Annotated in this window: 49 protein-coding genes and 4 tRNA genes (2 of these 53 cut by a window edge); 30 read left to right on the forward strand and 23 right to left on the reverse strand. The window is 44.3% G+C overall.

What is annotated here, in order from left to right:
* A protein-coding gene (locus tag HW988_RS00290; protein WP_142698483.1) for a PilZ domain-containing protein crosses the window boundary here: on the reverse strand, positions 1-40 show its beginning. The gene continues 329 nt to the left of window position 1, outside the view; the window shows 40 of its 369 coding nt (coding positions 1-40); the start codon lies at positions 38-40; its stop codon lies off the left edge, out of view.
* A gap of 374 nt (positions 41-414) precedes the next feature.
* On the opposite strand from HW988_RS00290, the gene rho reads away from it, so the two are divergent.
* Positions 415-2,163 carry a transcription termination factor Rho gene (rho, locus tag HW988_RS00295; RefSeq protein WP_181605730.1) on the forward strand — a complete coding sequence of 583 codons (1,749 nt, stop codon included), beginning with the start codon at positions 415-417 and terminating at the stop codon, positions 2,161-2,163.
* Between the two features lie 70 nt (positions 2,164-2,233).
* Here the strand turns inward: rho and HW988_RS00300 are convergent, their stop codons facing one another.
* A complete protein-coding gene (locus HW988_RS00300; protein ID WP_181605731.1) occupies positions 2,234-2,623 on the reverse strand; it encodes a hypothetical protein in 390 nt (129 codons plus the stop codon).
* Between the two features lie 166 nt (positions 2,624-2,789).
* Positions 2,790-3,170, reverse strand: a complete 381-nt coding sequence (locus tag HW988_RS00305) for a hypothetical protein (RefSeq protein WP_181605732.1) — start codon at positions 3,168-3,170, stop codon at positions 2,790-2,792.
* A gap of 310 nt (positions 3,171-3,480) precedes the next feature.
* On the opposite strand from HW988_RS00305, the gene HW988_RS00310 reads away from it, so the two are divergent.
* The 4 genes from HW988_RS00310 to murA all read left to right on the forward strand — a co-directional run bounded on the left by HW988_RS00310 (position 3,481) and on the right by murA (position 7,047).
* Positions 3,481-3,726: a type B 50S ribosomal protein L31 gene (locus HW988_RS00310; RefSeq protein WP_181605733.1), complete on the forward strand. Its 246-nt coding sequence runs from the start codon at positions 3,481-3,483 to the stop codon at positions 3,724-3,726.
* Between the two features lie 114 nt (positions 3,727-3,840).
* Positions 3,841-4,914 carry a peptide chain release factor 1 gene (gene prfA / locus HW988_RS00315; protein WP_181605734.1) on the forward strand — a complete coding sequence of 358 codons (1,074 nt, stop codon included), beginning with the start codon at positions 3,841-3,843 and terminating at the stop codon, positions 4,912-4,914.
* A gap of 5 nt (positions 4,915-4,919) precedes the next feature.
* Positions 4,920-5,801 (forward strand): peptide chain release factor N(5)-glutamine methyltransferase, encoded by an 882-nt coding sequence (gene prmC, locus HW988_RS00320; RefSeq protein ID WP_181605735.1) that lies wholly within the window; start codon positions 4,920-4,922, stop codon positions 5,799-5,801.
* Positions 5,794-7,047: a UDP-N-acetylglucosamine 1-carboxyvinyltransferase gene (gene murA / locus HW988_RS00325; protein WP_181605736.1), complete on the forward strand. Its 1,254-nt coding sequence runs from the start codon at positions 5,794-5,796 to the stop codon at positions 7,045-7,047. Before prmC ends, murA begins: the two co-directional genes overlap by 8 nt.
* Positions 7,048-7,134: 87 nt before the next feature.
* On the opposite strand, the gene HW988_RS00330 is transcribed toward murA, so the two are convergent.
* Positions 7,135-7,914, reverse strand: coding sequence for a hypothetical protein (locus tag HW988_RS00330; protein ID WP_181605737.1), 780 nt, complete (start codon positions 7,912-7,914; stop codon positions 7,135-7,137).
* 472 nt (positions 7,915-8,386) lie between these two features.
* Positions 8,387-8,785, reverse strand: coding sequence for a hypothetical protein (locus HW988_RS00335; protein ID WP_142698491.1), 399 nt, complete (start codon positions 8,783-8,785; stop codon positions 8,387-8,389).
* 259 nt (positions 8,786-9,044) lie between these two features.
* Between HW988_RS00335 and HW988_RS00340 the strand changes: the two genes are divergently transcribed.
* The 5 genes from HW988_RS00340 (at position 9,045) to HW988_RS00360 (ending at position 15,050) form a co-directional block, all read left to right on the forward strand.
* Positions 9,045-11,954, forward strand: a complete 2,910-nt coding sequence (locus tag HW988_RS00340; protein ID WP_181605738.1) for a tetratricopeptide repeat protein — start codon at positions 9,045-9,047, stop codon at positions 11,952-11,954.
* A gap of 34 nt (positions 11,955-11,988) precedes the next feature.
* Positions 11,989-12,297, forward strand: a complete 309-nt coding sequence (locus HW988_RS00345) for a hypothetical protein (protein ID WP_181605739.1) — start codon at positions 11,989-11,991, stop codon at positions 12,295-12,297.
* A 17-nt stretch (positions 12,298-12,314) separates the two neighbouring features.
* The gene (gene serS, locus HW988_RS00350; protein ID WP_181605740.1) at positions 12,315-13,607 is read left to right on the forward strand and encodes a serine--tRNA ligase; all 1,293 of its coding nucleotides are present in this window, start codon (positions 12,315-12,317) and stop codon (positions 13,605-13,607) included.
* 99 nt (positions 13,608-13,706) lie between these two features.
* Positions 13,707-13,796, forward strand: a tRNA-Ser gene (locus tag HW988_RS00355).
* Positions 13,797-14,018: 222 nt separating this feature from the next.
* Positions 14,019-15,050, forward strand: a complete 1,032-nt coding sequence (locus HW988_RS00360; protein WP_220128778.1) for a hypothetical protein — start codon at positions 14,019-14,021, stop codon at positions 15,048-15,050.
* Between the two features lie 6 nt (positions 15,051-15,056).
* On the opposite strand, the gene HW988_RS00365 is transcribed toward HW988_RS00360, so the two are convergent.
* Positions 15,057-15,608, reverse strand: coding sequence for a hypothetical protein (locus tag HW988_RS00365; protein WP_181605742.1), 552 nt, complete (start codon positions 15,606-15,608; stop codon positions 15,057-15,059).
* A gap of 88 nt (positions 15,609-15,696) precedes the next feature.
* Between HW988_RS00365 and HW988_RS00370 the strand changes: the two genes are divergently transcribed.
* Entirely contained in the window at positions 15,697-16,329 is a 633-nt protein-coding gene (locus HW988_RS00370) for a DedA family protein (protein ID WP_181605743.1), read from the forward strand.
* Positions 16,330-16,346: 17 nt separating this feature from the next.
* Here HW988_RS00370 and HW988_RS00375 read toward each other — a convergent pair whose 3' ends face one another.
* The 3 genes from HW988_RS00375 to HW988_RS00385 all read right to left on the reverse strand — a co-directional run bounded on the left by HW988_RS00375 (position 16,347) and on the right by HW988_RS00385 (position 20,800).
* Positions 16,347-16,562 (reverse strand): hypothetical protein, encoded by a 216-nt coding sequence (locus HW988_RS00375; RefSeq protein ID WP_181605744.1) that lies wholly within the window; start codon positions 16,560-16,562, stop codon positions 16,347-16,349.
* A 161-nt stretch (positions 16,563-16,723) separates the two neighbouring features.
* Positions 16,724-18,676, reverse strand: a complete 1,953-nt coding sequence (locus tag HW988_RS00380) for an adenylate cyclase (protein WP_255490129.1) — start codon at positions 18,674-18,676, stop codon at positions 16,724-16,726.
* Between the two features lie 111 nt (positions 18,677-18,787).
* Positions 18,788-20,800, reverse strand: coding sequence for a hypothetical protein (locus HW988_RS00385; RefSeq protein WP_181605745.1), 2,013 nt, complete (start codon positions 20,798-20,800; stop codon positions 18,788-18,790).
* Positions 20,801-20,906: 106 nt separating this feature from the next.
* Here HW988_RS00385 and HW988_RS00390 point away from each other — a divergent pair, with 106 nt between their 5' ends.
* The 6 genes from HW988_RS00390 (at position 20,907) to HW988_RS00415 (ending at position 28,511) form a co-directional block, all read left to right on the forward strand.
* Positions 20,907-22,070, forward strand: coding sequence for a hypothetical protein (locus tag HW988_RS00390; RefSeq protein WP_181605746.1), 1,164 nt, complete (start codon positions 20,907-20,909; stop codon positions 22,068-22,070).
* A gap of 64 nt (positions 22,071-22,134) precedes the next feature.
* Positions 22,135-22,602 carry a nucleoside deaminase gene (locus HW988_RS00395; protein WP_181605747.1) on the forward strand — a complete coding sequence of 156 codons (468 nt, stop codon included), beginning with the start codon at positions 22,135-22,137 and terminating at the stop codon, positions 22,600-22,602.
* Positions 22,603-22,663: 61 nt separating this feature from the next.
* Positions 22,664-24,700, forward strand: coding sequence for a hypothetical protein (locus tag HW988_RS00400; RefSeq protein WP_181605748.1), 2,037 nt, complete (start codon positions 22,664-22,666; stop codon positions 24,698-24,700).
* 72 nt (positions 24,701-24,772) lie between these two features.
* Positions 24,773-25,282, forward strand: coding sequence for a preQ(1) synthase (queF, locus tag HW988_RS00405; RefSeq protein WP_181605749.1), 510 nt, complete (start codon positions 24,773-24,775; stop codon positions 25,280-25,282).
* A 9-nt stretch (positions 25,283-25,291) separates the two neighbouring features.
* Positions 25,292-27,637 (forward strand): phosphoenolpyruvate carboxylase, encoded by a 2,346-nt coding sequence (locus HW988_RS00410; protein WP_181605750.1) that lies wholly within the window; start codon positions 25,292-25,294, stop codon positions 27,635-27,637.
* Positions 27,638-27,773: 136 nt separating this feature from the next.
* Positions 27,774-28,511, forward strand: coding sequence for a hypothetical protein (locus tag HW988_RS00415; protein WP_181605751.1), 738 nt, complete (start codon positions 27,774-27,776; stop codon positions 28,509-28,511).
* Here the strand turns inward: HW988_RS00415 and HW988_RS00420 are convergent.
* From HW988_RS00420 to HW988_RS00440, 5 genes are read right to left on the reverse strand one after another with little or no spacing between them, the layout of a single operon-like run.
* The gene (locus HW988_RS00420; RefSeq protein WP_181605752.1) at positions 28,479-29,546 is read right to left on the reverse strand and encodes a hypothetical protein; all 1,068 of its coding nucleotides are present in this window, start codon (positions 29,544-29,546) and stop codon (positions 28,479-28,481) included. The two genes, HW988_RS00415 and HW988_RS00420, sit on opposite strands and share 33 nt — an antisense overlap.
* Positions 29,543-31,078 (reverse strand): spermidine synthase, encoded by a 1,536-nt coding sequence (locus HW988_RS00425; protein ID WP_220128779.1) that lies wholly within the window; start codon positions 31,076-31,078, stop codon positions 29,543-29,545. The genes HW988_RS00420 and HW988_RS00425 overlap by 4 nt, the downstream gene beginning before the upstream one ends.
* The gene (locus HW988_RS00430) at positions 31,060-31,752 is read right to left on the reverse strand and encodes a hypothetical protein (RefSeq protein ID WP_181605754.1); all 693 of its coding nucleotides are present in this window, start codon (positions 31,750-31,752) and stop codon (positions 31,060-31,062) included. The genes HW988_RS00425 and HW988_RS00430 overlap by 19 nt, the downstream gene beginning before the upstream one ends.
* Positions 31,753-32,520: a hypothetical protein gene (locus HW988_RS00435; protein WP_181605755.1), complete on the reverse strand. Its 768-nt coding sequence runs from the start codon at positions 32,518-32,520 to the stop codon at positions 31,753-31,755.
* Between the two features lie 11 nt (positions 32,521-32,531).
* Positions 32,532-33,557, reverse strand: a complete 1,026-nt coding sequence (locus HW988_RS00440; protein ID WP_181605756.1) for a prepilin-type N-terminal cleavage/methylation domain-containing protein — start codon at positions 33,555-33,557, stop codon at positions 32,532-32,534.
* Between HW988_RS00440 and HW988_RS00445 the strand changes: the two genes are divergently transcribed.
* Positions 33,528-36,425, forward strand: a complete 2,898-nt coding sequence (locus HW988_RS00445) for a type II secretion system protein (protein WP_181605757.1) — start codon at positions 33,528-33,530, stop codon at positions 36,423-36,425. The genes HW988_RS00440 and HW988_RS00445 overlap by 30 nt on opposite strands.
* Before the next feature lie 2 nt (positions 36,426-36,427).
* Complete coding sequence (locus tag HW988_RS00450) at positions 36,428-37,456, forward strand: hypothetical protein (RefSeq protein ID WP_181605758.1); 1,029 nt, start codon at positions 36,428-36,430, stop codon at positions 37,454-37,456.
* Here HW988_RS00450 and HW988_RS00455 read toward each other — a convergent pair whose 3' ends face one another.
* Positions 37,457-38,368 carry a chemotaxis protein CheX gene (locus HW988_RS00455; protein WP_181605759.1) on the reverse strand — a complete coding sequence of 304 codons (912 nt, stop codon included), beginning with the start codon at positions 38,366-38,368 and terminating at the stop codon, positions 37,457-37,459. It abuts the gene before it with no gap.
* Positions 38,369-38,697: 329 nt separating this feature from the next.
* Here HW988_RS00455 and HW988_RS00460 point away from each other — a divergent pair, with 329 nt between their 5' ends.
* Positions 38,698-39,480: a trypsin-like serine protease gene (locus tag HW988_RS00460; protein WP_181605760.1), complete on the forward strand. Its 783-nt coding sequence runs from the start codon at positions 38,698-38,700 to the stop codon at positions 39,478-39,480.
* 55 nt (positions 39,481-39,535) lie between these two features.
* On the opposite strand, the gene HW988_RS00465 is transcribed toward HW988_RS00460, so the two are convergent.
* A tRNA-Ser gene (locus tag HW988_RS00465) sits at positions 39,536-39,626 on the reverse strand.
* 153 nt (positions 39,627-39,779) lie between these two features.
* On the opposite strand from HW988_RS00465, the gene HW988_RS00470 reads away from it, so the two are divergent.
* From HW988_RS00470 to HW988_RS00500, 7 genes are all read left to right on the forward strand, one after another.
* Positions 39,780-39,856, forward strand: a tRNA-Arg gene (locus HW988_RS00470).
* 80 nt (positions 39,857-39,936) lie between these two features.
* The gene (locus HW988_RS00475; RefSeq protein WP_181605761.1) at positions 39,937-40,389 is read left to right on the forward strand and encodes a hypothetical protein; all 453 of its coding nucleotides are present in this window, start codon (positions 39,937-39,939) and stop codon (positions 40,387-40,389) included.
* Between the two features lie 53 nt (positions 40,390-40,442).
* Positions 40,443-40,518: transfer RNA gene (locus tag HW988_RS00480), tRNA-Asn, on the forward strand.
* 264 nt (positions 40,519-40,782) lie between these two features.
* Positions 40,783-41,535 (forward strand): formyltransferase family protein, encoded by a 753-nt coding sequence (locus HW988_RS00485; protein WP_181605762.1) that lies wholly within the window; start codon positions 40,783-40,785, stop codon positions 41,533-41,535.
* Positions 41,532-43,913, forward strand: coding sequence for an alpha/beta fold hydrolase (locus HW988_RS00490; RefSeq protein ID WP_181605763.1), 2,382 nt, complete (start codon positions 41,532-41,534; stop codon positions 43,911-43,913). The genes HW988_RS00485 and HW988_RS00490 overlap by 4 nt, the downstream gene beginning before the upstream one ends.
* Complete coding sequence (locus HW988_RS00495) at positions 43,906-44,775, forward strand: UbiA family prenyltransferase (RefSeq protein ID WP_255490130.1); 870 nt, start codon at positions 43,906-43,908, stop codon at positions 44,773-44,775. The genes HW988_RS00490 and HW988_RS00495 overlap by 8 nt, the downstream gene beginning before the upstream one ends.
* Position 44,776: 1 nt before the next feature.
* Positions 44,777-47,458, forward strand: a complete 2,682-nt coding sequence (locus HW988_RS00500; RefSeq protein WP_181605764.1) for a phosphoenolpyruvate synthase — start codon at positions 44,777-44,779, stop codon at positions 47,456-47,458.
* A 4-nt stretch (positions 47,459-47,462) separates the two neighbouring features.
* On the opposite strand, the gene HW988_RS00505 is transcribed toward HW988_RS00500, so the two are convergent.
* The 3 genes from HW988_RS00505 to HW988_RS00515 all read right to left on the reverse strand — a co-directional run bounded on the left by HW988_RS00505 (position 47,463) and on the right by HW988_RS00515 (position 50,363).
* Positions 47,463-48,602, reverse strand: coding sequence for a DUF3419 family protein (locus HW988_RS00505; protein WP_255490131.1), 1,140 nt, complete (start codon positions 48,600-48,602; stop codon positions 47,463-47,465).
* The gene (locus HW988_RS00510) at positions 48,574-49,551 is read right to left on the reverse strand and encodes a hypothetical protein (RefSeq protein WP_255490132.1); all 978 of its coding nucleotides are present in this window, start codon (positions 49,549-49,551) and stop codon (positions 48,574-48,576) included. Before HW988_RS00510 ends, HW988_RS00505 begins: the two co-directional genes overlap by 29 nt.
* Before the next feature lie 104 nt (positions 49,552-49,655).
* Positions 49,656-50,363 (reverse strand): outer membrane lipoprotein-sorting protein, encoded by a 708-nt coding sequence (locus HW988_RS00515; RefSeq protein ID WP_181605766.1) that lies wholly within the window; start codon positions 50,361-50,363, stop codon positions 49,656-49,658.
* 76 nt (positions 50,364-50,439) lie between these two features.
* Here HW988_RS00515 and HW988_RS00520 point away from each other — a divergent pair, with 76 nt between their 5' ends.
* The gene (locus tag HW988_RS00520) at positions 50,440-51,120 is read left to right on the forward strand and encodes an ABC transporter ATP-binding protein (RefSeq protein WP_181605767.1); all 681 of its coding nucleotides are present in this window, start codon (positions 50,440-50,442) and stop codon (positions 51,118-51,120) included.
* A 2-nt stretch (positions 51,121-51,122) separates the two neighbouring features.
* Positions 51,123-52,331: an FtsX-like permease family protein gene (locus tag HW988_RS00525; RefSeq protein WP_181605768.1), complete on the forward strand. Its 1,209-nt coding sequence runs from the start codon at positions 51,123-51,125 to the stop codon at positions 52,329-52,331.
* A 3-nt stretch (positions 52,332-52,334) separates the two neighbouring features.
* Here HW988_RS00525 and HW988_RS00530 read toward each other — a convergent pair whose 3' ends face one another.
* The 3 genes from HW988_RS00530 to HW988_RS00540 are packed head-to-tail and all read right to left on the reverse strand — an operon-like array spanning position 52,335 to position 56,462.
* Entirely contained in the window at positions 52,335-54,458 is a 2,124-nt protein-coding gene (locus tag HW988_RS00530) for a dehydrogenase (RefSeq protein WP_181605769.1), read from the reverse strand.
* Positions 54,427-55,458 (reverse strand): SDR family oxidoreductase, encoded by a 1,032-nt coding sequence (locus HW988_RS00535; protein WP_181607505.1) that lies wholly within the window; start codon positions 55,456-55,458, stop codon positions 54,427-54,429. The genes HW988_RS00530 and HW988_RS00535 overlap by 32 nt, the downstream gene beginning before the upstream one ends.
* Complete coding sequence (locus HW988_RS00540) at positions 55,455-56,462, reverse strand: diacylglycerol kinase family protein (protein ID WP_181605770.1); 1,008 nt, start codon at positions 56,460-56,462, stop codon at positions 55,455-55,457. The genes HW988_RS00535 and HW988_RS00540 overlap by 4 nt, the downstream gene beginning before the upstream one ends.
* 262 nt (positions 56,463-56,724) lie before the next feature.
* Between HW988_RS00540 and HW988_RS00545 the strand changes: the two genes are divergently transcribed.
* Positions 56,725-57,189, forward strand: coding sequence for a hypothetical protein (locus HW988_RS00545; RefSeq protein WP_181605771.1), 465 nt, complete (start codon positions 56,725-56,727; stop codon positions 57,187-57,189).
* Positions 57,190-57,191: 2 nt separating this feature from the next.
* Here the strand turns inward: HW988_RS00545 and HW988_RS00550 are convergent, their stop codons facing one another.
* Positions 57,192-57,671 carry the 3' portion of a hypothetical protein gene (locus HW988_RS00550; RefSeq protein ID WP_255490133.1) on the reverse strand. 57 nt of this gene lie beyond the right edge of the window, so 480 of the gene's 537 nt are visible here — the last part of the coding sequence; the start codon falls outside the window, past its right edge; its stop codon occupies positions 57,192-57,194.

Below are 57,671 nucleotides of genomic sequence, written 5' to 3' on the forward strand. Positions count from 1 at the left end.
GAGGGGTTCTTGGTGCCGGAACCTTTGCAGTGTCCTCCACATTAACTCCTTGGAATTGCTTAAAGTAGCTAGATAACTTTTCGGAATTGCGGGCGAAAAATTAAGAGTCTTGCGCTAAAAATACTTATTATTATGGTTACAGATAGGGAACGGAAACGCCTCATAATGATACTAAGTATTTGAAATGACGAAGCTTTGGTCGAACTCGTAAACTTTCAACTGGAGCCAGCTTTCGGGTCGGTAAAAAGTGAGTCGTATCCAAATAGGACTCCAAAGACATCCTTTTTCCCGTTGACAAGATATCCCCATTTCAAGGACAGTGGGGAAAAGCACACGATATCAGGTCCAGTCGACCATCTCTAATATAGTATTTCCCTTTTCTTTCTTTATTTAAATCCCACAAGGAGTATTTGTTTGTCCGAACCAAAAGATTCATCAGGCGTTGAAGTCGTTAAAAAACGCACTCGCACCACGAAGTCTGCAGAAGCAGCTCCAGTAGAGTCTGCACCAGAAGTCACTGCAGCACCTGTCGCAGCAGAACCTCCTCCCCAAGCACCCGCTGCACCAGCTCCAGCTGAAGCCTCCGCAGCCGGTTCTTCAGAGCCAGCTCCACAGCAACAACAACAAAGACAAGATCGTCCACAACAACACCAACGTCGTGATTTCCGCCCCAGCAATAGAGACAACCGCGATAATCGCGGCGACCGCAATGACCGTGGTGATAGAAATGACAGAAACGATCGTAACGACAGAGACCGTGGCCCCCGCCACAACAATGGCCCTCGTCGTGACTTCCACCGCGGAAGAAATGAAGACCACCAGCCAGGTGGTGATGATCAAAACGCAACTCAACAACAGCCTGATGTAGATTTGGCAGACATCCAACTGACTGACGAAGAGAAATCTTGGTTATCGTCTAAGGATTTGAAATCCAAAAACATCACTCAGCTGACTGAGCTTGCTACAAAACTTAAAATCGAAAATGCTGCCGGTCTTCGCCGTCAGGATATGATTTTTGAAATCTTGAAACGTGCAGCGAAACTTGGTCAGGACATTTACGGTTCTGGTGTTCTTGAAATCCTGCCGGACGGTTACGGTTTCTTGCGTTCGCCAGACTATAACTACCTTCCAGGTCCGGATGATATCTACGTTTCTCCTTCTCAAATCCGTCGCTTCGGCTTGAGAACGGGTGACACGGTGACAGGTACTGTTCGTCCACCAAAAGAGGGCGAGCGTTACTTCGCACTTTTGAAAGTTGATTCTCTAAACTTCGAGACAACTGAAAAAGGTAAAGACAAAATCTTGTTCGACAACTTGACGCCGCTTTACCCAAATAAGCGTTTGAAACTTGAACACAATCCGGGCGATTACACGACTCGTGTTGTGGACTTGATGGCGCCACTTGGAAAAGGTCAACGCGCATTGATCGTTGCTCCTCCAAGAACAGGTAAAACAGTTCTTATGCAACAAATCGCCAACGCGATTACTGCAAATCACCCAGAAGTGAAGTTGATCGTTCTATTGATCGATGAACGTCCGGAAGAGGTGACAGACATGCAACGTACCGTTAAAGGTGAAGTTGTATCGTCAACGTTCGATGAACCACCAACTCGTCACGTTCAAGTTGCAGAGATGGTTATCGAAAAAGCAAAACGTTTGGTTGAGCACAAGCATGACGTCGTTATCCTGCTTGATTCCATCACTCGTTTGGCCCGCGCATACAACACGGTTGTTCCGCCGTCAGGAAAAATCTTGTCAGGTGGTGTGGACTCCAACGCTCTTCACAAGCCAAAACGTTTCTTCGGTGCTGCTCGTAACATCGAAGAGGGTGGATCTTTGACGATCATCGCAACAGCGTTGATCGACACAGGTTCTCGTATGGATGAAGTTATCTTCGAGGAATTTAAAGGTACCGGTAATGCCGAGATCCACTTGGATCGTAAGCTTATGGAAAAACGTATCTTCCCTTGTATGGACATCAATAAATCAGGTACTCGTAAAGAGGACTTGTTGATTGATAAAGCAGACTTGAACCGTCTGTGGATCCTAAGAAAAGTATTGGCACCTATGAACGTTGTCGATGCGATGGACTTCTTGTTGGATAAAGTGGGTAACACTAAGTCCAACGCTGACTTCTTGAAAGCGATGTCCGGAAACGGATAACGAGCTTGCGCTCGCGAAAATAGAAAATAGATTTAAAGGGAGTCGCAAGACTCCCTTTTTTATTCTAAAATTAGCGGCAGTGAACGGGTTTTCCGTGGTCGTCGAACATTAGGTTGTCTCGGCAGTTTCTGCTGCGGCAATTTACTTCGTGCATTTTTCCCTGACGGGGCATGAAGAATCGGCCGTCGTTGCATTGTCTTGGTTGTAAGTTTAGATAGCCGTTACTGCGGCAGTAGCCATCATCGACGCGGACGCCACTTGGGTTGTAGCAGTAAGAATTCACCTGATAGTAATTTGATAAATTTGTACAGTAGCTGTAATCGACGACTTGTGAGTTGTTGTAACACTGACCGTTTGAAATAGTGTATGCCGTTGTCGCAGTTCCGCTTCCGCCGCCACTGTCTCCGCAACCTGATAAGCCCAGGAAAAGGGCGCCCAGAGCGATTTTCAGGATCTTCATATTGTTCTCCTCCGTTTAAGAAACAGAGGTGGTTATGCCATTGATTGACGAAAAATAGTTGATCCTCAGGCAGGCGAAGTTCAATTTTCAAAAACACAATTTGTGGAAAGCAGTTTTTACTTTGCGGATAAAACAAAGGGAGCTTGTGTGCTCCCTTAAGTGATTTCTATTTTTGGCTATAGCCGTGCAAAGTGCTTAGCTTTTTTTTCAAATGGTCAGTCTCGCAACCGCCGTACAAGGTGCCATTGATGATAGCTTCAAATGGATAGATAAAATCTGACATTCCGTCACTGCCTGTTTTTGTTGTATCAATCACCATGGTGTTGTTAACTCCCACGACGGAAATTTGAATCTTGCCGCCTTTATCAAAGATGACTTGAGCCACACCCGTTTGATCATTTTCACCGGGGCTGCTGTGAGCCACCTGATTGGTGTCAGAATCATAAGTCAGATTAATAAAGGGCTCCGTAAAAAAGCAGTAGATCTTTTCGGCTTTCGCCGCTTGTGTAACCAATAAAATTGCGAAAATAGGCAATAGACGTTTCATAAATTCCTCTTTGATTCAGGGAATATCTGTGAGGTGGCAGAAAATCACAAGTTTCAATCAGGCAACGGTTGTGGTGCAAATCAGGTCTGGTTTTAAAGCCGAAAGGGGTCTCATTAGGAATTGACTGGGTGGCCCCGAGAATTTAACTAAGATACTGATATTATGAGGTATTTTATAAACTATTTGTGGTAAATTAAGGTCTTTCGGGTGCTAAAAAAAGCAGCGATTAATGCTCGACAGCGGGTAACCCCTGTGTTACATCCTTACAGCTTAAGACCCACAGGTTAAATTATTTAAAAGGAATCAGGTCATGAAACAAAACCTTCATCCAAAAGTTAATACTGTAGTTTTCAAGGATATCTCTTGTGACTTCAGTTTCTTGGGAACTTCTACTCTTCACTCTAACGAAATGGTTAAGTGGGAAGACGGTAAAGAGTACCCTCTTGTTAAAGTTGAGATCTCTTCAGCATCTCACCCATTCTTCACTGGTAAACAGCGTGTAATGGATACTGAAGGTCGTATCGATCGTTTCAAAAAACGTTACGGCAAAAAGTAAATTGCAGACCTCCATCAGGAGGACTCTCTTATGTGAAATGCGGTTCCTTACTCGAACCGCATTTTCATTTCTGAATACCAACTCGATCTTGCAGCTGACCTAGGAGCAATCCCCATGTTCTCGAAATTGGAAGAAGTTGAATCACGTTACGAAGAAGTGAATATGTCACTTCAGCGTCCTGACATTGCTTCAAACCAAACTCAATACCGCGCTCTCATGAAAGAGCTAGGGAACTTGGAAAAGATTGTTGTCCCTTTCCGCGATTACAAGAAAAAGTCTGAGAACTTAAAGGCCAGCAAAGAACTTCTGACGGCCGAACAAGATCCAGAAATGCGCGAGTTGATCCGTGAAGAAGTAAAAGAACTTGAAGCGGCCCTTCCGGTGCTTGAAGAACAACTGAAAATCGCCTTAATCCCGAAAGATCCAAACGACGACAAGAATATCATTCTTGAGATTCGTGCGGGCGCGGGCGGTGACGAGGCTTCTTTGTTCGCCGAAGAGATGTTCCGTGGTTATACTCACTATGCTTCTTCCCAAGGTTGGAAAGTTGAAGTCATTTCTTTCTCCGAAGGTAACGTCGGGGGAGCAAAAGAGATCATCGCTTCCGTTTCTGGGGATTCCGTATTCAGCAAATTGAAATTCGAATCTGGCGTTCACCGCGTTCAGCGTGTTCCAGCTACTGAGGCTGCGGGTCGTATTCATACGTCCACCGTAACAGTTGCTGTGATCCCTGAAGTGGAAATCAAAGAAGTGAACATCCCAATGTCTGACGTGCGTATTGAAACAATGCGTTCTCAAGGTTCGGGCGGTCAGTCCGTCAATAGAACTGAGTCAGCAGTGCGTGTTGTGCATTTGCCAACGGGTCTTGATGTGAAGTGCCAAGAAGGTAAATCCCAATCTGCCAATCGTGAGCGTGCATTCCAAATCCTTTACGCAAAACTTCAGCAAATTGAAGATGAAAAAGCACGTAAAGAAGCTTCTGATGTTCGTTTGGACCAAATCGGTACTGGCGATCGTTCAGAACGTATCCGTACTTACAACTTCCCTCAGACACGTATTACTGATCACCGTATTGGTCTTACGATCCATCAGCTGGATCAAGTCATGAGCGGATCTTTTGGGTTGCTGATTGACCCACTCGTTGCTAACTTCCAAGCAGAGGCTCTTAAAAAACAGACCTCTGCTTAGGGCTAATGAAACTCAAAGAAGTACTCGATAAGACCACCGCATTTTTCAAAGATAAAAAGATAGAGACGCCTCGCCTCGATGCGGAGCTTTTGTTTGCCCACAGCTTAAAGCTTGAGCGCATTCAGCTTTACTTAAAGTTCGACCAGCCTCTATCCGAAGCCGAACTGGCGGGTCTGCGCGAATTGGTTCGTCGCCGTGGTCAGGGTGAGCCCGTCGCGTATATCCTGGGTTACCGTGATTTCTATAAATCCCGGTTTGAAGTTTCCCCGGCAACTTTGATCCCTCGTCCAGAAACAGAACAAATCGTTGAAGAAGTTTTGGCATGGGCCAAAGATAAAGACCAACCATACACGATCCTTGATTTAGGAACGGGCACCGGTTGTTTGGGCCTTAGCATTCTTAAAGAGCTTCCAAATGCCAAGTTAGTATCCGTAGATGTGTCAGCTGATGCGATCGCGGTTGCTAAACGCAATGCCCAGAACCTGGGATTGGCTGATCGGGCGGAGTTTGTTAATGCAGATGCATCCAATGTCGATCTTGTAATGGCATCTTGCAGGAACTTCATGGGACAGAACACGATAGACATATTAGTCTCTAATCCTCCCTACATTGCGAACAATGATCCGGCAGTGCAGGAGAACGTAAGAAAGTTTGAACCATCTACTGCACTATTCGCAGAAGACAATGGATTAGCACTTTTGAAATCGTGGTCCAAGGCGTATGCTCCATACTTGTCATCAGAGTCCGTGATGATGATGGAAATGGGCATGAGCCAAGGCTCTGCAATGCAGAGTTATTATTCTGATTTAAATATTTTTAAAAACGTGCGCGTACTGAAAGATCTTTCAGGGCTTGATAGAGTTATCGCAGGAGTGAAGCATGGATAAAATGGTTGTGATGGGTAATGGCCCACTTAAAGGTACAGTAGCAGCAAGTGGCGCAAAAAATGCGGCTCTTCCGATTCTGTTTTCAACATTGCTAGCTGAAGGCAATCACGTTTTCACAAACATGCCGAAACTAAAAGACATCGAATCCACTTCTGAATTGTTAAACAGCTTGGGCTGCGAAACAAAATGGGTTGGCGATGAATTTCACGTGACTGTGCATAAGCCTGAATCTTTCGAAGCATCCTACGACCTGGTTCGTAAAATGCGTGCAAGCTTCCTGTGTATGGGGCCGATGCTGGCGAAATATGGTGAAGCCGTGGTTTCTCAACCCGGTGGCTGCGCTATTGGTTCGCGTCCGATCGATTTGCACTTGGACGGTTTCAAAGCTTTGGGTGCAACTATCACACAAAAAGAAGGTTACGTTCACGCAGCTTCTCCGAAACTTCAGGGTTCAACATTCTTGTTTGAAACTGTGACAGTGGGTGGAACAGAGAATGTGATGATGGCAGCCACGCTTGCAAAAGGTGTGACTATCCTTGAAAACGCCGCAAAAGAGCCAGAGATCGTCGACCTTGCAGAGTACCTAAATAAGATGGGTGCAAAAATCACAGGCCACGGTACTTCAGTTATCCGCATCGAAGGTGTTGAAAAATTGCATCCAGCAAAACACGCGATCATGCCAGATCGTATCGAAGCGGGTACTTTGTTGATCGCCGGTGCAATCACAAAAGGCCAAGTAACAGTTACGAACTGTGTACCCGCACACTTGGAAGCCTTGATTTTGAAAATGCGCGAATCTGGTTTCAAAATCGAAACAACAAAAGACACAATGACTGTATTCCCTGCTGATAAATGGGAAGCGGTCGATGTGACGACGGCTCCTCACCCATTGTTCCCAACAGATCTTCAAGCCCAATTCATGGCCTTGATGACTGTTGCAAACGGCACAAGCGTGATCACAGAAACGGTTTTCGAAAACCGCTTCATGCACGTAACAGAACTTTGCCGCCTAGGATCTGACATCACTCCAAAAACAAGAGTAGCCGTCATCCGCGGAAACCCAGGCCAACTAACAGGCGCTCCAGTAATGGCAACTGACCTACGTGCCTCAGCCTCCCTAGTCCTAGCCGGCCTGGTCGCAAGCGGCGAAACAGTAGTAAGCCGCATCTACCACTTGGACCGTGGCTACGAAAAACTAGAAGACAAGCTTTCAAGCTTAGGCGCAAAAATCCGCCGCCAAGAGTAGCCCCAACTCAAAAATCTAAATCAAAAAAGGCAGGATCAAAAATCCTGCCTTTTTTTCGGGTTCAAGTCCTGTTGGTCACCCCAATTTTTAATAAGCTAAATTCATATGAAAAGCATAAGCGAGATCTTGCCCCGTAAGGCTGTCATATTCAGTCTGTTTGGGATTGATGACCGGAGTGTAACAAGAAATCTCCTGAACAATTTCACCTGGCGAGTTGTTGCCGTACCAGAATCGAACGCCAGTGAAATTTGGTAGCTGACGAAAATCAGCTTTCTTCTCGATGACCGAGTAACTGACTTTTAGTTTTTCTTGAATATTATCTTTTCGACGAATCGTTATCGAACAAAACGGCTCTTTCTTAATCGACCGCAAAGCCACCACGTGACCTTCTTGGAAATAGAATGTCCCCGCTGTTCCGGTATTAAATAGATTCTGCAAAGCCACTCCACTATGATCACAAAAATGAAATCGCAAATAACTTACACGATTCTCAAAAATAAGCGGTCTGTTGTGATGATTGGTGACTTTAAATTCAAAATAAGAATCGCGAAGTTTAAACTTTTTCCCAATATTCTCAGATGACACTGACCGTGACCCAATCTGTTCTGCATGCTTATGCTCCGATTTGCGAAGCCATGTAATCATTCGCATCCGATAAGAACTTTTAATTTCAGAAGCAACGACTGCACTAGAAGGAATCGATGTAGGAGCTGCAGCAATAGATGCAATGCGGCGAACCGGAGAAGACTCAACAACCAAAGAAACTGGCCGTTGAAAAAGAAAATCTGCTTCGTCCTGCCGAGAACGAAGCCCAACGAAGAAACAAACCCCAGCCAACCCCAAAAGAACCCAATTAGCTCTATCCACCAACTAAATGGTACAGCCAAGAATCAACAAACCAACTAAACATTTAAAAGATTATCAAAAAGAGATGGAATCCCACGAACAACCAAAGACTCCCATAGAACCACAGGAATCTAATCATTTAAAAAAAGTCCGACAATCGTATAAACCCCCTCTTCTGCCCATTTGTTTGAACATGTCTCAACAAACCCAGCAAAATTCAGCGGAAGCAATTTGAGCTGCCCGTCCGAAGAGAGGCCTTCGGCGGCGCATGGATGCGCGAACCGGCAAAGCCGGCGCCGATGAGTCACGATGACGTGCCGACCGCAGCGACGGGTAGAACAAATTGATTTCGATGAATCTTCGTTCAAGGATCTCTAGTTGCAGAAAAAAGGCAAAAAAAAGGGCCAGCAAGGAGGGGATTTATGCTGACCCTGTTAGGACTAAAAAAAATGATCTCAGCCCACGGAGGGGATTGGGGCTGAGACCTTTACGATTACTGAGTAACCTCAGAGATACCGAACACTACGAAGACAATCGTCTTATTCCCAGAAGCCATTCCAGGGAGGGGATCCACAGAATAACTTCCATATGCGGGAGCAAGCTGATGCTCTTGTTCGATACCGCTAATCATAACTTTGAAACCGATGAAAGGTGTAAGATCGAAGTCGGATTGAAGAAGGATTGTGTTTTGTGCATCAAGAACTAAAACGAAAGTTCCATCAGCCAAAACCGCAACTTCACCTACACGTGTCTGATAGTTGTAGTTTGAGGATTCTGTTCCAGTGATTTCATCGCCGTTGACTGCGTTGTTTGGTAATACACCAGCACGAGCCACTGCGGAAATCGCAAGGACTAGTAGGATGTATACTGCAATCAAAGCATTTTTAATCACGAGAGGTTCCCCCAAATAACTAAAAGACTCTTTTCCCTAGAGCAAGGTCTGTGCCAGATTGAGACAGCCCTCATCTCGAACGTGCTTGATTTGATGGCAACTCCGCCGGGGATCCGCACTCAAATCGGAACTAGAGGTAATTCCAATATGGGTTTGCAGTTCAACTTTGGAACCAGTTTCCCGACTAAAGCACAGAGTGAGACATCGGAATCAGGGGAGCTTGGTTGTTTGACAAAAAAGCCAGTATTATTAAGCATCTATGTCTCGCATACAAATCACCTGGGTAGTTCGAACACGCAGTGGGCAAGTTAAAGGCCCTTACTCTACGGAAGCCATTCTTCGCATGATTGGTGAGGGTGTTTTTTCGGGTCAGGAGATGATTTCGAAATTGCCTGACGGTCAGTGGACACAGATTTCTAAAGAGCCTGCGTTCTATGATAAGTTGCTCGAAGCACTTGAAGGTGTTGTCGACGTCGATCCAAAAAAAGTTCAAAAGATGGAAGCAGAAACGGTGATAATGAAACCACCGTCTGGCCAAACAAATTCTTCGTCGACCATTCCTGGTGGTCCAACGAAAGAAAGCTTGGCGAATATCAAAGTCGATCCCAATGCGGGTCGAAAAATTGATATTTATGATGTCCCATCGCAAGTGGCGCCCGTGACTATTCCGGGAACTATTTCTTCAAATAAAACAAAAACGGATGCGAAAGCGACCGTCATTGATCTTTCAAATTTGAAAAACATGGAGAAAGATCAGCTCGTAAAAACTTTAAAGCTGCCACTATTGGGGCTTGCCGCTGTCATTCTTATTGGTATTTGGTTGTTGATGGATGACGGACCTGCGCGCGGAGATAAAATTCATCTCTTAGCTCCAGCCAAGCAGTCATCTCCGATGTCAGATGCTGACGTTAAAAAGAAGTTGAACGAAGCCTTGGTTGCAATGGAGTACGATACTTTTGAATCGTACTTGGATGCGCAAAATAAACTTGTCTCTATCGTGGAAGGTTCCTCTTCAAATCTTGAAGTGCGTGGATTGTTATGTGTGGTTTACAGAGAGCTTTGGCCATTTGCAAAACAAGATGCCCAGGATTTCAAAACCATCTCCGCCGTGACGCAGTCTACTCGCGCCATCAATGTCGTAAGTCCATTTGGTCGCGTGTGTGAGGCAGTTAAACTGTTAACGCTTGGTAAATTCCGCGAAGCCCGCAGTAATATTGAAGCGACTTTGGAAAGCCCCGAGCAGTTTTCTCTGGTGCCGATTCTTTATACGTATAAGGCGGAGCTTTTAGAGTTGGAAAAAGACTATAACAACGCAGTCCCCTATTTTGAAAAAGCCAGCCAGATGTGGGACAAATGGCTTCATCCACAAGTCATGTTGGGTAAGCTTTATATGTCTGTTGATAAATACAATGAGGCATCGCAAGTTTTAAGAAACGTTCTGGCCAAGAATCCTAAGCATCGTGAAGCCAAGATTTTGATGGGCATCACGGAGTATCGCGGATTTAAAAAATCGGATTCTGCGTTTAGCTTCTTAAGTGCAGCATTGGAATCAAAAAGCCAGGTTTCCCCTATCGTCGAGTCGACAGGCTTGCAGGTTCTGGCTGAAATTTACGTTGAAAGAAATGAAAAGAAAAAGGCCCTAAGCATGGCCCAAAAGGCGTTTGCACTGAACCCGAACAACGGCGGTCTTCGTCAGTTGGTGTTGCGCCTGGGTGGTTCGGATAAAATTTCTGGTGGTAAAAATCAGACCAGCGACATTCTGTTCTTGGGTGACCAATACGTGCGCCAAGGTGACTATCTTGCGGCCCAAGCAGAATTTAAAGCGGCTTTTGAATCGGATCCCAAGAATGGAACTGCAGCACTAAAAGCGGCAAAAGCATTGTGGCAATTAAATCAAAGTTTCGAAGCGATTGAGTGGCTTAACAAAGCTATTAAAGCTGAACCGAAACTGGTTTCTGCATATGTGACTCAAGCTGATTATCTGTCTCAGCGTTTTGACTTTGCAAAAGCCACGACTGTTTTAACGAATGCCATTCGTATCGCTCCAAATAACTATGAAGTCTTGCGTGGATTGGCATTGTTAGAATTCCGTAAAAACAATATGGCTGGAGCCGTCAATTACGGCATGCGCTCGTTGAAAGCGTATGACGGTGACATCGAAACATATATTTTGCTTTCTAAAGCAAACGGCTCTTTGGCTCTATCGATCATGCCTTTAAATAAAAAGGAAATTGAGCGGAAAGAAATCGCCGGAAAAGATGCCGTTCGCTTTGCAACGAAAGCTGTTGAGGTTGATGGAACGAATCCAGAAGCGCAAATCACTTATGCAAAAATGTTGGCAGCCACGAATGGTGTGGATTCCGGCATTACGTACCTTAATGAATTGATAAAACGATTCTCGTATACATTAGATTACCGTATTGCTTTGGCAGAGGTGATGAAGTCGGAGGATCGCTGGAATCAAGCCAAAGATATTTATGAAAGAGTCGTCGAGGCCGATCAGCGGAATAAAAAAGGTTGGTTGGGTCTTGGTGAAAGCTATAAGGCTTTGGGACTTAACGATAAATCTTTGAAAGCGTTCCTTCAGGCGGCGATTCTTGATCCCTCTGATGGTGAAGCTTTATTCCAAGCGGGAAAATTGTATTTGGAAACTGCTCGCTATGATGATGCGATCAAACAATTTAAACGTGTTCAGGCCACGAACCCGAACTACCCTCGGACCTGGTACAACATTGGTAAAGCAGCCTTTTCTTCGGGTGATTTGAATGGCGCCGTAGAAGCAGCGAAGATGGAAAAGAAGCTAAATCCAAATATCGCGGATTCATACATCCTGGCGGCAGAAGTGTATGCGGCTCGCAAACAGTTCACAGAGTGTGCAGGGGAATACTCCCAGGCCATGAAACTTCGTCCTCAAGGGGCGGATATTTATGTCAGGGCGGCCCAGTGTTATCGTCAGTCAGCATCTTTAGAAGTGGCAGAAGACATGCTTGCTTTGGCTGCGGCTCGTGAAAGTGGTTATGCGGAAATTTATCGGGAACAAGGGGCGATCTATGAGATCAAGGGTGATATTCGCTCCGCAGCACAGGCCTACAATAAATACTTAGGCCTCTCCCCAAATGCTCCAGATCGTGCTGAAATAGAAAACAAGTTAAATAGACTCGGCAATTAACACTGAGTACGGGACGTTTACGGAGGATGCCATCATGGGAATCGGCGACAAACTAAGTAGTTTTTCAAATAATGTTCAAGAGGGCGTAAAATCCACGACGATGACAGTTTTGCATATTTCTTTGCGACTGATCACAGGCTTCTTTGTCGGGATGACTCTGGCATTGATCGGTCAGGAATTGATTGGCTATGGAACATTCGCTCTGATTTTCGCGACGATTGTTGTCATGGCAGTTATCATGAAACTCCTTTCCCAGTGGAGTTTTGCGCAAATCTTAATTTTTGATTTGATTGTCGTCCTTGTCGGGATGCTTTTAAGAATGTATATACTGGTCGCACCTTAACCGAGGACTTCTGAACAATGATCGATATTAAACTTCTGGAAAAAAAAGCTGAAAATGGAGCTTCTTATTACGATGAGTATAAGCAGGCTTTGATCAATCGTGGTGGTACTCCGGAAATCCTGGATCAAATCATGGAGCTTAATAAAAAGCGCAAAGAGATGATCGCTCAGGCGGAAACTGCGAAAGCCAATCAAAATAAATTGAGCGGCGAGATTGGAAAACTAAAACGCGAAGGCAAAGATGCTTCCTCGCTTTTGGCAGAAGTGGAAACAATCAAAGGTTCCGTAAAAGATCTTGAAACAAAAGCTTCTGAAGCAGACCAACAAGTTTTGAATTTGGCTCTTGTGATGCCGAACAAACCGCACTCTTCTGTGCCGGTTGGTTCTTCTGAGAAAGAAAACCAAGTTATTAAAACTTGGGGTGAAATTCCAAAGTTTTCTTTCAAAGCAAAAGAGCACTGGGAGCTTGGTGAAAAGCTAAACATCATCGACTTCGAACGCGCTGGTAAAACTACAGGTACTCGCTTTGCTTTCCTTAAGGGGGCGGCGGCTCAGCTTGAGCGCTCATTGATTCAGTTCATGATGGATATGCATTCTACTCGTCATGGTTATACTGAAATGATTCCGCCATTCATGGTGAATTCAAACAGTTTGACGGGTACAGGTAACTTCCCGAAATTTAAAGAAGACGTTTTCCATTTGGAAGGTTCTGATCTTTATTTGATTCCGACAGCGGAAGTTCCAGTTACAAATTACTACAATAACGAAATCTTGGATGAAAAAGATCTTCCACAAAGCTTCTGTGCTTACTCCCCTTGCTTCCGTTCTGAGGCAGGCAGTGCCGGACGCGATACGAAGGGTTTGATTCGTCAGCATCAGTTCGACAAAGTTGAGCTTATGACTTTCTGTCATCCTGATAAGTCTTATGAAGTTCACGAGGCTTTGACGTCTCATGCAGAGCAAGTTCTGATTGATCTTGAGCTTCCTTTCCGCCGTATGCTTTTGTGCACGGGGGATATGGGCTTCGGATCTGCTAGAACTCATGACCTTGAAGTATGGCTTCCGGGTCAAAACACTTACCGCGAGATCAGCTCATGCTCGAACTTTGAAGATTTCCAAGCTCGTCGTGCAAATATCCGCTTCCGTTCTGCTGGTGGTAAGCCTCAGTTCGTTCATACATTGAACGGTTCTGCCCTGGCGGTGGGACGTACTTTGGTGGCGATTCTTGAGAACTATCAACGTGAAGATGGCTCAATCGCAGTTCCAAAGGCGCTTCAAAAGTACATGGGCGGTAAAACCGAAATCAAATAGTGTGATTAGGGCCTCACAGCCGGTGTAGGTCTTAAATATGCTGTGCGTCATTACAACAACCGCTTGATAACTCACGTCAAAACCCATAGAACGGTCGACGGAGAGTTGGTAGAGTGGTTGAATACACCAGTCTTGAAAACTGGCAGCCCTTCGCGGGGCTCGAGGGTTCGAATCCCTCACTCTCCGCCATTTGTTTGCTGGACAGCCAAGCTGAATGCAGACGCAAAAAACGAAAAAGCGATCCTTAGTGATCGCTTTTTTTATTTCTGAACATCGCAAGTCTGGTCTATTGGCAAGATTGTGTTGTGGCCCTTCCTCTGTAGTAAATTTTTCCTTTAACATATAGTTATGAGACTGTTTATAGCGCTTGGATTACTGACCTATCTTGTGAGCCCAGGGGCTAAAGCATGGATGGGATTCAAAATCGTGGATTCTGAATATTCCATGGAGAAAGATTCAGAAGTTCCAAAAAATCCTATCAGTATGCCAGCTCTGCGATCACAAGACACCGTGGGGATCTGCTATGCCTTCACGGCCGCGGCCCTTTTTGATCAAGCCAATTGTGTCGCAAGAAAAATCGCGAACTGTGCCGAGATGCCCGAAAAGGATCGAGTTTCTCCCTTGGATCTTTCCCGATTTGGCAAAACATTGCCGGAAGATCAAGACCGAACTGATCGCTTTAATTATGAAGGTTTGAATATCAGTGGATCGAATGCGGCTTTGACTTTGCAAAATGCTATCGGTTCCGGTGGGATTGCACGCGAAACCTGCGCTCCGTTTGATCAATTCACATCGAGCGTTTCAGATTTAAAAGAGGCGCAAAAAATCGAATCGGAAATCTGGAACAAATTTACCAAAGCCTATAATGAATATGTAAAAATCAAAAAGAAAAGTGGCCAGAGAGCCGCAGATCTTTTTGCCGCTGAAAAATCAAAAGAGTTAGTGGAAAATTGCGGAATAAAAACTCCTCAAGAAGAAATGCTTAAGGCGTTCTCTGAAGATACCTATGAAAGATTTTTGGATAAGGCTTTGGTTCCTGATAAATGTTGGGATTTTAAGGAGCAGCTAAGTCTAAAGGGAGATTGGAAATTAAATATCTTTCCGTCTGTGGGTAAAAAATCAAACTACAAAGAAACGTCAGAAAAGATCAAAGATATCCTGTCAACAGGCCAGCCCGTCGTATTTGATTTTTGCGCGCAGGAACCACTTACAGCAAAAAAAATCGAACAGTGTAAAGGCTATGGCCACTCGGTCGTGGTGACGGCGTTCAGTAAAGCCTGTAACTCGAAAGGCAAGTGTGTTGATCGGGTGAGGGTGCAAAACCCATGGGGTGCTGGCTGGCAAAAAAATTATACCGATGACGGCTGGGTAGACGCCAAGGTCCTTCTTGACCGTAGTTTTTACGAGAATCAGACCTTGACCTGGTTATCAGAAAAAAAATAAATCCAACTACAGATTTTTGTTCATCGTACAAAAGATTTTTGTACTTTGCGGCCCGAAACCGCCGTACGTGATGTAGTAAATCGTTTTTGTTACGGGGTCTTGGCGCATGTAATAGACAATCGCGGGGCCTCCTTCAGAGTTAGTCATAACCACTCGTGAGGCGTTGCTTCCTTCTTGGATGCGAGCGTTCTGTCTGGCGTAGTCGGTAGCCTCTTGACGTCCTTTTGTCAGATCCCAGTTTGCATAAGGATTTTCTGGATAGAAGTAAGCAAACATTGTGGAGAAGTAAGTTGTCCCGTTATCCAATTGATCAATCATCAACTCGGCAAAGTGTTCGTGGTCAGGATTTAGATCTCCCAGATGATAGCAACCACCACTGTAGACTGCTGGCTCCAGGCTGACTGCATGTGGAGTGTTGTTGAATCCGGAAAGAATGGATTTCATAACTTTTGTGCATTTCAAACTGTCGCAAGCGTCCTCTGGAAGCTCGGAAACAGCTGGCGCCGCATGAACTGATAATGACCACAGTGCAGTAAGAATGATGATGAGTTGTTTCATTTATGTCCCCTCGTACTAAAAGCATAAATTTTCTTTGGGGACCGTCAATCGGTTTGTTATGCTCGGTTGAATTTAAAAAGGAAACTCTATGTCTCACCTTATCGATATTATTTTGCATCTTGATCAGCATTTGGTTCAGTGGATGGCGTATTTTGGTCCGTGGATCTATGTGATCATGTTTTTGGTGATTTTCTGTGAAACAGGTTTGGTTGTGACGCCGTTCTTGCCTGGGGATTCTTTGTTGTTTGCGCTGGGTGCATTGACGACGGTCGAGGGCGGTTTGAATCTTTGGATTTTGTTGGGCTCTTTAACGATTGCCGGGATCTTGGGTGACACCGTCAACTATCACTTGGGTAAGAAGTTCGGTCCCAAGGTCTTTGAAATCGACAGCCGCTTTTTTAAAAAGCAATACTTGATCGATACACAAAACTTTTATGACAAATGGGGAGCTTTCACTATCGTGGCCGCTCGTTTTGCACCGATTGTTAGAACATTCGCGCCATTTGTGGCGGGTATCGGTAGCATGAAGTACAGAAAGTTTATTTCGTACAATGTGATTGGTGCGATTGCTTGGGTCTTTATCTTTATCCTGGCGGGACATTTCTTTGGAAACTTGCCAGTGGTAAAAAGAAATTTCCACATCGTGATCTTTGGCGTGATCGGCGTATCTTTGATTCCGATGATTTGGCCTTGGATTTCTTCTCGCCTAAAAAAGGCATAGTAAAAAAGCTGCTTGAGTTATCGGTACTCAAGCATCTCATTTGCTTGCCCAGAGCTATAGTTGATTCTTCCATCAACTCCCACAGACAAATAGTGTTTAGAATTTGCGTGATCAAGGGATGGGTGCATATCCCAATTCTTTTCACGGTACTTGTTTTCGTCGCCAAGGATGGCTTCTTTGATCGCATCCTTAAGATAAAAAATTACCTTAGATGAGTGTGCTTTTAGCTTCATTGATTTGCTCCTTTGTTGTCCGGATGTCCGGTTGATAAGGGGTAAAGCAAAGGGCTTGCCGTCCGAAATCGGCACTCAGGTCATATATATGGGATTTGGAGGGTTCGGTTCCGATTTTAGAAACCCAATTCCTAGAATTGGGTCTTTCGCGGAAAGGTTTTTTAAGCTGCTTTTTTAAGGAGCTTTTTAAGATCCGTATTCGTTTCAAAGAAGACTGGATCCGTTGATTTGTAGTGGTCAGCCAAGTGCTTGACCACAAAGCTACCGCTTGCGCGGAACAGTGGATTTTTTGATTCTAGGAACTCAAAAAGTTTTTTCGCGAGTTCAGAATCAAAGTTCTGCTTACCCGTCACCAGCAAAGCATCTGCAGAGACACGGTTGTGACTTGCGTAGATATACTGACGGAGGAAGCTAACATCGCGAGCAAGGTCGCCAAGGACGATGATCGTGTTTGCTTGCGTGCGTGGGTCTTTGTGCTCAAGACATTTTTCAAGAACTGCCAGCAACGAACTTTCAACGAAAGCATGTGGGATCAAGTTCGAAGCCAAAGAGACGACGGATGCAAGAACTTTATCTGAGATGCCTTTTTGCTTATTCAGCTTGTATGCAGTTTCCACAAGTTTTTCAAAGCCAGCCACTTGTTGCAGGCTTGTTTGATTTACTTTGAAAGTTTTCAAAACAGAGAACACGCGGAAGAAACTGATTTCGTCTTTTTCTTGCAAAGACTTTTCCAAGAAACGATAGATGCAAATCAAATCGCTATCACTGCGATAGTAAGTAAGCTTTTCAAGTTGATGACGACCCAAGAGTCTGTCAATCGAGGTAAAGTCATTTACTTTGCACAAAGTTGCTGGTGTCGAAAAACCTTTTAACATTGTGCTTTTCGTCTCGGCGATCGTGCAAAGATCATTTACGGATGAACTTGCTTCGCTATAGAAGGTGATCGAGCTTTTGGCTTTTTCATCGACTTGACTTAATAATCGTGCAGATTCGATAAGTGGCAATCCAGAAAGTCCGTAACCAGAATCCTGGGGAACGAAGCGGATTTTACCAATAACGAAAGAACCTTTTACTTTAAAATAGTGATCTGCTCCCGCGGGAAGATGATCTTCAATATCTTGGGCCACTTCAAAGATCGCACGCAGACAGGCCAGAGACATTGCTTGCGAATTCACGCCTTGGCACTCTTTAACGTGGAATACGATTTCGTCCCCCACGTATTGATAGATCAAACCATTATAGCGTTCGATGATTTCACGAGAGCGGATGAAGTATTGATTCATCATGTCGCTTACGTACTCATCCTTTTTATCCAGGAAAATTTGTGTGTAACCGTTTAGGTCCACGCGCACCATAGAGGTCTGGAATGCATAAGGTGCTTTTCTGCCGGACTTCAGTTCGTGAACAATCGCGGGAGTCAAAGTCTCGGTATATACTTTGTTCTCGTACGCCAGAGTTTTTTGTGTCGCTTCGTAAGTTTGTGCCGCATGCAGAAGTGTCGCGCCTTCCCTAGAAAGGGAGCGGATTTTTGTCATCTTTTCGCGGTCGCGAGAGGACAGGATCTTTGTTAGATCGATAATGTCTTTTAAGAACAGCCAAACAATCAATGACAAGAATACTGTCACCGAAACCAGGTCACGCAAGATCATCCCTTTATAATCCCATGCAGTTTGCATGATGATACGGGCTTTATTTTGGAAAACGCCAACTGTCAGGCGGTAATCCATGATCTTAATTGTTCTGAAGGCGATATTCTTTGTCGCCAAAATCTCGTTAAAAACTTTATAGTCTGCATTGATGGTTTCAGCATCGCCGTTGTTGTTATGGAAACTAACAACGTCAGAACCTTTTTGCAGAATATAGAAATGAATTAAATTTAGTTCGCGAGCTTTGTCGAGATTGGCTTTTACAAGATCAGTGTTTTCGCCAACGAGCGCGGAGATCTGACTGTCTTCGACAAAAGTCATTTGCGCATGTTTTGTTTCAATCACTTGCTCAGTCATTTCCGCAACGTTGAAGTAAAATTGAGTCGCAGTAATGCCTACGTAAGCAACCCAAAAGGTTCCCACGATTAACAGCACCATTGATTTGTTGCGCTTACCCTTCGCAAACAAAATGAATCTCCTTATTAAAGACTAGCGACTTCATTTTGTTTATCGGTTAGGTCTGGGAACAACTTAAGTATTTGTTTTATCTGGATTAATAATTTCTAGAATATGAGGGAACTACCTCTGACGTATGAAACGGTTGCCGTCATCGTAATAGATAGTGGTCCCGGATTTTGCGCCCCAGCTGCTGCCGTTCCCGTCGACGACCTTGACGTTGTTGGCCTCAAGCTCGTTTAAGAAGCTTGGATCTTTCAATTTTCGCTTCGTTAAAACATAGTCGTTGTTTGTTAAAGTCGTCATGATTTCCTGCCTTTGCGCAGGGCTGCCTTGCTGATTTGTTGAGGCCGGGCCACGGCTTGCGGTAGCCGCTGAACGAGATCGGTTTTGAGCCGATTGGGTGCCGCCTCCGCCACCAGAATTGGAACTTATGCTGAGATCTGCGGAGCCCCCAGCGCTACCGGTTGCGATGGATCCTCCGCCGCTTCCGATGTCGCCATTGGAAGCTGAACCCGTTCTTTTTCTACCCGTTGTAACTTCGGGATCAACGGATGCGGGGCCTCTTGAGTTTGATTGAGAGGGTTCAACAGGCTCCAAAGTCGCCGGCTGATATGTACCAGTTCGAGACGCTTGCGTTCGCGTGGTGTTTGCGGCTTTCTTTGCCTGGGATTCAGTATTTTTCGTTAAATCAATTTCTTCTGCTACGTATTCGTCAGCCCCAACTCCACCGTTGGATTTAGATTGATAGCGACCGTAACGGGATTGATATCGTTGGCCGGATGAAGAGCTTGTTGAACCGCGCGATGACGATCCTGTTTCTGAATCACCAGAAGTGTATGACGGTGACGAAGACCACGACGAAGACGATGTGGATCCAGAATTTGAACTTGGTGAGTCTGCAAGCGCAGGAGTATTGCTGATGCCCATCGCCTGATTCGCCATTCTGAATACCGGAGCACTTTCTTGAACGCTATCTCGAAGTGCTTGTTCTTTTCCAGTAGGGGATTTGTCGACCTTAGCTACGTTTAGCTTTTCAGCGGAGGGAATGATTTTTTCTGCGTTAGCAATCTCGGATTTCATATCTAACCCACTGCCGGCTTTTGCTGCTGCGCTTGCGACACTTCTGTCAATTTTCTTAGGATTATTTTTAGTTGTGGATTCACCGACCGTTTTACCATCACTTGTTTTTGTAACGGCGGTCCCATTTCCTAAATTATTTAAAACACCTGTTTGATTCTCGGGAGTTAGCGTAGGAGCTTCGTTGCTTGCAGCATTGAATTCTCCATTTTCTTGACAGGCCTTAATCATTTTTTTAACGAGATCTTCATCTTTAATTCCGGCAGCATGCAAAAGTTCGTGATGAAGCAGAGGCTCAAGTTTACTCCCATTAATGACGGGGTCTTTAGATGAGTTTGGAATTACGAAAGCGATACTGCCATCTTCGTGGGTTTGTCCGTGAAACTCACCGGTGGTGCTGGTCTGACACGATATAATACTATTTGACTGACCTGATGAAATTTTATCGTATGCCGCACGCAGCTTCGAAGCAACGAGATTCAAATCAATACTTTCGATACCTTTGGCCTCTTGAAGGCAATTTGCAATTAGCTCTCCCTCTGTAGGTGCTGTTTTGAAGATGGCCTGAATGTTCTTGCTGAGTTCAGGAAACTGTTTCATTTCGCAGCTTTTAGGAGAAGCTACCATTGCGGAAACATCCTGGCTCAACTGTAATATTTTTGCAGCCAATAGTTCATTTTTGTCGCAAGTAGATTCATCGGGTGTTCCATACATAGTTAGTGCGGGTCGCATAAGATGCTGAGTTAAAATAAACTTTCCATTTTTCGACTCGTATCTTTTTAGTTCGAAGCGTTTATTTTCAATTTTGGAAATTGCTAAACTGTGTGATTTACCGTTTCTATAGCTAACGCGAATTTCGATATTTCCTTTGCGTAAATACCACTCATCTGTTTTGCCATCTAAATTTGAATCGATGCGAATGTCTTCGTATGTTTTATAACTTAAGATTCTTTGAGTAACTGATGTACCCCTTGGGTTAAATGTAATTCCCTCACTTCCAGCATGAGCTGAAAACGTAAATAGAAATAAAAATAGGGCTAGAAGCGTGGTTCGCATCACTTTGTTTATTCGGCTAAAATGAGAAGTTAATCAAGATTCATATCCACAACCTTGGTCCTGATTTTGGATACTAAACTATTAATTAACTCTTAAATTGCAGAACATGAATGATATGGCGCTATACATCCTGGCTTTTCTTTTATCTATTCCGGTTTTTACCTTTGCAGCGAATGCTCCTGTCGAATCGGATTGGGCCACTACCGCTTCTTGGGTTCAAAAAGACGAAGATCAAAAGAATCCATATGAATTACCTCAAAAATCTCTTCCGCCGAAAACTACGATCGATACTTTTGGAATTTGCTTCGCAGCGTCCGCCGCTACGGTTTTAAATTACGAGATGTGCAAGCAAGGATCGATAAAAGATTGTTCGGCTTTGCCGGAGTCAAAAAGAGTTTCCACATTGGGTATAGCACGCTATGCGGTTGATGCACCTCCGGAGGCGTTACCAAAAATGGATGAAAGTTATGAGCAGTTAAAACCAGGAGGCTCGGGTGGAAGAGTTCTGAGCTATGCTACTCGAATGTTTATGATGCCGACGGAGAAATGCGTTTCACTTCAGAGAATTGCTTCAAAAATTCCAGTAGAGACAGCAAACGATGCAGTTAGGGCGCAAAAAGTAATTTGGGATGACTTGAAGTCGGCATACGAAGGCTATAGAAAATCCTTAAATGATAAATGTGATACATGCGCGTCGAAATTTTATGCGACAGCCGTCGAGACAGTATCAAAAGGCATCAAGCTGGAAGATGATCAGTTGGTGGACCCTAACCTTAGAAATGATCAGGCGAGAGTACTTCAAGCATTTAAAGAGGATACCTATGAGAAAGCTTTGAATGCACTTTTGTATCCGAAATCGTGCAGTGAAAATGGGATCTCTCTTCCAGATAAAAACAGCGTAAAAGTTAGGCTTTTTCCTCAGCAGGAGAAAGTGGCAAATGGAGAAGCTTTAGTTCCTCAGATTAAGGAAATCTTGCAATCGAAGAAGCCTGTTATTCTAGATGGAATTTGTGTACTTGATTGCGGAACGAATAACCCGAGTTACCACTCGGTTGTCATTGCGGGATATCGAAAAATCTGTCCCAAAGGTGATACTCAGCAGAAGAATTGCCGCGAGGCCTTAAAAGTTATTAATAGCGTCGGCGCGGGTTGGCAGGCTGCACATAACGATGGCTGGGTGGATGCTAAATTACTAATGAAAAATGTAAAAGTCGATAAGGCTAATCTTGCTTGGTTAGAAGATAGAGCCAAGGCGAAGGCGACTCAGTAACTTGACGTGCACTCGGGCGATCAGGCTTGACTCCAAAGCTGACTCTGATAGGGTCAGCTCCCTTATGAATAAAGACTTCATGATTCGAGCGGTTGAGCTCTCTAGAAAAAATATGCAAGGTGGCGCTGGTGGTCCTTTTGGGGCTGTCATTGTTAAGGATGGAAAGATCATCGGTGAAGGTTGGAACAAAGTTACTTCTTCCAACGATCCGACGGCGCATGCTGAAGTTTCGGCTATCCGTGATGCTTGTGCTAACGTTAAAAACTTCTCTTTGGACGGTGCTGAGATCTACACCAGCTGTGAGCCTTGTCCTATGTGCTTGGCTGCGATTTATTGGGCACGTATTTCTACGATCTATTACGGAAACACTCGCAAAGATGCTGCTGACATCCAATTCGATGACGATTTCCTTTATCAGGAAATTCCTAAAGACATCAAAGACCGCAAAGTCCCTATGATTCAGTGTGGTCACACAGAAGCTCTTGCAGTATTTAAAGAGTGGGAAAACAAAACTGACAAGATCCCCTACTAAGGTCTTGTCGAGTTTATAAACAGGACTCCAATCGAGGTTCGCTTTTGGAGACAATAGAGGAATGAAGTACTTTTCATTCCTCTTTTTATTTGCAGCTTTCTTTATTTTCACATCCTGCGCAACCGTCGAAAAGCAGATTCCTCGCGACATCGCTTCACTACAATCATCAGGCGCAATGGAAGGAATATGGTTCCTTCAAGGTACAAGTTCAACACGTGGGCCTTACAACGGTGAACTTGAACTAAGAAAATCAAGCGACGGTACATACGATGCCATTCGCATGATCACCTACATCAACTATTTCTATGATGGTTTGAAAGTACAAGAAGTTTGGTCAGGTAAAGCCGTTGCTGCTGGCGACACTTTGGTCATGAGTTATGATTTACGCCAGGCCGATTTTATTGAAAAACTCGGCTCTCAAAAAAGAGAACCGAGTGACTTTAAGAACCCCATCACGGTCGTCACCCGTTTCGCTGTAACTGACAAAGGTTTATCATCGCAATTCTCTGACAAAAAAGTTTCGAACTATACCGAGTGGATTACCACTCGCAGAAATCTTGAAGCAAAGCCGTTATGGATGAATTTGCGCACTAATATCGATGCTCAAGGTCCGAAAGTTCCTTTGGCTGTTCGTGGCGTGATCAATTTATTCAAACGCGACGTTGGTTTTACGAAAGATCCGTTCGTACAATCCTTCAAAAACAGAAAAGAGTTTAAAGAAGAACGTCCTTTTATCGTTTTTGATCCGACTGACTACGTCTTCTATCAAAACAATAAAGACATCATCCGTGTCGTGAATAAAGTGACCGATGATATTTCAATCACTGAGGCCTCAGTAAAAAGAAACGCCTACTCGCCCACATTGAAAGAAAAAGCAGCGAGTTATGAAAAAAACACTGTCACTCATCACATCAATGAAATTGGCATGGTGTCGAAGGCCGATGTCGATGCAAATGGAAAATTGATTGCGTATCGTTATGATGGTGATTCCGCATTGTGGACGGGCATGTATATTGGCTCGCAATCGATGCGCTATCTGGCGACCAAAGATCCTGAAGCATTAGCGAATGTACGTAAGTCGTTGCGTGCGATCTTTATGTTGATTGATATCACGGATGATCCAAAAGAATTTGCGCGAACTTTGATGCCGTATTCTCCGGGCGAACCGATTCCAAATAAATGGCACCAAGGTAAAGGCATTTATTCCAACATGCTTTGGCTTGAAGGTGGCAACAATGATATGTACAAAGGCTTAACTCACTCGATGATGTGGGCGAGCCTGGTAATCCCTGAAACAGATCAGGAAATTTGGTCTCACCTTCGTGATAAGTCACGCCGATTGATGGGATTAAGAACATTCGATGAAAAACCTCAAAACCAGGCTCCGACGTACGGTCTTGTGGCCTTGATCAACAAAGATAAAAATGCCCGTGAAAAATACGAATCAACTTATAAAAAACTAAGTTGGAAGCCATCAAGCTATAGTTTGGATACGACTTTCTATTGGCATGGAAGTGCGGACTGGAGTGGTATTAACTTAGGGCTGGTTGGTGATATCACAGATATCATGATTGCTGACCGTCTGGGTGAATCTAAAATCCGTGATCGTCTGCGCGAGCGTTTGATGGATTCGTGGGTGACATACAGTCCGGCACAAAGACATCTGCTGACAATGGTGGCCTATGGATTTGCGTACTCCCATGGAACTCGTGGTGGCAACTTTAGGGAAGAAAGCAGCGACGATAAGTTCATGACGTCTTTGGCGCAGTCGGTTTGGGGCTTGCGTGAAATTCCTTATCCTCGTCCAAACTTGGATGTTTCGATCAATCACTCCCTACGCCCGGATTGGTGTATTTCTCCGATCCCACGGCTTTTCTGGAAGGGTTTAAAACGCCCCGAACCACCGGTTGAGTACTTCTATCAGGGGCTTTATAACTATCCGGTATTTGAGCACCAGGCCTTTACTTCTAATTTCGTCTGGAAGGACACGGCCTTTGGATTTAAGGATGATCATTCCCGTGGCTCAGAAAATGCGGGTGTAGATTATCTGTATGCGTACTGGCTAGCTAAATACGTAGGTATCCCTAACTTTGAATAGGATCTTTTGAAAGATCTACCCTGTCGCAAGAATGATTGAATTTCAGCCCTGGGGGAGTTAAAAATCTCCCTTATGAAAAAGACTGGCAGAGACTCTAAAGAGCTTAAAAACTTCGCCCTGGGTGAAGCTAAAACAGATTACGCGCAAACTTATTCACCAGAATCCCTTGAAGCATTCGACAACAAAAATCCAGGTAAGATTGCCTGGACGACTTTTGTTTGCACAGAGTTCACATCACTTTGTCCAAAAACAGGCCAGCCTGATTTTGCAAAAGTTTTTATCAACTACATCGCTGATAAAAAAATGGTGGAATCAAAATCCTTGAAACTTTATTTGTTCAGCTTCCGTAACCACGGCGACTTCCACGAAGATTGTATTCAGACAATTTGTGACGACTTGGTGAATCTTATGAAGCCTAAGTATATCGAAGTAGTTGGTGAGTTCACTCCGCGCGGAGGGATTGCGATCTTCCCTTATGCAAGCTACGCTTGTAAGGACAAGTTCTATCAGGACTTGTGGAAAAAACGTCTGAGTGAGTTCGCTCCTGGCAAGTATTCCATGGAGTTGAGCAAGCTCTACTAAGAGGGCTTCATGAAACAAAATCTTCCCCAAGAACTTACGAAACTTGTTGATTGGTCAGTAACGGAATTGGGGAAGGTGATCGAGTTCGAAGTCGGTAAAGCCGGCTTCAACCGCATCGAAAGAATCCGTCGCTATATCAAATCTCCTGCGGGTCAGTCCCTTGAAGGACTTAAATCGCTTCAAGAAGAGCTCGCAAGTCTCTCTGAAAAAGAACAATACCAAATTGCCCATGCCTTTGCCTTGATGCTGGAGATTATCAACTCCTGCGAGGCCGCGTATCGCACGTACCGACTTAGAATTGAAGACCGTGACCATGAATCCGTCACTCACAGCTATGGCCGCATCATCCACGTTTTAACGGCGCATCCGACCGAATCCAGAAATCCCGATGCCCTTTACTATTTCAAGAAAATTCAAAAGCTGTTGGAACGTCGATTAGAGAAAATTTCTGAACTAGATGAGTCCGAGCTGAACGTTTTGATCAAATGGGTTTGGAATATTCCGATGTCCAAACAACGTAAGCCCTCGGTCATGGATGAGGCTGAATACATTTATAGTCTGGGCCTGCAGGACGAGATTATCGAGATGTACATCAAGCAACGACTTGCAAAGCACCCGTTTTATATTCGTACATGGGTGGGGGGAGATAAGGATGGGCACCCTGGCGTAGATGAAAAGACGATGTTGCAAAGCTTAAACATGTCGCGGGGACTTTTGGTGAAATGGCTCAATCGAGCATTCCGGGAATATAAAAAGGATCTGGAACCCTTGCTTCGGAATAAGAGTTTTGATGCGTCAAAGTTGAGAACTATTAAAAAGCTCAGTTCGGAAGTTACCCAGATGCTGGTGCATTTAAAAAGAATTGAATCAAAAGATGCGAATAAACTCCATCGACTTAAGGAATCATTCATTCTGTTAAGCGCGGAGCAAAGAAAAAATTTTGGAGTGGAATCCCCGGTTTTGATTCGAATTCAGACATTTTTAAAATCTTTTCCCGGCCTGGTCGTCCCCCTAGAGCTTCGCGAAGACAGTGGGCTTGTGCATGAAGCTGTGGATAACCCGGGAAAGAGTTATAACATTTCTCGAATGATCAAGACTCTCTCCAGAATTTCTCCGGATCATGATCCAAAATTTTATGTGCGCGGCTTTGTTTTAAGTAATTGTGAGTCGGTCAAAGACATTGTCGCTGGAATGAAACTGACAAAAAGATACTTGGGGGAATATCGCCTGCCCGTAGTACCACTATTTGAAAGTGCACACTCTTTGTCAGAGGGAAAATCCATTATCACGGAATTCTTAAGCAGCAAATCCCACCGTACTATAATTGCTAAGAAATGGTCTGGGAAACTTGAAGTGATGCTGGGGTATTCTGATTCCTCGAAAGAAAACGGCGCGTTTGCTTCCAGGTTTCTAATTAAATCGGCGGTATCAGAGCTGGAAAAAGTCATTAGCTCCTATGATATCAAGCCCATCTTTTTTCACGGCTCTGGTGGAAGTATTGAGAGGGGTGGAGGTTCCGTTCAGGAACAAACCGATTGGTGGCCGCTATCTGCGTTGGAAGTGGTCAAGGTCACGATTCAAGGCGAAATGATTTATCGCAGCTATACTTCTTCTGAAATATTAGAAAGACAGCTTGAACGCTTCATGGTCGCCAGAGACCGACAGGCTAAATCAGCTCGTAAAAGTTCATCTGCTCGTATAGAGAAGGCCTTACAGCGCATGGCTGAGGCGACCAAATCCAAATATCAAGAGACATTGAAGCAGCCCGAATTTCTGCAGATGATTGAAGAGGCGACGCCGTATTCATATCTCAAAGATTTACGTATGGGTTCTCGGCCTTCCAAACGTCAGGGCCCGGTCCAATTAAAGAGTTTGCGCGCAATTCCCTGGGTTTTATGTTGGACGCAGACGCGCACCCTGTTTCCGACTTGGTGGGGAGTTGGAAGTTTTTGGACGACCCTGAATAAGACGGAGAAGGCTTTATATAAAAAGGCATTTAAAGAGTCCCAACTTTTTAGTTCTTACATAAAAGTGTTGGGCTTTACGCTTGAGAAAATGGATTTAAATATTTTTGGTCTGTATTTGGCAAATTCCAAATTGCCAGTGGAGCAGCAGCAGAAATATCTGAAAGACTTTATTCAAGAATTCAAGGAGTGCAAAAAGGCGATGCGGGAAATCACGGGAGAAAGAAATCTTTTGTGGTATCGGCCATGGCTTGGAAAAAGTATTTCCCTTCGCTCGCCACTGATTCATCCCCTGAATGTTTTGCAGCTTATTGCCCTTAAAGAGAGGAATTTACTGCTGCTGCGAGAGACTGTCACAGGGGTCGCAAGCGGTATGCTGACGACTGGATGAGTGCCCGAACTGGCGTGGTGTAAATATCTTTTACACTCCCCTTTGCCCCGGCTCTAATAGGATGCATTGGGCAGGGGCCCGTTATTTGAACATAGGTTCGTGGAATCAATTATTTACGAACCAAAGGATCTCTCAAATGTTCAATCCATCACTTCGCGGCGCCATCACTGTTTCCATTCTTTTGATCGGGCAAACTTCCTTTGCAAGTTTGAAACTTTCTGAAATTAAAAATTGTATTTCTAACGAAATGGACGTGGTTCGTGTAGTTCATCCTTTAAAGGCTGAATACCTAAGAGCTGAACGCGAAGGTTCAGTGACGGAATTGATCAACATGCTGAAAGAAAACACGGAAGACTTGGATCTGCTTTCTGAAGCAGAAGCTTCAAGCGCTCGTGGTAAAGCTTTGACGAAAGAAATTGGCGAGATTGAAGATGTCTTGGAAAATTCAAAATCCTGTGTTGATGCCCGCAAGTCGATGTTAAAGTTTGCCAATATCTATGAAAAGAAACCGCTTCTTTCATTGAGTGTTTTCTTCGAAAAGGATAATCACGGTGATACTGAGTTGTCACAGTGGAATGCAGAGGCGAAAGAGTCTTTGAAGAACGCAGGATATTCTAAAGCTCTTGCGAATTTCGAGGCTTCACGTCATCCAGCTTTGGCTTTGTTGCTAGCGTCCGGCGAGACAACTTCAGTTCTGGATGAACAGTTTATGCTTGAGCGCGACGATACTATGAGAGCTGCATTGAAAGCTATTGTTGGGGATGACGCCTCTGCGGATATCTTGGAAGAGCGACTTGCAGAAAAAATGCGTAAAGAAAGTTTAAATCGCATGTCAGCTATATCAGCTGCGGCTAACGAGTTTGTTAGAAAATAGACGAAATTCCTTAAAGTTTTTGACTAGCAATCGTGTCACTATCTCGGTTGCTAGCAACAAACCAAGCCAATAGATATCTATTAATCTGGAATGGTCCCTAAAGTGAAGGGACCAATCTGAGGCCCAGGGCAGAAACGCAAACTCCACAAAATAGCAAAGTCCAAAAAATCTGTTCCACGCCAAATCAGAGATGAATCTTACGGCCTTAAATTTTCCTAAAAGTTCATTCACTTGATTTAAGCAAGCAAGTCGAATCCAGATGAATAGAACAATGAAGCGGCTCCAGAAAAACCACAAGTCCGCAGAAAATACGTAATAGTAAAACCCCGTGGGTGTGATGGAGATATTGGGATTCATGGGGAAAATACAAACAATAGCAGTCGCGAGACCAAGTAAATACCAAGCTTCGTTTTTAAATCCACAATAGACCCAAGATTGCTGGGGCTCGAGTCTAATGATTCTTCCTATGCTAAAACCTAAAAAAGGTATTGCAAGCCATGGCAGCAGCCCCCATCCGATCGTGGCGTTCACGTCCAGATCCCCGACAAGCATTTGACTTAGAAACGGGCTTAAATTTGGTTTTAAAGTCTGGTACCAATCGATCGGAATGCACAAGGAAGCAATGGCAAGAATGCTTGCCGCCGAAAGAAACTTTTTATTCTGTGGAAAGAATTGAACGACCAATAGACTTACAAAAAGATAGGCGTAAAGATTCCAGCTCCATGTCGTGATATCTGTGTTTGCCTGGTCATGAACCATCATTCCAATCAATCCGGTTCCGACTAAAAGATATCTTTTCCAGTTAATTTGAGTTGTGGAATATCCGATTAAGAAAAAAGAAACCAATGCCAGAATCAGCCCAGAATATCCCCAGTAATTTAAAAAGAATGGTGTCAATAAACCAAAGACTGATTCTGATGCTTTAAAGAGCATTTTGGATTCACCAAAAGATGTTTCCCACACGTGATAAAAGGTCACGACCAGAATCGCACACGTTCGCAGCAAATCTAATGCATAAAATCTTTGATTCTTCATTCCCACATCCTTGGCAGTTGTGGCTTGAATAAAGAATTCACCAGGTCGCTGCTGGCGTCTGGCAACTGTACTGTTTTGTAGTTGCCTCCTAAATTGAGATTTAGATCTGCAGAAGAACCGTCGGCGGCAAAAACAAAGCTTTCAGTATTCTCATATGCGATGACGTTCGCAAATGGGACCGCCTTAAGCGTGGAGTTTATAATCGAAGCGCTTTCATTCGTTGGAAAATCAAATACGATAAATCCCTTCGGCGTGAGGCGATTTTTAAGAATGCGATAAAATTCCACGCTGTAGAGTTTCGAAAGTTCAACGCTATACGGATACGGGAAGTCCAAGAAGACAGCGTCCCAGCTTCTTTTAGATTTTCTTAGAAAATGAAAAGCGTCATCCGTAATAAGCTCGACACGATTGTTGCTGAGTGAGTTTTCATTCAGAGCCACCCAGCGTGCATCTTCCTTGGCCATTTTCAGAATCATAGGATCCAACTCTACCATTGTGATTTCAGTGTCGTTGGAAAAAGTTTTAAGGGCGTCTCTTAGCAAAAGTCCATCCCCGGCCCCAAGGATTAGAATTTTCTTTGGAGTTCTTTGTGCGATCTTTAAAGAACCCTGCAGGAAAGCTTCGTGGTAAGACTTTTCATATCGGGAATCAAATTGGAATTGTCCATTTAACCACAGGCTAAAAAACGCACCGTTTTCGTCGCGGCCATCCACCATATCAATGGCCTGATAAGGGCTGAGGTGTCTGATAACTTTGATTTCGCTATCGATTCCTCGGAAGTAATCCTTTAGGTCGTTTCCGCTGGTCACATTCTTGGGATAGTCACCATAATAGCGAATTCTTAAAGAAAGCTGCTGCAACGGACTTTGAATTATTGAAAACAGCAGCACCGCGAAAATGCAGACTGAAACAAAACTAAAGCCGCGCTTCGCATTTGGAGTCTGCGCCGTTAGATATACACAAATGCCGCCGCTGATCAGTGCGATTAAGACTGCTGTTCCATAAATTTCAAATCTGGGAATTAAGATTACGGGTACGACGACTGAAGCCACCAGGGCTCCAAAGTAGCTGAATGCAAGAATTTGGTTTAAATGGGTTTGATTGTCTAAGTCCTTACGTAGTCTAAATAGCAAGGGAGTTTCAAATCCAGTTAAGAACCCCAAGGCTAGGGAGATAAACCCGGTCGTTAAAACGAAGATCATCATTAACGGTCCCGCGGGCAATCGTATTCCTGAAAACTGGATCAGCTCAAGACTGGGTATAAAGAATAAATAGGTAACTAGCATGGGAGCAACAGCCCCCAGAACCATTAAGATGAGTTCAATCTTAAGTAAATCCTGCAGCGGATTTTTCGCGTGAGTGGACTTCTTACTACCAATGCCAATGCCGTAAATAAAAAGAGCTGAAGACAGGCAGAATCCAATGATCTCTTCTTGCAGGAATACTGCAAAGGTCTTTGCCATCAAACTTTGATAGGCAAACCCACAAAATGATAAAGCAAAAGACAGGACTTTTAATTTACGATGATCCATCTTGCGATTTGCTCCTGGTAAATTGCTAAGTTTTGCAAAACGGCCCATGTGACCACAAGAAAAATTGCGCTTACCAGGGGAATTTCAAATTTTCTGAGTTGTTTATCTTGAAATCCCCAGAGTAATCCACATATCCACGCAAGTGCGAGATTTGCTAAAGCCAGAAAAATATTTACTTGAAGAGATCCGAACTGGCGATTTAGAAAGAGCGCGAACAGCAACCCAGCAATGAACATTCCGAAGTAGTCAGCAAAGAGTGCTTTTTCCGCTTTCCCATCGGATGGGGAGTCTGATTCCAGAATTCGCAACAGAAGAGGCAACTCCATACCAGATAAAAAACCGATGGAGACGATCAAAGCATAACAAACCACCGGTGAAATAGTTTTCAATTGAACGTCGCTATATACGAATAAAAGTGGAGATACGATTGCCAGGGCGGCAAGAACAACTTCAATCCAGATAAAAACTTTTTTTGCATTTAACCGAACCGGCGTAAAATAAGCACCTGCTCCCATGGAGGCGATGTAGATCCCGGTTGTTACCGTATATTGTTGAACAACGTTGCCCCACAGAACGGAGAGCACATTCGCCAAGACAAGTTCATACGCATAGCTACAAAATGCCGTGACAAATACGAGCAGCAAAATGAAGCGAAAGCGTAACGAGCCATTCATCTAATAACCTTGGGTGGTGGTTGCGGGACGAGAAAAGATATATGTCTGACGGATCAGTTCCGCGTTAGAGCAAGAACTTCCGTTTTTCACGCAAAACGAAACTTTTAAACATTGGTATTGAGCCAGATCGCAATCCGGTGCCTCCGGACGGTTTCGCATCGCCATGTTAATTGGAATGCTGTTCGCCGAGGGCGTAGCTGGTAAAGCGGGTGCAAATGCATCAAGGGCCGCGTGGGCCGGTTGGAACGACATCTCTTGAACCACTTGGCGAGTAGCTTCTTTAAATGTCTCAAGTTGTTGTTCGAAGGATTTGGTTTTCGGGGAATATGCCACCATCCACTCGTCAGGTGATTGAAGATTCACTTGCAGGCTTCCGGCTTCAAGGCAGATATCAAGTCCCGCATTCAAAGATCGTTTGCTACAAATGCCTTTCGCGTATTCCCAGCACAGTCGTACGGCTTTTGAGCCGCTACCGATGGTGATAACTTTACCGGGGCAGCCATAGTCATCTTTGACGGATGTACCGCCACTTTGTGGTGGAGTATCTTGAAGGTAGTTGGCTTTGTCGTACGCATTCTTTAGTGAAACTCCGAAGCTCTCGATTGCATTTTCCGAATCATAGAAGGCGCGAGCCTTGTCGTAGCTTTTGTTTAAAGTTCCCATTTTGGAAACGACTCCGACGATGATGACCCCGATAACCACGGCGATGGCAACCACTAGCATCGCGCCGGCAAATCCTTCTTCAGAATTGAGATTTTTAGGCATCATAAAATAAACTCCTAGTTTCTCTTAAGCTGCCCGCTTGGGTAAGAAGGTTTTAAGAAATAAATCAAATCATAAGGCCTGCGGTACAACGGACGTCTTTGCGCACGCAAAGTGTTGGGTGTTTCAGCTGTTACATTCATTTGTGCAGATGAAAAACCAAGAACGTTGTCTCTGAAGACCACGCGAATCACACGCTCAACATCTTTGTAGGGACTTGTGGTCTTGCAAGCTGCTTGGGTCATGGCGGCAGGAGGACACCATGTGAAATCACGTTTACTATTTGTTTGCGGGAGGTATTCTCTCACAGTCACTTTGAACGTTACAGAGGAAAGACGATAGCGGGAAGACGTACTCGGATCCTGGTCGGGATTATTCTGGTCGAAACGTTCTACTTCTTTTTCGGTTGCTTGAAAATCGACGATGGAACCAAACCACAGGTCGTCTCGCGTGGGAGATATACTAACTGTTCCCGCCGCTTGAGATCTTCCAAGGTCGATGTATAAAATCCCGAATGTTTTTGCAGTGGGTTTTTGAAAATAAATTCCCGTAGGTAAAAAACGATCTCCCACGCTGGGAACACTCGTGTAGGTGCTGATCAATGTGTCTCGTAAAAATATGCCGATGGTATCGATAGAAGCAGTAGCCGTAGCGGGGTTAAACCCTGTGGATGCTAAATAATCTGCTCTGACAAATCCGGTGTTCTGGCTGGTTCCAGATGGACTCCAGTTGTTAAGATTTTTTCCACTGCCGTCTTCAACGTTAATTCCCTGAGAAGCAAAGTGTTTCAAGTAAAAGGAAATTTCGTTTAGCTCTGATTCTGATTGGATACGGTTGGTGATCGCCTCGTTTTGATTCGTAGCCATGCTGATCAAGGCACCAACACCATACATAAGCACCGAACCCAGGACGACGGAAAGAAGAAGTTCTACAAGTGAAAAACCTTGTTGACCCAAATACCCACTGTTAGAATTAAGAAAGCAACTTGATTGGCTTTCTGTGGGGGATTTCAAATGTTTCGTAGAGACAGGTCTATTAATCATAAAGGTGTCTCGGGCTTTTCTGCTCTTGAGATGATGGTTGCGATCGGTATCCTTGCCACGATCTTCATTCTAGCAATGCCTTTCTTTAGCCAACAAGGAAAAATTATCAAAGAGATGAGAACGTCTGCGAGCTGTCAGGCAGTTCTTGATACGGCCTTCTCGAGAATCAATTCTTTCGGAAACTCTTTAGACAGTTATCAACCAAAAATTAACGCTTCCATGGCGAACACGACAGGCGCAACAGCCGCGAGTTCCAGAGTATTTCTGCCGCCCGATATTCCAGCCGATGCATATGCATTTGATCCTGATTTCAAAGGTCAAAGAAGCAAGATGTTCGATCTGGCCCCTGGTCGCATCTTGTATTCTACAAATCCAGGTAAGCAGATTAAAATTCCTCAAAATGGAGGAACAACTAAGAATGTACCGATTCAGCACGACGGTATCACATTATATACGCCACTCTTGCTTAAAGGTTCAATGGAGTACCTGGCTACGAAGTACAATTCTGGCTATTGCTCGGCATTCTCTCCCGTAAAACTGTTAACCGCCGTGGACAGTCAGGCTTTGAACAATCAGTTTCAGGGTGGTCTTAAAAATTTAGATATCTCTATGAAAGTGAATCGCTACGATCTGGCTTCGAATAATGCCAGTGGTAATTGCGGCACATTCTGGCCACGACCTCGCAACGGTGGTCGCTCTAACGTTACTTATGAACCGCAATTTGGCTATTCTCCGACGACTCGTCAGATGATAGGAATTTTCCCGAGCTGGATGGACGACAAAGATGGATTTCGCGTCACTTTAAGGGCGAACTTTACGAACGACAAGGGCCAATCAGAAACGTGCGAGGGTACGAAAGATTTCTCGTTGCCTGAAGATAAGCAGAACGTTGTCGATTACTTTTATGACGTAAATTATGTGAAGAACTCAGCGGCCTCTCCAGGTGCTATCGTTGATAACATCAGTCGTATCAATGGACTTCGCAAAGGGACTGAGTGTTCAGGTAAACCCGATTGCTTAGGACATCCTTTTGAAACAATTCTTACGAACTTACAGCCTTGGAATAACAGTCCAAAGTGGCCCGAGAATCGTGATAGACCACTATGTTCCCAAACACCTGCGAACTCCATGAAAATGGTGATCACATTCCGTGTTTATAACACTCAGAAAGATGGCGGCGTCATCCCGATGTGCTTGGATACCTCTTATCAGTGGTTCAAAGGTACCAAAGGTAATTGGTGTCCTGGTTCATATAATGGCGGTGCAGAAACAAGCTTTGATAAATCTTGGGACACTCGTTACACAGGCTGGGTTCCTTGCGAACAAATGCAGTTCTGTAACTCGCGACCAGATAAGGTCGAGGTTATCAAGTCTGCCGACAAGAACTTTAAATTTCCAGGCCTAAATGCGAATCAGCCCTATGTGGAATACAAATATACTTACGAAAAGATTTCCGGAGATAAAGCAAATTCTCGGATGTGGGGTTGTGAACTGAAGTTTGGTATTGCTTCAATCGATCTTGCCGGAAATTTAAGTTACGTTCCGGCCCAAGAAAAAATGATGGACTCCCCTGGTATTGCGGGTGACCGTCGTCCACCAATCAAAGAAATTAATCCGCATGTCTATTTCAAACCGCCTCCTTGTTACACTTGTAACTGTAAGCCATGCAAAGGTGGTAAGGGACTTTTCGGTGGTTTGTTTAACTGGATTCTTTTTGCAGTTCTAGTCATCGTATCTGCGGGTACGGCTTTGGCAGTGACGGCATTAATCACAGCAGCCGTCATCGCGGGAGCAACAGCAGGTGTTCTTTGCTATAACGGTGGTTTGGGTTGCAGCACTGATGGTGGAAAAAACTATGCTCCTGATTCGTCGGGAGGAAAATATCGATCCTGCGATGACAGTAACAATGGCTGTAAGTGCGGTAAAAAATGTAACATCATCAGGCCACCAAGTCCTGGATGGTCCTCGCCACTTGACGATGCGATGGATATTTCCCAGCTGGAAAAGAATTCTTGTGTACCAGGCAATACTTTCTATGTCGATAATACTGCCTATTCGAGCTTGAATGGTATCAAGCCTATGTTTGGATATAAAACATCCAAAGGTGCCGGCAAAGGGTACGAATACAATATGGATCCAAATGCTAAGGTCACTCCGGGTGATGAGCTTCTGTATTCCGTGTTCGATTCTAAGAACAAACAATTCTGTTATGCGGCTGTTCGTTGTTCGGGAGGAAAATTCCAGGCTATCAAAGAAAGCAGCGAGATTTCGGGCGATAATAATCTATATCCACTGATGGGATGTTTCCCGGTCAAAGTTGGAAAACGTATTGCCTTTAATAGTGGTAGCCCGGGCATTGCTCAGGGTGGAAATGCTTGCTTGGAAGTTCAGTTTAACAAAGGTCCGCAGAATCCAACGAATCTGAAGCTGTGGAAGTGGTCTGATTATAACGAACAATGTAGTGTGACTTCGACTACGGGTTCATTGTCTTCTGATCCAAGAGTGGTCGGTGGTTTCTGCCCGACAACTTCGACAACAGCCCTTGTTGGCGCTCAGTACAGCAACACCGGAGCGGGATGTTCTAATCCTACCGCTGATCCCAATGATCTGGTGGGGGTTAATTTCGCTTGTAAGGACACGAAAATCTATTGGGACCCTTGCGCAGCCACTTCATCCAATTCCAAGAATGGTACGATGAGCTGTGCGAAGTGGTGCTATGCAGATTGTAAAGTTCCTGAATATGTTCCAGAGCATCCGTGGTTGGATGCTCCACACAATGTTCAGCGCTATTACGAAGATATGGGATCCGGCGATGCGGGATTGCCGTTCTGCACGATGGACCGTACGTTGTTTGATGATAATCTCTAAGCATGTCTGATAAAAGCACGAGAATCTACGGTTTTGATATTTTAAGAATCGCCACGGTGATGGCGATTCTTTATTTTCACGTCTGGCAATACACGTTCTTTCAAGACGTGATCTCACTTCCGGCTGAGATATCGAATTATCACAACCTTACAGGTTGGGTCGGCGACGTCTTTAAGTATGGCGGTCTTTTCATCGTCGCTTTAAGTTTCTTTTTGATTGGTTTAAAAGTGCGCTCCCAACACAAAATGAGATTCTTTGTGTTGATCGCAGGACTGATAGCTTTGCAGGTTTCAACTGCTGACAATCCAATGGACCCAACAACTTGGGACTGGGATGTTTATTCCTATTTAGTGCTATCCTATATTCTTGTACTGGCGCTTCCGCGTAAGGTGATGTTGCGATGGCCGTTGATTGTGGCAAGTATAGCGCTGTTGAGTATCCCATACGAACAATATGCTGTGTTGCTAAATATTCCTGAAGCGATTCAGTTCTCGGGTTGGAATTTAGTGCCGTGGCTAGTACTGCCGGTTTTGTTTCACTCAGCTGGCGTTCTGTGGTCGCAAAAAAATCCAAACTTTTTTCAAGCTATGCGTAAGTGGGAGTGGCCATTGTGGGGTGCTTTGATTGCGTTGTTATTCGTAATTACACCGGATTATGGACCTTTCCCCGCGGGACCTGGATTCGAGGGCTACGTTTTTAAACAGAAGCCATTAATGTTTTGGAAGCATTTCATCGTCTTTGCATTTTTGATGAGGCTAAGTCTGGATCCGATAGTCAATTCGGCACTCGCAAGAATCAAAGGTATGTCGCAATTTTCGAATCTTGCGTGGAATAAGCATTTGGGTGTTTCTTACTTTATGCATTTGGCGTTCTTGCCTATGGGACAACATCTGATGGAATTCTGGGGACACTACCCGGGGACGTTTGATTGGTTCTGGTTATTTATTTTTATTTCCGTGGAAATCATTGTAAGGGCAATGTTTGCAATGCGCTTAACTGTTAAAATCAAAGTTGCACAGCTGATGCGCTAGTTACTTGCCTATAGGAACGGCGATCACCTTTAAATAAAAATGACCCTTAGTCGTAGAGAATGGGATCAGCATACCAGCAGATCCCTGTTTGCACTCAATCATGCTATCGGCTCCGATTAAAACTTTTGGTACTGTTAGTTGAACACCAAAGTTTGTAATTTCAGATTTCGCATTACCAAATATGATATTGTTGATCTCACCGACGGCATCCTGATTTTCAGAGTTCAGCTCTGTTTGTTCTTCCATCAACATCGTGGAAACGACTTCCAAGTAACTCGCTTTATCAAAAGAGATCGCAAGAAATCCTTGGTAAGATTGAGACTTGATTTCTACTACTGAGGAAATTTCGCCCTTAAGCGCTTCATGGGGAGATTTCGTTTCGGGCTTCCCCATCGTGATATTCTGAACACCGAATTGAGCAAAGACATTCATAGTCGCTTTAATCACAGCGTTGATCACGCGAACGTCAACTGCATATTTTGCTTGCGGAGCTGCAGACGCAGACGCTGCTGGTGTAGCAGAAGGAGCGCCTTGGTTTAGGCATTTTACCATCGCATTTACAAGGTCATCCGGATTGATCGGTTTTTTCAGTAAGACACAGCTTTGTAAAGTGTCGGGAAGTTCCGAGCTGTCCTTTTGTGTAACGACGATAAGATTTGCGTCTTGGGTATTTTTGTACGAGTGAAGTCCATACACAAAGCCACCGTCCATCAGGCGCGGCACTTCGGTATCGATCAGAACCACGTCAAATTTTTGATTTTCAGTTTTAATAGCGGCTTCGGCACCATCTTTTGCACGAACTAAAATTGGCGCAACAGTAGAATCACGGAAACGATCGCTCAATGGTTCACGCACTAGATTTTCTAGGCCTGAATTGTTATCAACAATGAGGATGGTTTTTCTAGTCTTCATGTTTGATCCGCTCAAGTTCTTTCTGCAAGGGTGAGGGAATTGCATGAAGTTACCTGTTTCCCAATTAAGGTATCGGCTTCAAGAAAAACTACTTTAACAATCTGTAATTGATCCGATTTGGTTTAATTTTCTCAATATAAGACACGGCGAAATACCGCCCAGGCATCTCATTTCGACCATATCTGAATATACTCATGGTTCACGACTGGACGAAAATTCAGTGGTTACTAGGTACTACAGAGTGTAAATGATTTGGACAAACCTTACTGATTTACAGGATAGATAAAACTCTATGTAACTTCGTCACCGTATCGGATATTTCTTGTGCCATGAAAAACAAAATTAAATTTATTTCGATGAGTGTCGCACTGTCTTTTTTAATTGCTTGTCAGGGACAAGAAACGTCCACTTTGAGTTTGAGTGATGGTTCGGGAATCGTCGGTGGCGAGAAAGTAAAATCAGGTGATGAAGTTGAAAAGCATCTTGTCATGGTGTGGGGAAAATCACCAACTGGTGGCAAAGTTTGCTCGGGAACGATCATTACGTCTAACTTAATTTTAACGGCTGCTCACTGTGTGCACGAGCGTGAAAAGCTTGAAGTGGGATTTGGTAAGAGTGGACTTTTTCCAAATTGGGAACCAGTAGATCGTGCAATAGTTCATGAGCAGTACAATGGCAATGTAGGTTATGGTTATGACCTTGCAGTTGTACGGTTGAAGAAACCTCTTCCAAAAGGTTATGGTCCTGTTGCGGTTGTCGGTGAAGAAGACATGCTGACGATTAACGAGCCCGTTATCCTTGCTGGTTACGGAAGAACTTCAGTTGATAAGCCAAGCTCCTCTGGCAATTTAAGAAAAGTTGAAACTACTCTTGCGCGTTGGATCCGTGGATTTTTGATCGTGGATATGAGTAATGGCAAGGGTATGTGTGACGGCGATTCTGGTGGACCGATGTTTGTCAGAAGAAATAATCAGCTTGTTCTTGCTGGAGTCACTTCTTTTACCCGCAACTCTCCTCACAGCAAGATCGATTGTATGAATGACGGCTATTATGCGGATCTAATAACTCACGGAAGCTGGTTAAGAACCACAGCCCGTGCGATCAATAACTAAAAGAACACTTTAAAAACAGAAAAACCTGCTCAGGGCAGGTTTTTTGTAGTCAAAATGGCGGAGAAGGAGGGATTCGAACCCTCGGTACACTTTTGGTGTACGAGCATTTAGCAAACGCTTGGATTCAGCCACTCTCCCACTTCTCCGCGGACTCGTATTTGAGCTGAAAAGCTAAATTGCCATAGCCGAGGTGCCAAATCAAGGATTGGGGCGGCTATAACGGGGTGCTTTTTGCAAATTTCTTTAAGAATGCTTGATTTTTTGATTACTGCGGCTTAAACATACGTCTCTTTCACAGTGCACTCGTAGCTCAGCTGGATAGAGTACTTGACTACGAATCAAGTGGTCAGAGGTTCGAATCCTCTCGAGTGCACCATTTTTTCCCTAAATTCCCCCAAAAAATCAATACCTTAGAAAAAAGAATCGCTATAGACTCTGTTTTGCCACGGAGGACTTATGGGTTTTAAATTTTGGTTGAAGGTCGCTTTCATGATTGGATCATTTGGACTGGTGATCTATGGAATGCAGCAACTCCGTTCTTCTGAATTTGCCCGTGAGGCACAAAAAGATGACAGCGCTTTATCGCTCCTTTTAGGAGGAGAAACTCGCCCGCTGAACTGGTGTTTACCAGAGACGAAAAAGGTCGAAATCCTCTCTGAAAAAGGTGAAGTCTTAAAAGCACTGACGAGCGCCCAAGATATCAGTTCCGTTTGCGAAATCTTGATTGGTCCAATCTCTACGGATGTGGTTCAAAAATCTAAATTTAACCGTCGATTGGTCGCATCTGACGCCAAAGGTACCACTAAAACGTTGGAACAAGCGGCCAACTCACCCTATTTTAGAGCGGATGAGATGCCTATGAGCTCCGTCATGCTGGAAAAAGTCCTGCAGCGACTGCTGCAGCCCTGATTTCTGTTTGACAAGATAGGCCCAAAATAATAGTTTGGCTTTCACCGAAACGTTCAGAAGTAGCTCAGTCGGTAGAGCAAGCGGCTGTTAACCGCTGGGTCGGGGGTTCGAGTCCCTCCTTCTGAGCCATTTTTTTCTTACTTTGGTAAGACACCAAAACCAGCCTTGAGCTGGTTTTTTAGTTTCTAGGCCAACCCTGTTAAATACCTGTAATTTCTAAAGATATATCGAACTGATGCCCCTCCTTGGCACTGTATTCGGGTTATACAGCCAATTCTACTTTATAGCGTCCTTATTGCTCCTAAGAGCCCGTTTTTAGGGCATAAAAGCTGCACTCTTGAGCCATGCAACCCCTTTAGCAATTTTAACCATTGGGATTTTCAAGGACCACTCATGAAAACTTTCCTTGTGAGCTCGACTGTCACTTTTGTTCCTGGCAACTACGAAGGATTTATCAATCATCTTGCGAAAAGTGATCGCGTGCATGGACTGATCTTGGTTGAAAACCGTGACTGGAAAATTGCTGCGAAAGCAATGCTGCTAATTATCTCGTTCGCGGCGCCTCGCATGGGTATGCATCTTTTGAAAAATTATTTTGGTAAATCAAACGCACGCAAAAAAGCGATGTTTGAAAAGCGGGGAAAAGCATTTCGAATTGTTTCCGATATTAATTCCGTTGAGACATTGAGATTCATCCAAGAAGAAAACGTTGAACTTATAGTTAACGCTCGCACGCGTTCTTTCTTCAAAAAAAATCTTTTGCAAACTCCACGTTATGGTTGCATCAACATTCATCACGGCCTTCTTCCCGAGCAACGCGGCCTTATGTGCGATTTCTGGGCTCATATGGAAAAAACTAAGTTCGGATTTTCTATTCATCAGATGACGTCCAAGTTGGACGATGGACCTATTCTTCATGTCGGCGAGGTCAAGACCTCTCCTTCAAACTATATGACATCCATATTCGAAGGGTCTTTAATAGAATCTCAAGCGATTGAAAAGTTACTAAAAGATCTCGAGAAGAATAAATCTTCAGAGAACATTTTTTCAGGTCTGGAAAATATCAAAACTGAAAAAACAAAATATCGCAGCAACCCCGGCTTAATGGACTTTTATAAACTTCAGTGGAGAGGTACTAAAATATGAAAACCATCTTTGCTCTTCATGGTAACCCTGGCGCTCCTCAAGATTGGTCCCTGCTGCAAAACCATCATGCAAAAATTAAAGCTGTTGATGCCTATTCGGATGATTGGATTCGTGAAGTACAGCAAAGCTCAGAGAAGGTGATTTTATTAGGTCACTCTTGGGGTGCTTATCGCATTCTGAAAGCTTTGCCGAAGATTTCTGCGCACGTCGAAAAAGTGGTTTTACTTGCTCCTTACGTAAACATTGAAAGACCTCTTTCCGGAGTGGCGCAAGCGCTTTTAAAAACACCGTGGATCGGGAAGAAACTGATTCAGGGTAATCATAAGAAAAGCAAAGACGGTTTTTTGAATGATTTAATTTATCCTTTTAAAGTTGAAGGTCTTCCCTACTATAAAGAAATCGAAAACCGCATGCAGCATTGGCAGATGTGGCAGAAAACGGCCTTCGTAAAAATGCAAATGCAGGCAAGTCCTTTAAGTAAGGGAGATGTGTGCCTGACACCCATCACGGTGATCTATGGTAATGATGATAAAATCAGCAGCGCCGATTCTCAGAATGAAATTTTAAAACAATATCCAAACATCACGATCAAACATCTAGAAAATGCGGGTCACGGCATGCTGTGGTCTCATCCCGAAATGATCTCGAAGGAGCTTTTAATGACGTCCCCAAAAATCGGATATCACGCTGGCGAAAACGAACAAAACAACGTTATCAGCTATATGGAAAAACATTTGCGTGAGTTTCCGAATCGCGTGGCTTTGCGCTGGGCTCGTCGTGAATCTTTGATGCAGTGGAATGGCGATCCTAAAACTCCTTTTCAGCACGATGAAATTAACTATAAAGACTTTTCCACACGTATTTCCTCATTCGCACAAGGTCTGATCGACATTGGTATTCAAAAAGGTGACAGAGTTATTATCTTTTTGCCGATGAGCTTGGATATGTACACGGCTATGTTCGCTGTGCAAAAAATCGGTGCGATCGCGGTGTTCTTGGATTCCTGGGCGCGTTCTCATCATTTAGGTGCCTCTGCTGAATGCGTGGGCCCCAAAGCTATGATCAGCTTTAAGATGGCGTTTGATCTGGTTGATCAGGTTCCTGAATTTAACTCTATGCCGATCCGTATCCTTTATGGACCGGGGGAGAAATTCACTCACAAGTTTGAGACTTTGTTAAAAGCTCCAACTTCTCCAGTATGCCCAGTTGAATCTGAATTCTCGGCTTTGATTACCTTTACAACCGGTTCGACTGGTAAGCCAAAGGGTGCGAACCGTACTCACCGATTCTTGTCGGCGCAACATCATGCTTTGTCGCATGTGATTCCGTACACAGAGCAAGATCGTGATATGCCGGCCTTCCCGATATTCAGTTTGAATAACCTGGCCTCGGGTGTAACGACGATTTTGCCGGCTTTGGATTTGTCAGCTCCTTCAGAGCGTGATTCTGCGATCCTGGCTTGCCAAATTATTAACGAAAATATCAATTGCACGACGCTTTCTCCGTCAATGCTTGTGGGCTTGGCGAAATTCTGTAAAGAAAAAGGCATTGTCTTAAGTCACCTTCGCCGTGTGGTTACGGGCGGCGCACCGATATCTAAAGATGACGTGAAAGCATTCTATGAAATCGCGCCGCAAACAGAACTTTGGATTTTGTATGGTTCCACAGAAGCTGAACCAATGGCCCACATTGAAGGCCGTGACATGCTGAAAGAAACAAAACAAACGGACCCAGAAATCATCGAAGAAGGTGTTAACGTAGGTCATATCAGTGAAGACGTTGATTTCAAATTTGTTATTAGAAAAGACGGCCCTATTGAATTGATCAATGGTTCATGGGCTGGAGTTGAAGTTGCCAATGGCGAAGTGGGCGAGTTCATTTGTACAGGCGACCACGTTTGCCGTGAATACTATAATAATGAGGCAGCATTTAAGACGACTAAAATTATGGATGCGCAAAACCGCGTATGGCACCGTACGGGTGACCTTGCCTATATTGATTCAGATAAAAATCTTTGGATCGTAGGCCGCGTGAACAATGCGATTCAAAGAGCCGGCAAGTACTACTTCCCGGTAACAGCCGAAGTTCTATTGAAACGTATGCCGTTTGCTTACCGTTGTGCATTCTTGGGTATGTCTGACGAAAAACTTGGTGAAGCGACTTACGCTGCTATTGAGCTTAAAGGTGATATCGATAAAGCTACGTTTGATTTCGAGGCGGCTCGCAAAGAAATTCAACGTGTCTTTGGCAAAAACGGAATTCCTTTGGACAAAATTCTTTTTGTCGACAAAGTACCAATGGATCCGCGCCATCACTCTAAAGTTGAATATAAAGTATTGCGTGACCAACTTTCTCAACCGGGAGTTGTGATTGCGTAATTGGTTGATCCTTATTAAAGAACGCTTTAGTCCGTTCCAGTATATTCCTATGATTGTCGCCTTTACGGTGGCAAACGGTTTATATTTGGCGAAAGCAGAAAGTCTTGAGTGGAGCTGGAGCCGTTTTGCGATGGCTTTTGTTCTGATGTTGTCGTTCTTTTTTAGAATGCGTCTGTTTGATGAGATTAAAGATTACGAAGTGGATTTGAAAATCAATCCAACACGTCCCCTGGCTCGTGGCATCCTATCTGTTACGCAGGTGAAGCACGCATTAATGATTTTGATCGTGCTTGAGTTAGTGGTTGTTTCGCAATTGGGTTTGCCAAGTTTTTTGGTACATGTTCTGGGAATTGGTTATAGCCTTCTCATGTATGAAGAGTTTTTTATCGGAGATATTCTTCGTCCTCATCTGACGACGTACGCCGTGTCTCATACGTTCGTGAGCGTGCTATTGGGAATTTCTGCAGCGATGGGAATCTCTGGAGTTACAGATCTATCGGTTTTGTGCAAACACGCTGCTTTCTTTTTGGTGAACTGGTGTTTCTTTAACTTGTTTGAGTTTGCCAGAAAGACCTATGCTTCTGAGGAAGAAAAAGAGAACGTTCCAAGCTATTCAAATATCTTTGGAACTAAAGGTGCTTATCTTTTGTCGATCAGTCAGGTCGTGTTGGGTTTGGTGCTGCTAAGATATCAATTCGGTGAATTCTTAGTGTGGCCTGGTGTGCTGGCGGGAGTTTACTTGATCGCAACGATTGCCTATTTATTTAAGCCGAAAGCGGCGAACGCAAAACTTTTCCGCGGTGTTACGGGTGCCTATTTGCTGGGTCACTTCATCGTTATGTCTATTGTGCTAGGAGCGTAAAATGTTGGTCACAAAAAAATCCACATTGTTATTTGCAAAGAATGAAGCCGGCGGAAAAGGGTATAACCTTTATTTGATGTCTCAATCCGGGGTGCCAGTTCCTGAGTGGGTGGTCTTCGGTAAAAAGTATTTTAACGAATTCCTGGATTCAAAGAATGTCCGTGCGGCTGTTTCTGCGAAAGTGGATCAAGTGATGGCGGGTACTTTGTCTCCGGCTCAGGCCGAGAAAGACATCCTGGCAATCTTTGAATCCACGGCTGCGACTGAGTACCTAAGTCAATCTGTTGACCAAGCGCTAACAATGTTGAATCAAAGCACGGTCTTTTCTGTGCGTTCATCGGCGGCAGACGAAGACAGTGTGTCTCACTCTTTTGCGGGACAGTTAAGTAGCTTTCTTTATGTGAGTGGGAAACAGGATATCTTGGACTTTATTAAAAGGTGCTGGGCATCGGCTTTCAGCGAGCGTGCTTTGGTTTATCGTCAGGAAAACGGGATTGATCTTAAAAAGATCTCTGTATCCGTCGTCCTTCAGCGCATGCTTGATCCAGATAAATCAGGGGTGATGTTCACTTGTGACCCCGTTGCCAAGAATCTTACAAACTTTGTGATCTCCTCTGTATATGGTGTTGGTGAAGGCCTGGTGTCAGGTGCATTGGATGCGGATTCCTATTGGATAAATTCCGCGACGGGTGCTCTGGATAAAAAAGAGATCGTGGAAAAGTCAGAGCAGATGAAAAAGTCTTCCTCTGGCCACTGTCAGTTATTACCGGTTGAGGAATCCAAAAAAAATGCGTCGTCATTAACCGATGCTGAACTGAATGACCTTTATAAATGGGGCGTGAAGATTCAAAACAGTTATCACCGTCCTCAGGATATCGAGTGGGCTATCCAAGACGGGAAACTTTATATCTTGCAAACTCGTCCGGTGACGAATCTGGAGTCAGATTTAGTCGGTTATCCAAATCTGTGGGATAACTCCAATATCATTGAATCCTATGGTGGTTTGACGTCTCCATTGAGCTTTAGCTTTGCTTTGCGCAACTATAAAGCGGTGTATGTCCAGTTCTGTGAAGTTCTGGGTGTTCCTTCTGAGATCATCAAGGACATGGATAACTATTTGTCGTACATGCTGGGATCTATCAACGGGCGCGTGTATTACAACCTATTCAATTGGTACAAACTTGTCGGCGTCCTTCCTGGGTTTAAGCAAAACCGCGAATTCATGGAAACGATGATGGGTGTTTCGGAGTCTTTGACGGATGAAATCGCAAATCGTATCAAGCCTCACCCGTCTTGGGATACTCCAGCCGGAAAACTTCGTCAGATGGTGACGGGTTTTAATTTTATCAAGTATCACTTTACGATTCAGACTGTGGTGGACGATTTCCTTAAAACTTTCCACCGTGATTACGACAAGTACCGCGCTATGCCTCTTAAAAGAATGCGCGGAGATCAGTTGATTCAAATTTATGCTGAACTTGAAAGAAACATGTTGGGTCGCTGGAAAGCGCCGATCATCAATGACTTCTTGTGCATGGTGCATTTTGGTTTGCTTAAAAAGCTTACGAATAAATGGCTTTCTGGTTTGGATTCGACGATTCAAAATGACTTGCTTGCTGGTGAAGGCGGACTTGAGAGTGCGGAGCCGACGAAAGCGTTGCTCCGTTTGGCCAGCATTGCTGCTAAGAATCCGGGTTTGAAGACATTGATTGAAACTACAGATCCTAAAGATGGTCTGGAGGCTTTGAATCAATCGAACTATGAAAACTTCTATCACTTAGTATTGGATTATCTGGATAAATACGGTTTCCGTTGTATGAGCGAAATGAAGCTTGAGGAAATTGATCTTTTAACGGACCCAAGCTATTTGTTCGTATGTTTAAAGAACTATCTGAAGGCTGGAAAAGTAGAAATTCACGACGATGCTCACGAAAAATCTTTGCGCTCCCAAGCAGAAGAAAAAGTAGCGAAGCATTTATCAGGCTTCCGTAAAAGTATGTATTTCTGGGTGTTAAAGCACGCCCGTAAGGCAGTAAAAAACCGCGAGAACACGCGTTTTGCCAGAACTCGTATCTACGGTATTGCGCGTACGATCTTCCAAGCTATCGGCGAAGACCTTGCAGGTTTGAATGCCTTGGAAAATCCGCGTGATATTTTCTGGCTGACGATCGAGGAAGTCTTTGGGATCTACAATGGTACTTTGCCGGCCTACAACTTAAATAATTTCGTACAACTGCGTAAGAAAGAATACGATGGTTTTTCCGAAGACACAGATCCTCGCATCATGACTCGTGGTGCGGTTTATTGGAATAACACTTTCGTGGCTCCGGTTGAAGAAGCTCCGATTGATCCTAACGCAACTTATGATCTAAAAGGTCTTCCATGCTGCCCAGGAATCTTAGAGGGTGTGGTGAAGGTTATTCTTAATCCAGGTGACAACTTAGATTTGAATGGCGAGATTCTGGTGACAGCGCGAACAGATCCGGGATGGGTGCCATTGTATCCGGCAATTTCAGGTTTATTGGTTGAGCGCGGAAGTTTGCTGTCGCATTCGGCGATTGTTGCGCGCGAGATGGGTATTCCTGCAGTAGTCAGTATTCCGGGGCTGACGAAGACTTTGAAAACCGGCATGCGCATCCGTATGGATGGCAAAGCCGGTACGGTGGAAATCCTAAGCGAATAGTCGATTAGGATTTCTTATAAATGTGGAATTGATAAACGCCTGTGCCGTCAGTTTTAGCGGCCCAGGCGTTTTTGTCTTTAAGCTCCTGCCAGCCTGTTAAATCCATTTCTTTTGCGGCACGCATGAAGGAACGGATCACCATACAAGTTCCTGACGAATTTTCTTTATTCAGTTTTTGCAGAACTTGATTTGCGTCTTGATCGCTTAAGTAAGAGATCGTGTCAGACAGAGAAATAAAGCTGTATTTTTCTTTTGGCAGGTACTCAAGTAAATTTCCCAATAGGTAGTTCACTTTCGTGTTCGATTTTTTGACTGCTTCGAAAATGTGATGATGAGCTTCCAAAGGAAGACCTTCTTCGTGACGGATGCTGCCTAGAAACAGAATCTGCATGAAATAGTTCTTACGAACTAATTGCGTGCGGAAAATGCGATCAAATTCTTCAACGATAAATTGGCTTGGTGGACGAGACTCTGTTTTATGGCCATCGCTACCGCTGAAATGACCTTTATAAAGGTATTTGTTAAACACAAACTCACTTGCCGCCACTTTAATAAAAGTATTCCAGCGAATTTTTGGCCAGTGTTTTTCATACAGGTCAATTTGTTCCGTCAAGCTTTGCGCTTCAAATACTTTCGAGAAGTCACACTTAAGAACTTCGCGGAACAAGTAACCTAATTTTTGGAAGTGCGACTCCCAGCGGCCTAAAAGAATAAAGCCATGGGGAGCCCAACCACTTTTGCGTTCTTCCCAGTATTTCTTGGCTGCTTCAGACAGTTTCAACTTATTGAACATCGTCACACGGTCGTCACCAGTATCGTTTCCGGACTGCAAAGCGCCACGGTAACCCATAAAGAACAAGTATTCTTCATAAGTCAGTGCCTTCATGCTTTGGAAGCGCAGTTCGCAAAGATAGTTTTGACTGACTGACATGTCGATCACATCTAGAACCGCCGGATTTTTCGCAATTAAAGGCATGCAGCGTGCACCGGAGCCCGCGATACTAAATACGCGGTCCGTGTTTTCTGGAAGAAGATCAAACTCGATCCGAGTGTCTTCGTTGGACAGAGTGTAGTTTAAATCTGAAAAATATTCGCTCGCCATCATGTCCTCGTTTCTAAAAAGGTAAATTTCCGGTAACTTCAAATCGAATTCCAGCAACAGAGCCGCCGGTCATGTTTTTATAGATTGAAAAAAGACTGTCTTCGGTGCCTTCGTAATATTGCACGAAACCTGTTAGTGTAAACCAGTCGGTAATATTGTATCCATAACTCAAACTTGCAAAGGCATCCTGGTTGATCGAGTTGTAATACACTTGCGCCTGCAGATCGTGGCGGTTGGGATTCCAGACCATGCTGACATAGTACAAGGCTTTGTAGTCATGGGTGTTGGTGCTAAATCTTCCCGAATCATAGAACGTGACCATCGGTAGAATAACGAAATTTCCCAAAAATAAATCAACTCCCAAAGATCCAAAGTATTCGTCTTCGTAATCGGGGTCTGCGTGAACCGAATAGTCGTGACTACTGCCGAGTTCAATTTTTGGAACGGCCTTTTCAAAAGCATAGTTCGCCGTCATTCCGTAAATGTTCTTCATGGCTACGCGGGCGGCAATGGCTGTAAAAGCAATGCCTTGGCCATTGATTTTAACTCGCGCTCCCGTTCCAGTTTTGCCATCGTCTTCGTAGGTCATGGTTTCCGGTAAAGGTTCTGGATAATAAGTTTGCGCAAGCTGACTGACGCCTACTAAATCCAAACCAAATGTTTCGGATTCATATGAATAAGAGATACCTTGAGAATGCGTTAGTTGATCGGCAAAGGGATCAAAGAACAAGCGATTGTAACGACGTCCGGTCCACACATCCAAAGATGGCACAACCCAACTGTCACTCCACCGCATGGCTTGTTGGCCCACGCGAAGATAGGAGGATCCTGCTTTAAGTTCTAAATAGGCTTCTTGCAAATAACCCCGATGTGGAGATCTGCGTTCTTCCGCGTTCTGTGCATAATCAAAGTCGCCAAAGCCTTCCGCAAAGACTTTGAAGTGACCGGCCTCTGCGTTCAATTTTGAATGCAGCAATAGACGGTTTGCCATCTCTTCCTTGTTTTCTCCACCGATATATTCGTATCGAGAGCTTAAAGTCAGATCAGCACGCGCAGAAAAGGAGGCTAATAATACAGCCCCGACGAGCCAAAGCCTCACTTCATGCTTTCCATATTGCGAGTCGTGAAAAAGCCGTCATCGAAAGTTTTTGGCTTCATGCTTTTGATGCGGATGTAGCTGACTTGTTTATTCACGTCCTGAATTTTGATAGTCGTGGGACGAACAGCGCCTGCTATACTTTTGTAATCCTCGAAAGACGCGCGTTTTAAGACTGTTTTGCCGTCGAGGCCCAGGTAATCAGCACGCAAAGGTTGAGCGTTTGATTTTTTCAGCCACAGGCGGATCCAGGCATAAGTTAGATTTTCTTTGGAGCCTTTAAGTAGTAATTGGACTTCGTTCGCATTCTCGGATTCTTTAGTGACATTGTAGTCACCAGCCCATCTGGTTCTGGAGATATCACCGTTTGCGACCTGCCCTGAAAGTTTTTGTGCCAGGGATAAGCGCATAGATCTTTTAAGATTAGGAATGTAGGCGTGAAAGTCACGGTCCAGCATCAGCATATTGCGACCTTTATCGCGAGCTGGTTCTTTCGTGATGATCATCGTTTTGTCTTGGCCCTTAAGGGAAACATCGAAAACGGAAGTCCCTTCCGGAGTTTCCACTTGGATTTGCATTTCGTAGGAATCTGAAGGATTACGAATTTTGTCTGCGGCTTGAACCATTTGTTCCGGAGATGCGGCGTTCGCAGATAGCGCTGAAAAAACCAGACCGAAGATAATTAGTTTAGCCTTTAGGATTTTCATGATGATCTCCACAATTTAAATATCTATACTGTTTGAGCCTCCTCCACTTTAACCTTCCGTATTCAAAGGAGCAACAGTGAGTGCGCTATACAGACTTCAAAACCTAGATTACTCCTACGAGTGGAATAAACAAAAAGTGCCCGTTTTGAAGACTTTGAATATCTCTTTTGATGAGGCCTGCTTTTGTTGCATTGTTGGTCCCAGTGGATCTGGAAAAACGACGCTATTAAACCTTCTTGGATTATTGGATTCCCCGACAAATGGCCAAATAATTTTTGGGGATAAAGATGTGGGTAACCTTCCAGAGATTGAAAAGGAAAAGATTCGCCTTCATCAAGTGGGTTTTGTTTTTCAAAGTTTCTATTTGATTCCGACTTTGACGATTCTGGAAAATACGTCTTATTTCCTGCCGTCTTTGGGTTACTCCCAGGGTGAAGCAAAAAAAACAGCATTAGAAACTTTGGATTTATTGGGAATTGCGAATCACGCGCATAAAAAGCCATTGGAGTTATCCGGTGGCCAACGGCAGCGTGCTGCGATTGCCCGTGCGATCGCTAAAAAGCCGGCCGTAGTTTTGGCGGATGAGCCGACAGCGAACTTAGATTCTGAAACTTCTGAAAAAATTATTGGTGCCTTTAAGGAACTTCAGAAATCTCAACGCACCAGTTTCATTTTTTCCACACATGACTCTCATCTAGTTAAATATGCAGAGACGATCCATCACATCAAAGACGGTCAAATTTCTACGGGAGCATAGCCATGACAGAGATTTTTAAAATTGCCTGGAGAAATCTATTCCGTAATCCCCGTAGAACAGCGGCAAGTCTGTTAACTGTTTGTTTGGGTGCAGCTGCTCTTTTGATCTATCAAGGTTTCAACAGTGGGATCATGAATCAATACCGCGAGAATACCATCCACGGATACTATGGTTTCGGCCAAGTTTTCCCCAAAGGCTATTACGGAAAAGTGTTCGAGCAACCCTGGAAAATGTGGATTGAAAATCCGGAAGAGGCTGAGAAGAAACTTTTGTCGGCTCCTGGTGTGGAACAAGTCTTCCCCCGTCTTTCATTTTATAGTTTCTTGGCCAAGGGCGGAATCACGCTGGGTGGCCGCGGCGAAGGTGTTTTACCAGAAAGAGAAAATAAATTCTTTGATAAGATGAATTTTATTTCTGGCGGCGATCTTAAAGATGAAAGTGAAATTATTCTTGGAAAAGGCCTGGCCGATTCTTTAGATGTTAAAGCGGGCGATACGCTGACTCTTTTGACTCAAACGATCAATGGTCAGTTGAATGGTGCTGACCTAAAAGTTGCAGGCGTTTTTCATATGGGGATTAAGGCCATCGATGATGGTTACTATCGCCTTCACTTAAAGCAAGCTCAGCGCCTGCTGGATACTCAGCGCGTGGAATTGTTCTCTTTGGCGACGACCGGCGTGGATCATTGGGATGAGGTTGCAAAGAACATCAATCAAGCAGATCCCAATCTAGAACCGGTGCGTTTTGAGATTCTGGATAAAGTATATTATCAGAACTCGGTGGACTTTTTGTCTGCGCAGTTTGCTTTTATCCGCATGATTATTCTGTTGATCGTAGCTTTGGGAATTTTCAATACCATCGCAGTTGGATTGCTGGAACGTGGTGGCGAGATTGGTGCTTTAAGAGCCAATGGCGAAAAGCGCAGTCGTCTGTTCAAAATTCTTTTGCTGGAAAATTCATTTTTGGGGCTGTTCGGCGGGATTTTGGGGATACTATTGGCTTTGCTTTGCACGAAAACGGTGTTGGCATCGGGAATTCCGATGCCTCCGGGCCCCGGGATCACTCGTCAGTATTTGATTTTCATTGAGATTCAAGGAAGTCATTACGTACAGGCATTATTGTTGCCGATGTTTACGGCAATCATCGCCAGCTGCTGGCCGATTTTCAAGCTTTTGCGCAGATCCATTCCGGAACTTCTGCGCTCGACATAAAGACTATCTTTTCAATAGGGCAAGTTGGCGGGTTAGTTCAAATTCACGATCGGTGATAACACCCATGTGACCTTGGATTTCCGCCAATTCCACTCCGTGTTTTACCGCCATTTTATAGATTTGTTTAACTTTATCCCACTCGATATCGCGACCCATGGTGAATGATTCGTGACGACCTTCCATTGCCAACAACGCTGTTTCTGCCAGGCAGGCATAAACGGTTTTTCCAGGTAAGCCCAAATCACAAGACATTTGCATGGGGCCTGGTAAATTCACTTCGCCGGATTCCATGATCAGAACGTCAGGACGTTTTCTGACGTCTTCCATTTCGAAATCCAATGGACGAGAACAGTCCGCGACTACGCAACCGGGCTTAAGTAACATCACATCCACGATCTTTTGGTCGAAGGACGACGTAGCCGTTAGCAAGGCGTCCGCTTGAGAAGCCAAGTCGTTGGCATTTGTTGAAAGGATAATTTCACAGTTCGGTGCGATTTGGCGAATCTCTTCGCGCAGTTCTTCCAGACGATTCATTCTGGGTGCAACCAAACAAAGCTTTTTAAAAGTCAGCGCAAGAAGTTTCGCTGAAACCTTCCCAATTGAACCCGTCGCGCCGATGACCATCGCCATGCCGTTCACACGATTGTCAATTGGGTCGATGGAAACGAAACCCATTTTTCTAACGGCTTGGTTAAGACCCCACAATGTTGCAGAAGCACTTAGACTGTTACCGGTCGTCACAGGAATCGGACTGTTTTGATTGATCGTGATACCTTGGTCGCCGACAATTTTCGTGTAGGCACCAAGACCTGCGATCTTTGCCCCACGGGCCGCGGCGTCTCTGCAGATGCCTTCAATTTGGCGATAAATCACTTCCGGATCAGATTCTTTTAAAACTTTTGGTGTTGCCATCAATCCATAGATGATGCCGCTGACTTCCTTGCCATTGTGCTGGCTGATCACATGTTTGATTTCGCCGTAGACAATCGGTGGGGCTTTCGAAATCAGGCGGTCAAACGGATCATTCCAGGATTTTGGCATTTGCTTTAAAATTCCAAAGCCAGGAACGCGGGTAAAATCATTATGAGAAAGTGCGTGCACAACAAATGCGAAATCAGGTGGCTCTTCTTTTTTTAGTTTTCCTCTGACGAAATTGATACCTTTCGAAATCTTAGCCTGAGTAGAAGTCTGGCGCGTTGTTGTGTATTGTCGAGCCACTTCACGAACTTCCGTTTCAGTAGCCAACAGTTGTTCCCATTCTTCATTTGAAAGCGGAGCCGTTCTGTTATGAGTTAAACGAAGGACAGCGTCCAAGATCGAATAGTTCATATAGGGGCTTACGTTAAACTCTTCCGGGAAAAGATTGATGATGGATCTGGGTTCGTACTTTTTAAGTTCTTGTTCCATCAGCGGATGATGTGACCAGACGATCACATCTTTGTTGCGAACAACATCGGCACCAGAGTCATAGAGCAAAATAATTGGAAGGTCGCCGCACACGTACTGCAGGTGTTCAGCTTGAGAAACCAAGGATGAACGCATCATCTTTTGAAACTTATTTTCGGCAAACGGTGTGTTGTTGCGTAGGTCGCGCATTGTTGCGAAATTAAGAGCGGTTTTGGTAACTGTCTTAAGTCCTTTGAAGGGACGGATAACAAAAGGCAGCCCTAATAGTGCGAAAGCATCACCCATGTGAACGGATTCTGGGTAGCGGTGACGAAGAAACTCTTCTATTTCCAGATTCAAAATGGCAGTTGGAAAGAAAACGCCCTGTTCAGGCTGAACTTTTCCTTGATCGATCATTTTTACCAGTGAATTGATGTTGGCAATTTCGCGAAGACCCGTGCCATCACAAATAGGTGCTGAAGATGGCAAACCCATGATCTCAAGATACTGACTGTGAACGTAGCTTTTGCCATCCATACGAATGACAGGAGGAAGGCTGGTTAATGCAAAGGCATCAACTTGATCACGCAGGCTTATAATCAGCTTTTTCATTAGGTCCACAGAGAACTGCACACCAAAGCGCTGAACTTCGAAGTGATTGCCACCGTAGTCAAATTCAAAGGATGCATCCCAGAAGGGGCGACCGAAACTAATCTCTGCGATGCGATATGTACTTTTCATAGCCTCTCCAGAAAATAGCTTCGTAATCTTTAAACTCAGGACACCAGTTCGCACCTAAAACAGCTTCAGTATCGCTGGAGTCGTATTTAGGAAAATGCAGAAGATAGTTTAGTTCTTCCTGAGGAAACTTCAAGGCTAGTTCAGAAACGGCCTTTAGCAATGTCTCAGGAACGTTATCTACAAGTTTAATGCCCTTGCTGTTGATGCTTCTGTTTTCCAAAGTCGATTTATAAAGTTCTTCGATATCAAGTCCGTGTTTGGGCGTGATATGAAAGCTGCGGTAAGAAGTATTCTCTGGGTTCAAAGACCAATCACAAAACTTAACGATAGCTTCAGCCGCTTTATCAACGGGTACCAATGGCAATGTTCTGCCCACCGTTCCGGGCAAGGGCAATACGGTTGGGAAAGCTTCGATTACCTTTTTCAGTCGATCAAAAGCAACGGGAGCTTGATAAGGCCCATCGATGCGCTGAATTTCGCCGTTTGCCGTATCCCCGACCAAAACTCCCAGTCGGAAATTAACTTTCAAACGAAATTCGTGATTCCAGTTTTGAATGGTTTTCTCTGCCAAAGCTTTAGATTCGGAATATGGATCGGGGAATGAACTTGAGAAATTTAAATCGTAGGGTTTTACCCCCGGCAATTTAGAGTTCACCGCGGCTGCCACAGAGCTGGTATTCATGAAGACGGGAATATTCAAAAGGCTGGCAACCTTAAGGGCGGTACCTGTTCCAGTAATATTGTGATGAAAACATTCTTCGTGGGTGGCAGTTAGGTCATATAGACCCGCCATGTGCAAAAAGATTTCAAACTTTTCAGCTTTCAAAGCTTCAATATCCAAGCCTGCATTCCACTTGCGCAAGTCACCTTGAATTTCGGTGTTGCCCGAGCGGGACATAACGTAAACCTGAAAATTTTCACGCAGCAGTGGGACAACCTTCTGACCCAGAAAGCCCGTACCACCCGTCACCAAAATTTTAGGTTTCGATTTGCTCGTCATTTTGCCGCTACCACGATTGGTAAGAAACGGTGCAAGCATTTTACTGTAAGCTCACTTACACCTTTATGAAGAACCTCTCCGTCACCAAAGAAAGTCAGGGTTCTTTTCGTGTTTTTTGTTTTCAAGGAAAACTCTTTTAGCTCGTAAGATTTGGAATAAGGAAGTCTTGCAGCAGTGCCACGGCGAATATTTAAAGCAGTGCGCACATGTTCTGCTTGAGAACTGGATTCAGAGATCAACAGATTCATGGTGCCGTCAGTATTTGACGTAAAAGGAGCAGGAGTAAATGTTGAAGCCACATTCGGTTGATTATTCACCAGAATAATAGGTGCTGTTGTTTCGAAGTTCGCTTTATTGGGGATATTGACTTCCAACTTCCAATCAGTTGGATCCCAGGTACGAATAGCTTCGAGTGCCATCATCGAATAAATTTGTGGGCCCATCTTCTTAACCATGGAATAGCTTTGTTTAGCCAAGAACTTGAATGCCAAAGTTGCCTTCGGGCAGTCGGATCTTTTTTGCAAATAGCTGCGGAAATCATTCGACATCTCGGCTGTCATTGCTGGCAGCCCCAAGCCGCCATTTGTTAACATATAAGATTTTTTGCCATCGCCAGTAACTTCGATCACGTCGATATTCTTGGTTGTTCCTTCAAGGATATTGCGAACGGCTTGATGAATCTTAGTTGAAATACCCATTCTTTCCGCAAGATCATTGGCTGTACCAGAGCGAACCAGGGTAACCGGTGGCATATCAAAACCCAATCGTTCGTGGATTCGGATCATAGTTTGGAAAGTCACATTGATCGTTCCGTCTCCGCCGCAAATGATCAGGGCATTGGTTTTATTCAACATCTCGTGGGCTAAAAAGAGGTCTAATTCTTCAAGAGTTTTCGGAGTGGCAAAATGCAAATCACAGCGGAAAAGGGCTTCGCGAACAATAGCTTCCACTTGCCCTTGATTGGAGGAGCCTGCCTTTGGATTGATAAGGATCGAAACTCTCATGGAGATACCTCTGTTAATTCCCATCTCAAGTGCATGTTATGTGCCCCCAGCAACCACCGTAGTCACGCAATAGTTCTAGGTGGGAAGCTCTAACTGTCTTAAAGTTAGACAGAGTGACAGCCAGGGCCTACACCCGGGCAATAAGGTTAACCATATGTAACCACTTGAAAAGACTGCGGAGCTCCTAATCCTGGCTCGATAGAGGTATAGTTCCTGGGTCCTGGGCTTGTTAAATGAAATTGCACAAAATACGATATTGTTTATGAAAAACATCGTTCTGCTTTTAGCGTTTTTGGGACTATCTGCGTGTGCCGGAAAATATAATATCAAATCTTCTGAATCTTCTGTGAATTACGTCGTGAATACTGCGCACGTGATTAATCAGGGTGGCAATTCCAAAGACATGGATACTCACGTATCGCGTGCTTTGATGGTGCGTGGTCTTAAGGTGACTGACAGTGAGTCTGTCACGAATATTCCCAAGACGGATATTTTGGTTAAGTACACGGATAGCTGGCAATGGGATATCACAATGTACTTAAGAGCTGTCGACATTACTTTCTATGATAAAAGCGGAAATATTATAGCTTCTGGGAACTACACGAATTCAGTTTTCCACGAATGGCCAAATGAAGGTCAGGTCGTGCAAAAAATTGTCGATGATATTTTTGAAAAACTTAGAATTACACCAGGAAAAAAACAGGCTTCGAACCCAACGAAGCCTTAGAGCTAGAACAGGTATTGCAGAGTCACGCCAGAGGAAATGTAGTACTGAACATCGCGATTTGAATTGTTAAACATCGCGGTCAATCCATTATCAAAGATGCGGATGCGGTAACCGATACCGAATCCGCTCGGTAAAAACGTATATGTTGTTCCGAACTCGAGGCCATAGCGAAAAGCTGTTTCATCATAGTATCCTTTGGAAGGATACTTGTCTGGAGATCGCATAAAATAGCGATCACTATTGAGGGCATAAACAGCAAATATACCAAATTGCAAAGGTCTCCAAATATTACCGTTAGTGGGAGAATTCCATCGCGAATATCTGTAAGCGATATTAGTCTGATAAAAGATCTCTTGTTCGATTAGGTATCCGCCCAAAGTCACATCGATGGCATGCTCTGGCAGCCACTCGTAACTTGCGCCGGCCGCAAGAGTTCCCATAAAACCTGCGCGCTCCAAAATCACGCGCCAGTCGCTCGCCTG

Source organism: Bdellovibrio sp. KM01 (genome assembly GCF_013752535.1).
GTDB lineage: Bacteria > Bdellovibrionota > Bdellovibrionia > Bdellovibrionales > Bdellovibrionaceae > Bdellovibrio.

Excerpts from the sequence above, each read along its gene's own strand:
- HW988_RS00300 (WP_181605731.1), bottom strand. The coding sequence starts at position 2,623 with ATGAAGATCCTGAAAATCGCTCTGGGCGCCCTTTTCCTGGGCTTATCA.
- HW988_RS00305 (WP_181605732.1), bottom strand. The coding sequence starts at position 3,170 with ATGAAACGTCTATTGCCTATTTTCGCAATTTTATTGGTTACACAAGCG.
- HW988_RS00310 (WP_181605733.1), top strand. The coding sequence starts at position 3,481 with ATGAAACAAAACCTTCATCCAAAAGTTAATACTGTAGTTTTCAAGGAT.
- prfA (WP_181605734.1), top strand. The coding sequence starts at position 3,841 with ATGTTCTCGAAATTGGAAGAAGTTGAATCACGTTACGAAGAAGTGAAT.
- prmC (WP_181605735.1), top strand. The coding sequence starts at position 4,920 with ATGAAACTCAAAGAAGTACTCGATAAGACCACCGCATTTTTCAAAGAT.
- murA (WP_181605736.1), top strand. The coding sequence starts at position 5,794 with ATGGATAAAATGGTTGTGATGGGTAATGGCCCACTTAAAGGTACAGTA.
- HW988_RS00340 (WP_181605738.1), top strand. The coding sequence starts at position 9,045 with ATGTCTCGCATACAAATCACCTGGGTAGTTCGAACACGCAGTGGGCAA.
- HW988_RS00345 (WP_181605739.1), top strand. The coding sequence starts at position 11,989 with ATGGGAATCGGCGACAAACTAAGTAGTTTTTCAAATAATGTTCAAGAG.
- serS (WP_181605740.1), top strand. The coding sequence starts at position 12,315 with ATGATCGATATTAAACTTCTGGAAAAAAAAGCTGAAAATGGAGCTTCT.
- HW988_RS00360 (WP_220128778.1), top strand. The coding sequence starts at position 14,019 with ATGGGATTCAAAATCGTGGATTCTGAATATTCCATGGAGAAAGATTCA.
- HW988_RS00365 (WP_181605742.1), bottom strand. The coding sequence starts at position 15,608 with ATGAAACAACTCATCATCATTCTTACTGCACTGTGGTCATTATCAGTT.
- HW988_RS00370 (WP_181605743.1), top strand. The coding sequence starts at position 15,697 with ATGTCTCACCTTATCGATATTATTTTGCATCTTGATCAGCATTTGGTT.
- HW988_RS00375 (WP_181605744.1), bottom strand. The coding sequence starts at position 16,562 with ATGAAGCTAAAAGCACACTCATCTAAGGTAATTTTTTATCTTAAGGAT.
- HW988_RS00385 (WP_181605745.1), bottom strand. The coding sequence starts at position 20,800 with ATGCGAACCACGCTTCTAGCCCTATTTTTATTTCTATTTACGTTTTCA.
- HW988_RS00390 (WP_181605746.1), top strand. The coding sequence starts at position 20,907 with ATGAATGATATGGCGCTATACATCCTGGCTTTTCTTTTATCTATTCCG.
- HW988_RS00395 (WP_181605747.1), top strand. The coding sequence starts at position 22,135 with ATGAATAAAGACTTCATGATTCGAGCGGTTGAGCTCTCTAGAAAAAAT.
- HW988_RS00400 (WP_181605748.1), top strand. The coding sequence starts at position 22,664 with ATGAAGTACTTTTCATTCCTCTTTTTATTTGCAGCTTTCTTTATTTTC.
- queF (WP_181605749.1), top strand. The coding sequence starts at position 24,773 with ATGAAAAAGACTGGCAGAGACTCTAAAGAGCTTAAAAACTTCGCCCTG.
- HW988_RS00410 (WP_181605750.1), top strand. The coding sequence starts at position 25,292 with ATGAAACAAAATCTTCCCCAAGAACTTACGAAACTTGTTGATTGGTCA.
- HW988_RS00415 (WP_181605751.1), top strand. The coding sequence starts at position 27,774 with ATGTTCAATCCATCACTTCGCGGCGCCATCACTGTTTCCATTCTTTTG.
- HW988_RS00420 (WP_181605752.1), bottom strand. The coding sequence starts at position 29,546 with ATGAAGAATCAAAGATTTTATGCATTAGATTTGCTGCGAACGTGTGCG.
- HW988_RS00425 (WP_220128779.1), bottom strand. The coding sequence starts at position 31,078 with ATGGATCATCGTAAATTAAAAGTCCTGTCTTTTGCTTTATCATTTTGT.
- HW988_RS00430 (WP_181605754.1), bottom strand. The coding sequence starts at position 31,752 with ATGAATGGCTCGTTACGCTTTCGCTTCATTTTGCTGCTCGTATTTGTC.
- HW988_RS00435 (WP_181605755.1), bottom strand. The coding sequence starts at position 32,520 with ATGATGCCTAAAAATCTCAATTCTGAAGAAGGATTTGCCGGCGCGATG.
- HW988_RS00445 (WP_181605757.1), top strand. The coding sequence starts at position 33,528 with ATGTTTCGTAGAGACAGGTCTATTAATCATAAAGGTGTCTCGGGCTTT.
- HW988_RS00440 (WP_181605756.1), bottom strand. The coding sequence starts at position 33,557 with ATGATTAATAGACCTGTCTCTACGAAACATTTGAAATCCCCCACAGAA.
- HW988_RS00450 (WP_181605758.1), top strand. The coding sequence starts at position 36,428 with ATGTCTGATAAAAGCACGAGAATCTACGGTTTTGATATTTTAAGAATC.
- HW988_RS00455 (WP_181605759.1), bottom strand. The coding sequence starts at position 38,368 with ATGAAGACTAGAAAAACCATCCTCATTGTTGATAACAATTCAGGCCTA.
- HW988_RS00460 (WP_181605760.1), top strand. The coding sequence starts at position 38,698 with ATGAAAAACAAAATTAAATTTATTTCGATGAGTGTCGCACTGTCTTTT.
- HW988_RS00475 (WP_181605761.1), top strand. The coding sequence starts at position 39,937 with ATGGGTTTTAAATTTTGGTTGAAGGTCGCTTTCATGATTGGATCATTT.
- HW988_RS00485 (WP_181605762.1), top strand. The coding sequence starts at position 40,783 with ATGAAAACTTTCCTTGTGAGCTCGACTGTCACTTTTGTTCCTGGCAAC.
- HW988_RS00490 (WP_181605763.1), top strand. The coding sequence starts at position 41,532 with ATGAAAACCATCTTTGCTCTTCATGGTAACCCTGGCGCTCCTCAAGAT.
- HW988_RS00500 (WP_181605764.1), top strand. The coding sequence starts at position 44,777 with ATGTTGGTCACAAAAAAATCCACATTGTTATTTGCAAAGAATGAAGCC.
- HW988_RS00510 (WP_255490132.1), bottom strand. The coding sequence starts at position 49,551 with ATGGCAAACCGTCTATTGCTGCATTCAAAATTGAACGCAGAGGCCGGT.
- HW988_RS00515 (WP_181605766.1), bottom strand. The coding sequence starts at position 50,363 with ATGAAAATCCTAAAGGCTAAACTAATTATCTTCGGTCTGGTTTTTTCA.
- HW988_RS00525 (WP_181605768.1), top strand. The coding sequence starts at position 51,123 with ATGACAGAGATTTTTAAAATTGCCTGGAGAAATCTATTCCGTAATCCC.
- HW988_RS00530 (WP_181605769.1), bottom strand. The coding sequence starts at position 54,458 with ATGAAAAGTACATATCGCATCGCAGAGATTAGTTTCGGTCGCCCCTTC.
- HW988_RS00535 (WP_181607505.1), bottom strand. The coding sequence starts at position 55,458 with ATGACGAGCAAATCGAAACCTAAAATTTTGGTGACGGGTGGTACGGGC.
- HW988_RS00540 (WP_181605770.1), bottom strand. The coding sequence starts at position 56,462 with ATGAGAGTTTCGATCCTTATCAATCCAAAGGCAGGCTCCTCCAATCAA.
- HW988_RS00545 (WP_181605771.1), top strand. The coding sequence starts at position 56,725 with ATGAAAAACATCGTTCTGCTTTTAGCGTTTTTGGGACTATCTGCGTGT.